Raw genomic sequence first — 57,671 nt, 5'->3', positions numbered from 1 at the left:
GGGACGCGGGTCGGTTTGCCGCTCTTTATGATTCGGAACCGTTGCGGCTCAGGAACAAACCGCTGGTCCAGAAATGAATTTGACTTGAGTGTGCCGGCCCGTGAAAAGCCGGCGCATACGGTAAAGCCGACGAAAGAGTGGGGCCGCTTCGCAGCCCAGCGGGAGCAAGCTCCCTCGCCGCAGGGTGTAAATTCCTACGAGATTTTAGGACGTGAAAACTCAGGTGTTGTGATCGATATCCAACACGCTGAACGTCACTTTCCCACCTTCACTGGTATAGCCCGTGTTGTCCTGCACATACACCCCAGCCTTGAAGTACAGCGGCTTGTCGCGCCAGGCACGGCCAACGGTGGTGTACCAACTGTTGCCGGCCGCGGTGATGCCCAGGTCGCCGGTACGATCCAGGTGGATCCGGTAAGAAAAGGACCGATTGAGCTTCACCCCGGTGGCCACGGTAATCACCCGGCCTTCACTGTCATCGGGCCGCATGCGGACCTTGGCGACGATGTTCCCGGTGGCGCTGTCTTCCTTGTACTGGTATTCCAGCTTGACCATGGGCTTGCTGCTGTCCTTGGCATGGATCTGGCCGATCACGATCTTGCCGCTGCTGGGCACCTGGTTGACCACCAAGCTTGCTCGTAGCTGGTTGTCGGCGTCGGGATAAACCCAGTTGCGCAAAGTGCCGTCCCGGTAGGTCTCGCGTAATTCGCTGCGGGGATAAATGGCGTTTTCAGTCTTGGTGCCAGTGACTGGAGACCAGAAGTACACCGTGCTGCCTTCGGAATTGAAATATTTGTCCTGGAACCCATCCACCAGTCGAGGGGTTTCGATGGTTTTCGGCGGGCTGCCTTCAGGGATGCTCAGGTTCCAGGTTGCAAGGTCGACCATGTTCGGATCCTTTCTACTGCAAAAGAAATGATTCACGCCATCGCCGGAGGCTCTAGGACGCACTTTTGCTGAGGCCAAGAAGGGGCGCGGACGGGAATTTGGCGCATTCGTCCGGCGGAGGGTTGGCGTCAGCAGACCGTCAGAGTGGCGTTTTCCGGATTTGTGCCCGAGATAATCAACCGTTGGTCGGGTGCCGGGCTTTTTCTTGGAACCATTACGCGATGGCTATTTGGCAGCTATTTAGGGCAGGACAAAAAAAGCACCCAAGCCGGACAATGCCAGTCAGTCAAGCAGCAAACCTGTGGGAGCTAAGCTTGCTCGCGATTGCGGTAAGCCAGCCGACAACGATGTTGGCGACTCTGCCGCTATCGCGAGCAAGCTTTGCTCCCACAGGATTTATGTCGTTTGCTCTTAACTGACAGGTATTACCCAAGCCGGATGCTTTCTAAGGAGGGGCGCCGATAGCAGCGTTCCGTGCCGCTATTACGGCGCAGCAGGTTGCACTCAAAGCGTGGTGTGTTTGATTTCCAGCAGGCTGAATGTCGCTTTTCCGCCCTCGGTGACGTAGCCGGTGTTGTCCTGCACGTACACGCCGGCCTTGAAATAGAGCGGTTTGACTTTCCAGCTCGGATCAACAGAGGTTCGCCAGTTGTAACCCGCCGCGGTGATGCCCAGCGCACCCTTCGGGCTCAAATGAATCATGTAAGAGAAACTACGGTTGAGCGTCACGCCCGTGGCAATAGTGATGACCTGGCCCGTCTCGTCGTCAGGACGCATGCGCACCTTGGCAACGATATTTCCGGTAGAGCTGTAGGTTTTGTACTGGTACTCCAGTTTCACCATCGGCCTGGTGCTGTCCTTGGCGTGAATCTGGCCGATCACGATCTTGCCAGTACTAGGCACCTGATTGACGGTCACGATCGCGCGCAGGGTGTTGTCCGCCGCGGGGTAAAGCCAATTGCGCAAAGTGCCGTCAGCGTAGGTTTCGCGCAGTTCGCTGCGCGGGTAAGTCGCGTTGGCCGTCTTGGTGCCAGTCACGGGTGCCCAGAAGAATACGGTGCCGGTTTCGGCGTTGAAATATTCGTCTTTAAACCCTTGTACCAGTCGAGGGGTTTCAATGGTCATCGCCGGGCTGCCCTCGGGGATGCTCAAGTTCCAGGTTGCGAGATCGATCATGTCCAGGTCCTGCGTATCGAGATGTAAAGGTGTATGCCGTAGCGGGAGGCTTTAAACCGCCCTTTTGAAGCGTTTCGGAACGCTGGACAGGGGCTTTTTCTTGTTGACCGTTCGGCGGATGTTTGACGTCAATTGTCCGTCGAAGGTGTCATTGCAGTTTCTGTGCCCGAGGAGGGTGACCGTTAGTCGGCTATTTCGGGCTTTGTCTGGATGATGGCGCGTTGACACCTACTGCTTTTCAAAATCCCGGTCTAGAGTGAGGGGACAGTATTTGTCCGCTTTTGCTACGTAAAAACGGACGTGGCGCCCGATAAGAGAAGCAGCATGGAATGCGCGCAACCAACGCCCGGCGAAGACAGCTCTGTCCTTTTGATTGTTGATGATTACCCTGAAAACCTGCTCAGCATGCGGGCCTTGTTGCAGCGGCAGGATTGGCGGGTAATGACCGCGTCCTCCGGAGTCGAGGCGCTTAACCTGCTGCTCGAACATGACATCGACCTGGTTCTGCTGGATGTGCAGATGCCTGAAATGGACGGTTTCGAAGTGGCGCGCCTGATGCGCGGCAGCCAGCGCACGCGGCTCACGCCGATCATTTTCCTGACGGCCAACGAGCAGTCCCAGGACGCGGTCATCAAGGGCTACGCCAGTGGCGCCGTGGATTACCTGTTCAAGCCCTTCGATCCGCAAATCCTCAAGCCCAAGGTCCAGGCGTTGCTCGAGCACCAGCGCAATCGCCGGGCCTTGCAGCGCCTGAGCCAGGATCTCGAGGCGGCCAGGGCCTTCAATGCCTCGGTGCTGGACAACGCCGCCGAAGGCATCCTGGTGGTGGACGAGGCCGGCTGTATCCGCTTCGCCAACCCGTCCACCTGCCGCTTGCTCAATGCCACCGCCAAGCAGTTGCAGGACATGCCGTTCCTGGATTTCCTGCAAAAACCGCACATCCCCGAATGGATCGGTTCCGAGATCCACAACGCCTATCAGCGTGGCGAAACCTGGCGATTGCATGACGCGGTGCTGCGCACGGCACCCGGCCAGCAGGTGTCGGTGGCCTTGTCCTGCGCGCCCTTGCCCTCGGAGCAGAAGGCGATGGTGGTGACGCTCCAGGACATGTCCGTGGTGCGCCACCTGCACCAGCAACTCGAATACCAGGCCGTCACGGACCCGCTCACCGGCTTGCTCAACCGCCGTGGTTTCTACCAGACCGCGGAAAACCTGTTGATGCGCAGCGAGCGCTTGGAAAGCAACTGGGTGCTGCTGTACTTGGATCTCGACGGCTTCAAGCGGGTCAATGACTCTCTGGGGCACGATGCCGGGGACCGGGTGTTGCGCTGGGTGTCGGAGCAGTTGAAGGCGTGCCTGCGCCCCTTCGATATCCTGGCGCGGCTGGGCGGGGACGAGTTCACGGCGCTGCTGGACCTGGAATTTCCCGAGCAGGCGGCGAAGATCGCGGAGAAGCTCATCGAACGCGTCGCGATCTGCCAGCAGATCGAAGGCATGGACGTGGCGCTTGGCGCCAGCATCGGCATCGCGACGTACCCTGACTGTGGCGCCAACCTCGATGGGTTGCTGCGGGCGTCCGACATCGCCATGTACGAAGCCAAGCGGGCCGGTCGCCAGCAATATCGTTTCTACGACCAGGAAATGAACGGTCGGGCCCGTTCACGGCTGATGTTGGAAGAGAGCGTGCGCTCGGCCATCGAGAACCGTGATTTCAATATGGTCTACCAGCCGCAGGTGAGCATCGTCGACGGGCGTATCCGCGGGTTCGAGGCGCTGTTGCGCTGGCAGCACCCGAGCGTCGGCGATGTGCCGCCGGGGCTGTTCCTGCCGTTGCTGGAAGAGGCACGGTTGATCAGTCGGCTGGGCAGTTGGATCTATCATCGCAGCGCGGCCCAGCGCAAAGTCTGGGAGCGTCTGTTCGCTGATGACCTGGTGTTGGGCGTGAGCCTGAGCAGCACTCAATTCGGCATGCCGAACCTGGTGACGGAGTTGCGCCAGGTCCTGGAGCGCCACGCCTTGAAGCCTCGGCAATTGGAGGTCGAGGTGACCGAGGATGCGCTGATGCGCAATCCCGATGAAACCCAAAAGCAACTGCGTCTGCTGCGCCAGTTGGGGGTGCGCGTGGCCTTGGATGACTTCGGTTCAGGGCCTTGTTCGCTGGCGCATCTGCGTGATCTTGAACTCGATACCCTCAAGCTCGACCGGCACCTGATCGCTCGTCTACCAGGATCGCCCCGGGATGCCGCGCTGGCTGCTTCAGTGATCGATTTGTGCACGCAACTGGGCTTGCGGGTGATCGCCGAAGGAGTGGAAACCCGCGAGCAGTATCGGTGGCTTCAGGCCCATGGCTGTGAATACGTGCAAGGGTTCCTCGTGGCGCGACCGTTGATGGCCGAAGACACCGATGCCTTCGCCACGCCCTTCGACTGGAGCGCGGTGCAGGCCTGAATTCGCTACACTGGCGGCCTCTTGTGACTGTGTTGCCCGCCGATGACCGCGCTCAAATACCTCCAGGCCTATCCCGCCGCCCTGCAAGCCCAAGTGCAGCAATTGATCGCCCAGGATCGTCTGGGCGATTACCTGCAACAGCGCTACCCGGGTCGGCATCCGATCCAGAGCGACAAGGCCCTGTACGGTTATGCGCTGGACCTCAAGCAGCAATACCTGCGTAACGCGCCGGCCATCGACAAGGTGTTGTTCGACAGTCGCCTGGACCTGACCCACCGCGCCCTCGGCCTGCACACCGCGGTGTCACGGGTGCAGGGCGGCAAGCTCAAGGCCAAGAAGGAAATCCGCATCGCGGCGCTGTTCAAGGACGCGGCGCCCGAGTTCCTGAAGATGATCGTTGTGCATGAGCTGGCGCACTTCAAGGAGTCGGATCACAACAAGGCCTTCTACCAGCTCTGCGAACACATGCTGCCGGGCTATCACCAGTTGGAATTCGACCTGCGGGTGTACCTGACCTGGCGGGACCTGCAACCTCACAAGGAATGACCGGATGGACGTGAGCAAGACCAAGACCAGTTTCTACCGTCGCCTGTACGTGGCCTACCTGATCGACAGCGGCCTGGCCAGCAACGTCCCGGCCCTCACCGAAGCCACCGGCATGCCTCGGCGCACGGCGCAGGACACCATCGTCGCGCTGGCGGACCTGGACATCGTGTGTGAGTTCGAGCAGGAGGACGGTGCGCGCAACCATGCCGGGCGGTATCGGATTCGCGATTGGGGGGCGATCGATCGGGGGTGGATCGAGGGAAATTTACCGCGGATCAAAGCGGTGCTTGAGTATCCCTGAATATGTCGGTGTCGGTGCGGGCCCCTTCGCGAGCAGGCTCGCTCCCACATTTTAATCATCTTCGTATACAGATTTTGTGTTTATTGAAGATCCACTGTGGGAGCGAGCCTGCTCGCGAAAAGCATTTTCAGGGCCGATGCATACCAATGTGTGGAATCCCATCCTCCATATACTCCACCCCCACCACTTCAAACCCATACCGCCCGTAATACCCCTGCAAATGCGCCTGGGCCGACAATGAGATCGACGTGCCGGGCCAACGTTTCTCGGCCTGCTTGAGGGCCTTTTCCATCAGCGTATGACCCAGCCCCTGGCCGCGTGCCTGTGGCGCGATGACCACGCGCCCGATCACCACGTCGCTGTTTTGCGAGTGCGGGTCGAGCAGGCGCAGGTAGGCCACCAGGTGGTTGTCGCGCCAGGCCATCAGGTGGCAGGTGTCGCCCTCCAAGTCCAGGCCATCAACGTCGGGGTAGGCGCAGTTCTGCTCGACGACGAACACCTCGGCGCGCAGCTTGAGGATGGCATACAGCTGTTCCTTGCTCAGGTCAGTGTGATGTTTGCAGACCCATTCGATATCCATTTTTTGAATTTCCTGAAGAACCTGATGCCGATATTAAGCGTGCTTGGCTCGGAAGTCTCTTGCTCATGTGACCGGAAAATCTGTGACAAAGACCAAAATGCCATCATTCCTTTGTCGCGGGGCTGTCGTCTTTGTGTAATCTTCGTGACAGCGCTGCGCAGCGGTCCCAATGAGCTAACGTTAGGACCGGGTGTCTGAGGATGCCCGTTGGGTTTCGGCTAAAAACAAACCGGGCTTTGAACCCGTCAAGGATGTTTGGCATGCCGCGATTGCATCGAGCGCTTGCATTGATTGGATTGCTGTTGCTGAGCTACGAGACCTGTGCGCAGAAGTTGCGTCTGGTCGCCGATGCCTGGCCGCCCTTTACCGATTCCACCTTGATCAATGGCGGCCTGGCGACCGACATCGTCAGCACGGCCCTGGCGCGGGCCGGCTATGCCACGGACTTCGAACAGGTGCCCTGGGCCCGGGCGATGCTGGGCATCAGCGAGGGCCGCTATGATGTGCTGATCAATGCCTGGTACAGCGAGGACCGCACCCACATAGGCCAGTTTTCGGCCGAATACCTGCTCAACCGCGTGCGCTTCATCAAGCGCAAGGACGAAACGATCCCGTTCGATAACCTGCAACAGTTGCGTGCCTATCCCATCGCCGTGGTGCGCGGTTATGCCTATGCCAAGGACTTCGACGAAGACCCGCAAATGCAGAAGGTCCCGGTGCACAACTTCGCCATGGCGGTGCGCATGCTGGCGGCCGACCGCGTCAAGTTGACCTTGGAAGACGAGTATGTCGCTCGTTATTACCTGGCCCGCGAATCGCCCAAGGTGCGCAGTGCCGTGGAGTTCCTGCCCAAGCCCTTGAGCGAAAACAGCCTGCACATCCTGGTCAGCCTGAAGAACCCGGAGCACGAGCAGATCGTGGCCGGGTTTGACCGGGAGATCGCGGCGATGAAGGCGGATGGGAGTTATGACCGGTTGCTTAAGCAACATGGTATGTGAGCTGTCTGGACTGGCCTCATCGCGAGCAGGCTCGCTCCCACAGTGGGCCTTCGGTGATGCAAAGTTTGTGTGCACAGCAAATCCACTGTGGGAGCGAGCCTGCTCGCGATGGCGATAGTGTCAGCACCACAACCCTCAAGCCTCGCCAGTATCCTTGATCAGATGCGCCGCCAACGTGCGCAACGGCCCCAACTGTCGGCAGATCAATGCCAATTGCGTCTGCACCAGCCGTTGCCCCTCGTCGATTTCATCAGGCATCTGCTCAAGCTCACTGGCCAGGGCTTCCTCCTCATCGCTCTGGATCGCAATCGGTTGTTTACTCGCCAGGCCCTGGGCGATTTCGTCGATGCTGGCCGCCAGTTTTACCCCGGCACTGTCGATCAACTGTTCGCGTACTTCGGTCGGCAACTCGGTGCCGCGATGGGCGCCCAGGCCTGACAGGTAGCTGAGCAGGGTGTGGGAGAGCACCAGGAAGCGGAACCCCACATCGGCTTCCTTCCGGAAATGCCCCGGCTCCATCAGCATGTTGGCCAGTGTGGTGGACAGCGCGGCATCGGCGTTGTGGGCGTTGCGTCGGGCCAGGCGATAGGCCAGGTCGTCGCTTTTGCCGACGGCGTATTGCTGCATGATCTGGCGCAGGTAAATGCTGTTGCAGGTCAGCGTGTTGGCCAGCACTTTGTTCAGCCGGCGACCTTGCCAATCGGGCAGGAACAGGAACACCGCCAGCCCGGCAATCAGGCTGCCGAGCAAGGTATCGAACAACCGCGGCAGCAGCAGCCCGTAGCCGTCGCCCACCTGGTTGAAGCAGAACAGCACCATGATGGTGATCGCCGCTGTCGCCAGGGTGTAGCGGGTGGTGCGGTTGGTAAAGAACACCACCCCGGCGGCAATGGCGAAGCACGATTGCACCAGCGGATTGGGAAACAGGTCGAACAACGCCCAGGCGACCGTCAGGCCGATGGCGGTGCCGATGATCCGCTGGCCAAGCTTGCGCCGGGTGGCGCCGTAGTTGGGTTGGCAGACGAACAGCGTGGTGAGGATGATCCAATAGCCCTGGGACGGGTGAATCATGTGCACCACGGCGTAACCCACGGCCAGGGCCAGTGGCAAGCGCAGGGCATGGCGGAACAGCAGCGAGGTGGGCGTAAGCTGCGTACGCAAGCGCAGCCAGACGTCCTTGAGATTGCGCGGCGAGCGGTCGAGCAGGCTGCTGTCGGTGGCGTCGGCCAGGGCGTCGGGGTTGCTCGCGTCGCTGAGCAGGCGGTCCATCGTGCCCAGGTTCACCGACAGGGCCCGCAACGAACGCAGCAAGCCGCGCCAGGCCGGGTTGCTCTGGATGCGCAGGTGTTCGAGGGACGCGTGCAGGTCGTTGAGGGCCTCGGCGAAGGTGTGGTCGTAAATGAATGGCTGGCGCAGTTGGATCGACTCGGCCAGCGCCTGGCAGGCCTTGCCTTGTTGGCGCAGCAGGCGTTGGCAGCGGAACAGCACGTCGCTGTGGAAGAACGCTTCGGCCAGGGCATTGTAGGGATAGTGAGACGAGCTGGCTCGCTCGTGGATGTCCTGGGCCAGGAAATACAACTTCAGGTAGCGGCTGACTTTCGAGCCGGGTCGGCCATTGCCGACGCGGTGCAGGATGATTTCCTTGGCGCTGTTGAGGGCGGCGACCACGCGACCGTTTTGCTGGGCCAGTTCCAGGCGACGGGCTTCGATGTCGAGTTGGCGGATCGGCTCCAGCAGCGACGATTTGAGTTTGAGGTAGCGTCCCAGTTCGCGAAACAGCCGCGCCAGGCTTTGCTGCACTGGCTGGTTGGAAAACAATGCCTGCCACACGACCGACAGCAGGCCGTACCACGCGGCACCGGCGACCAGTAGCAGGGGTTCATGCCAGAAATCGTTGACGGCGCCGCCGCGCTGGTCCACGCCGATCATGGTGTAGACCGACAGAATCAGGGTGGCCGAGGCAATTGCGCCATAACGCTCGCCCAAGGCGCCAAGCATGGTCAGGCCGAATGCCGCCAGGGCCAGGGCGACGATGAACAGGACGGGGTAGGGGAACAGCAACTCCACCGACAGCGCGGCGACGCTGAAGCACACCAGGGTCACGGCCAACGCATTGAGGCGGCCCTGCCAACTGTCGTCGGTCTCGGCCAGGGCGCTGGCGATGATGCCCAGGAACAAGGGAATCAGCAGCGCCATTTCGTCCAGGTACCAGCACAACCCCATGCTGCCGGTCAGGGCGATGAAGACCCGCACGCTATAACTGAACTTATCCAACGCCCAAAGGCGACGCAAAGACTGGCTAAACGAGTTCGCTGACATGAAGTGCACGGGCCTGACGGGCAATGACGCTAAATTGAGGCAGTAATGACGCCGACGCAATGGCGGCGATCACATCCGGCAGCAAAAAGTGTTCCGATGTCCGCCACCGAGCTACTGTGGGAGCGGGCTTGCTCGCGAAAGCGGTGTGTCAGCCGCTATTGAATTGCCTGATACACCGCCTTCGCGAGCAAGCCCGCTCCCACAGGGTTTATTACCCACATTCGAGTCGTGTCGAGTCAGACGTACTGCGCCGCCGCATACCCCGAAGCCCACGCCCATTGGAAGTTGAACCCGCCCAGGTGCCCGGTGACGTCCAGCACTTCGCCGATGAAATACAGGCCCGGGCTTTTCAGCGACTCCATGGTCTTGGACGAGACTTCCCGGGTGTCGACGCCGCCGAGGGTGACTTCGGCGGTGCGGTAGCCTTCGGTGCCGGCAGGGACGACGTTCCAGCTCGCCAGTTTCTCGGCGATGTCCGCCAGCTCCGCATGGGTGTACTGCTTCATGGGTATGGACACGAACCACGTGTCGGCCAGCAGGTTGGCCATTTTCTTGGTGAACAGCTCGCCCAGCAACGTCTTGAGTTCGCTGTTGGGGCGTTCGGCCTGCTGCTGTTGCAGCCATTGCGGCACGTCGTGGTCGGGTAGCAGGTTGATCTGCACCGTGTCCCCCGGTTCCCAGAACGAGGAAATCTGCAGGATCGCCGGACCGCTCAGGCCGCGATGGGTGAACAGGATGTTCTCGCGAAAGCTCTGGTCGTTGCAGCTCACCAAGCAATCCACCGACGTGCCCGAGAGTTCGGTACAGAGGGTCTTGAGCTGATCGGTGATGGTGAACGGCACCAGTCCGGCGCGGGTTGGCAGCAGTTCATGGCCAAACTGTTTTGCCACCTGATAACCGAAGCCGGTTGCCCCGAGCGTTGGGATCGACAGCCCGCCCGTGGCGATCACCAGGGATTGGCAGGCAAGGGCGCCGAGGGTGGTTTGCAGCCGGTAGCCTCCGTCGGCTTTTTCGATCTGCGTGATGGAGGTATCCAGGTGCAGGCTGACGCCGGCCTGGTCGCATTCATCCAGCAGCAGGCCGAGGATGTCGCTGGACTTGTTATCGCAGAACAACTGGCCGAGCTTTTTTTCGTGATAGGGCACGCCGTGCTTGGCTACCAGGGCGATGAAATCCCACTGGGTGTAGCGGGCCAGGGCCGACTTGCAGAAGTGCGGGTTCTGCGACAGGAAATTGCCCGGCTCGGTGTACATGTTGGTGAAATTGCAGCGCCCGCCGCCCGACATGAGGATTTTCTTGCCGGCCTTGTTGGCGTGGTCCAGCAACATCACCTGCCGCCCGCGCGCGGCCGCGGTCAGCGCGCACATCAACCCTGCGGCGCCAGCGCCAATGATCACGACTTCGGTAGAGCGCAAAACGGTGTCCTCTCGGCTTTCCCACATAACTGAATGTGGGAGCGAGCTGTGTGGGAGCAAAGCTTGCTCGCGATCCAGGCGCTGCGGTCCTGAAGAGACCGCGGCGTTTTCATCGCGGGCAAGCCTTGCTCCCACACAGCTCGCTTCCACAGTTTGATCTCTGTTCGTCAGGCGATCGGTTACAGGATCCGCACCCGCAACGAGCGGCCCTTGATCTTGCCATCGTTCAAGCGCTGCAAGGCCTGCTTGGCGATGCCGCGTTCCACGGCCACGTAGGCCTGGAAATCGAAGATCGCGATCTTGCCGACCTGGGCGCCAGGGATGCCGGCCTCGCCGGTCAGGGCGCCGAGGATGTCGCCGGGGCGGACTTTGTCCTTGCGCCCGGCGCCGATGCACAGGGTGCTCATGGCCGGCAGCAGCGGCCCGCCGCCCTGGGGCTTGAGGTTGTCCAGTTGGTCCCAGCTCAGTGGCGACTTTTGCAGTTGCTCGATGGCTTGGGCGCGGTGGGCTTCGGACGGCGCCACCAGGCTGATGGCGATGCCTTTCTCACCGGCGCGACCCGTGCGGCCGACGCGGTGGATGTGGATTTCCGAATCCCGAGCCAGCTCGACGTTGATCACCATGTCCAGCGCATCGATATCCAGGCCACGGGCCGCCACGTCGGTGGCCACCAGCACCGAGGTGCTGCGGTTGGCGAACATCGCCAGCACCTGATCGCGGTCACGCTGTTCCAGGTCGCCATGCAGGCCGACGGCCGAGATGCCCTTGGACGTCAGGTGGTCGACGGTTTCCTGCACCTGCTGCTTGGTGAAGCAGAACGCCACGCAGGAGGCCGGGCGGAAATGCGCCAGGACCTTGACCACCGCGTCCATGCGCTCCTCGGGGGAGATTTCGTAGAAGCGCTGCTCGATCTGCGCATCGGAGTGGAACGCCTCGGCCTTTACTTGCTGCGGGTTGCGCATGAACTTGGACGACAGTTGCTTGATGCCCACCGGGTAGGTAGCGGAGAACAGCAGCGTCTGGCGGCGTTCCGGGGTCTGCTGGATGATGTCTTCGATGGCGTCGTAGAAACCCATGTCGAGCATGCGGTCGGCTTCGTCGAGGATCAGCGTGTTGAGGCCGTCGAGCACCAGTGAGCCCTTGCGCAGGTGCTGCTGGATGCGCCCCGGCGTGCCGACGATGATGTGGGCGCCGTGTTCGAGGGAGGCGATCTGCGGGCCGAAGGACACGCCGCCGCACAGGGTCAGGACCTTGATGTTGTCTTCGGCGCGGGCCAGGCGACGGATTTCCTTGGCGACCTGGTCGGCCAGCTCACGGGTCGGGCACATCACCAGCGCCTGGCAGCCGAAGAAACGCGGGTTGATCGGGTTCAGCAGGCCGATGCCGAAAGCGGCGGTCTTGCCGCTGCCGGTCTTTGCTTGGGCGATCAGGTCCATGCCCTTGAGGATCACCGGCAAGCTTTGCGCCTGGATCGGCGTCATCTGGGCATAACCGAGTGATTCGAGGTTAGCCAGCATGGCGGCGGACAGCGGCAAAGTATTAAAAGCGGTGGCAATGGTGGTCACGGGACTGGCCTGCAAAACAAAATGTCGCGCAGTGTAGCAGCCTCGTGCCACTTTCTTCGAAAGTTCTGGACGAGCTGTGGACAACGCTGGCCTGGGGACATTCTGTGGGAGCAAAGCTTGCTCGCGATACGGGCAACGCACTTCCCCAAGGAAACCGAGTCGCCTGTATCGCGGGCAAGCCTTGCTCCCACAAGTGTCTGGCTCACCACGGAGGCTGAGGTCTAATGCTCGATATGCTCATCCGGCCGCTTGTCCCGCCGCCCATCCTGCTTCGACAACTGGGAAAAAATCGTCGCCGCCAGCATCGCCATGATCCCCACCGTCACGAACGTCAGTTGGAACGCCCCCAGCACCGTCTCCACCCCATCGTTGCCCACTTGGGCGGTAAAGCCGCCGAGCAGCGCGCCGGCGCAGGCCACGCCGAGGCTCAGGGACAGTTGCGCCACCACCGACAACAGGCTGTTGCCGCTGCTGGCGCTGGCGTCGTCCAGGTCGATCAGGGTCACCGTGTTCATCGCGGTGAATTGCAGCGAGTTGATCGCCCCCAGCACCGCCAGTTGCGCCAGTAGCAGCCAGTACGGCGTCTCTTCGCTGACCAGGCCCATGCTCGCCAGCATCAGGCCCAGGGCCAGGGTGTTGCTGGTCAACACGGCGCGGTAGCCAAAGCGTTCGATCAACGGTCGGGCCACGGACTTGGCGACCATGGCCGCCGCCGCCAGGGGCAGCATGCTCATGCCGGCCTGGGACGGTGAATAGCCCAGGGCCACTTGCAGCAGCAACGGCACCAGGAACGGCAGGGCACCGCTGCCCAGGCGCGCGAACAGGTTGCCGAGAATGCCCACGGCGAAGGTCCGGGTCTTGAACAACGATGGCGGGAACAACGCGTTCTCGACATGCCCGGCCCGCAGCCAATAGGCGGCCAGGCAGGCCATGCCGCCAAACAGCAGCAACATCACCCGCAGGTGTGGCAAGTGCAGTTCACCCAGGCCTTCCATGGCGATAGTGATCAATACCATGGCCGCGCCGAACAGCAGGAACCCCAGTCCATCGAACCGCGTGCGCTCGCTGCCACGCAGGTCGGGGATGAATTTCCACACGGCGTAACAGCCGATCACGCCCACCGGCAGGTTGATGATGAAGATCCAGTGCCAGGTCAGGTATTCCACCATCCAGCCGCCCATGGTCGGCCCGATCAACGGGCCGAGCAGGCCAGGGATGGTGATGAAGCCCATGATCCGTACCAGTTCCGAGCGCGGATACGCCCGCAGCACCACCAGCCTGCCCACGGGCAGCATCAGCGCACCGCCCAGGCCTTGGACGACCCGGGCGCCGATCAGCATGCTCAACGAATTGGACAAGGCGCACAGCAGCGAGCCGAAGCTGAACAGTAGGATCGCCCCGAAGAAAATCTTCTTGGTGCCGAAGCGGTCGGCGATCCAGCCCGACGCCGGGATCAGCAACGCCACGGTGAGCATGTAGGCAATGATCACGCCCTGCATGCGCAGTGGGTTTTCCGCCAGGTCACTGGCCATGGCGGGCAGCGCGGTGTTGAGGATGGTCCCATCCAGGGACTGCATGAAGAAGGCAATCGCCACCACCCATGGAAGCCAGCGGGCGGTGACGGCGTCGAGCGGGGCGCGGTTGGGCATGGGACCTCTTGTTTGTGTTCGAGTGTCTGTTGGCTTCATCGCGGGCAAGCCTTGCTCCCACATGTCCGGCGCACATCCTGTGGGAGCAAGGCTTGCCCGCGATGCTTTTCTACAGCGTCAAGGTCAACCGCTTGACCAGCGCCCCCGGCAACAACATCGAGGCCGTGGCCCGCTGGCTGTAGGTGCTGGCCGAGAGCAGAAGTTCCCGCTCTCGGGTCAGGGCTTCGAGTTGCGAGCCGAGCAGGCTGTAGACACTGTCGTCGAAACGCATGGTGCTGACCGGCGCCACGATCTGGCCGTTCTCGACCCAGAACGTGGCGAAGCGGGTCATGCCGGTCAGGCGGGCGGCCGGTTGGTCCGAGTAGTTCAGGTACCAGAGGTTGCTGATGTACAACCCGGTGCCAAGTTCTTCGAGGATGTATTTTTGCTCCAACTGCCCGCCCTGCATGTCCAGCGCCGTGGGGTATTCGTAACGGCTGGCGCCGTTGGCGGCGAGGCCGTATTCGGCGGCGCTGCGGGAGTTGACCAATTGCGCGTTGGCCATGCCCTTGGCGATCAGCCCCAGGTCGTCGCGGGGATAACCTTCGTCGGAAAACGCCGGGCTCAGGGAGCCACTGACCTGCTCGGTCAGCCACACGTTGGGACTGAAGTGGGCTTCGCCAGCATAGAACTTCTGCAGCGGGCTCTGCTTGCTGGCAATGGCCTGGGCCGAGAAGCCGCCCCAACTGAGCATGCCCATGATCTCTTCCAGGGCGGCCGGCGCCAGATAGGCGCGGTATTCACCGGGCGGCAACGTGCGCAGCGGGCGGCCAAGAAACGCCAGTTGCTCGCGGGCCTGCTCGAAGCGCCGGGCAAATCCTTCAGTACTCCATTCATGCCCGGCGTAGCTGGCTTTCACCGCCTGGCCGTTTTCATGGAACAGGCTGAAATCGAAGTTGAAGCTGTTGGCCTGATGCCAGCCGAACGCTCCCGACGAACTGGCGAAACCTCGGCTGATGGGTCCGGCGGCGTAGAAACCCACCAGGTCCAGGCCTTCGGCGGCGCGGGTGATTTCGGCAACGGCCTGCTCCGTCTCGGGCAGCGGATGGTCCTGCACATTGTTGCTCTGCCAGTGATTATGGTTGAGCAGCAGGTACGGATCGGGGGGCAGCAGCGGCAAGGTTTCGCGCAGTTGCTGCAAGCCTTCGGACAGGCGTTGCACATCAGCCTCGGGGGCGCCGGACAACGTGATCTGCAAATCGGCGTGGCGACCGTCGTCGATCAATTTGAAACTGATATTGGCTTGCTGCACCTGCCCGGCCTGGCGGACCTTGCCGTGGTTGAAACGCACGAAGGCCGAGGATTCGGCGGCGTAGCCGAGGGTGAACTGTTCAGGCGTACGCAGGGCGCCGCGCAGCCAGTCGACCAGAACCTTGAATGCCTCGGCCTGATTATTGGTGGTGCTCATCAGGCATCTCCCCCAAACACATCAACATTGCTGAACACACAGGCTGGCGATGCATGGCCGACGCGGATGACCTGGTTCGGTTCGCCCTTGCCGCAGTTCGGCGTGCCCAGGACTTGGGAGGTGCTGGCGTCGCCCACGGCGCGCAGGCTCTTCCAGAATTGCGCGGAAATACCTCGGTAGTTGGGGTTCTTTACCACGCCCTTGAGCTCGCCGTTCTCGATCAACTGGCCCCATTCGCAGCCGAACTGGAATTTGTTGCGGGCATCATCGATGGACCAGGAGCGGTTGGTGCGCATCAGCACGCCGTGCTCGATGCCTTGGATCAGTTGCTCCAGGGATTGGTCGCCGGGCTCGATGTTCAGGTTGGCCATGCGGTCGATGGGCGGCCGATTCCAGCCGCAGGCGCGGCTGTTGGCAACACCGTCCAGGCCGGCACGGAATTGCGACAGTGCCCCACCCAATGGACGCAGCAGCAGGCCTTCACGAATCAAGAACTGCTTGCTGGCGGCACTGCCGTCGTCGTCATGGCTGTAGCTTGCCAGCTCTTCGGGAATGTCCGGGTCGAAGGTCACGTTTAGCAGGTCGGAGCCGTATTGCAGGTGGCCGAAATCGCTGGCCTTGACGAAGCTGGTGCCGGCGTAATTGCGCTCGTCCCCGAGGATGCGGTCCAGCTCCAGCGGATGGCCGATGGACTCGTGGATCTGCAGCATCATCTGGTCGGGCATCAGCAGCAGGTCGCGGGGACCTTGCGGGGTGTTCGGCGCCATCAGCAATTGCAGGGCCTGATCGGCGATTCTTGGTCCGGCACCGATCAGGCCGCAGCGGCTGATCACATCGAAGCCGCCTTGCTGGCCGAAATTTTCCCGGCCCAGGGTGCGGGTCTGGCTGTCATTGCCGTCGAAAGCGGTGACGTCCAGGGCCGGGTAGATAAAGCGTTGGGCCTGGCGCAGTTCAGCGCCGGCACTGTTGAGGTAGATCTGCTCGACCTGGGTCAGGCCGATGCTGGCCTGCCAGTTCACCAGGCGTTCGTCCCGGGGCACCGCGGCCGATTCGTCGCCGAGCAATTGGTAGCAATCGCTCAGTGGCGGGAAGGCCTGGTCGAAATGCGGCGAGAAATAATCGGCGCGGTCGCTGGACACCGCTTGCTCGCGCAGGTCGAGCAGGGCATGGGGCTTGAGTTGGCGGGCATGTTGCTCGGCGCGTTGCAGTGCTGCTTGCAGGCCGGCCAGGGACAGGTCGTTGGTGGCGGCATAGGCTTCGACCCCGTTGACCCGCACGGTGAGCATCGCACCTTCGTCACGGTTCAGGCTGGGCGGTTCGGCGACGTTCTTGCGCACGGACAAATGCTGGCCGGATTCGCGCACATAACGCAGGGAAAAGAATTCAGCGCCCGTGCGCAAGGCAGCGAACCGCTGCTTGAGCTGGGGGTGGAAGTCGAACATGAAACCTCCTTGTCTGGAGTGGCGATGCAGCGGCGTGAGGCGAAGTGACGCGGTGGTTCTAGAGTAGGCCTGGGGTGGGGGAGGGATCAAGGTGGATGGGAATTTTGCGGTGTGGCAGTCAGAGAAATAGGCTGAATGGGCTGGCCCCTTCGCGAGCAGGCTCGCTCCCACAGTGGGTTTTTCAGTGGTCACAAAGTCTGCATCCGCCGCGGGGACTTTGTGGGAGCGGGCTTGCTCGCGAAGACGGCGGCACATTCAACATTGATGCAAGCTGACCCACCGCTTTCGCGAGCAAGCCCGCTCCCACAATTGGGATTTTCAGTGGTCACAAAATCTGTGTTCACCTCAGAACCCCTGTGGGAGCGGGCTTGCTCGCGAAGACGGCGGCACATTCAACATTGCTGCAAGCTGACCCACCGCTTTCGCGAGCAAGCTCCCACAGTGGATTTTCAGTGGTCACAAAATCTGTGCCCACCTCCCAACCCCTGTGGGAGCGAGCCTGCTCGCGATGGCGGTGTGGCGCCTTACTGAGTAGCGGTCGTCACTTCACGCAACGGCTTGCCGCGCACTGGCGCATCGCCGGCCACGTAGTACGGTGCGGTGCTGCGTGGCAGGGGCTTGCGGCCGCGGATCTTGTCGGCGATTTTCTCGGCCATCATGATCGTCGGCGCGTTCAGGTTGCCGGTGGTGATGATCGGCATGATCGAGGCATCCACCACACGCAACCCTTGCATGCCGTGCACGCGGCCTTCGCCGTCCACCACCGCCATGTCGTCGGTGCCCATCTTGCATGAGCAGGACGGGTGGAACGCGGTTTCGGCGTGCTCGCGAATGAACTGGTCCAGTTGCGCGTCCGTCTGCACCTCGATGCCCGGGCTGATCTCGCGGCCCCGGAACGGGTCGAGTGCCGGTTGCTGCATGATCTCACGGGTCAGGCGGATGCCGTCGCGAAATTCCTGCCAGTCCTGCTCGGTGGCCATGTAGTTGAACAGGATGCTCGGGTGCTGGCGCGGGTCCTTGGACTTGGCCTGGATCCGACCACGGCTTGGCGAACGCATGGAGCCCATGTGCGCCTGGAAACCGTGTTCCTTCACGCCGTTGCTGCCGTTGTAGTTAATCGCCACCGGCAAGAAGTGGTACTGGATGTTCGGCCAATCGAATTCCGGGCGCGTGCGGATGAAACCGCCGGCCTCGAACTGGTTGCTGGCGCCGATGCCGGTGCCGTTGAACAGCCACTCGGCACCGATGGCCGGCTGGTTGTACCAGAGCAGCGACGGGTACAGCGAGACCGGTTGGGTGCAAGCGTATTGCAGGTACAACTCCAGGTGATCCTGGAGGTTTTCACCGACGCCCGGCAGATCGTGGACCACCGGGATGTCGAGGCTTTCCAGCAGCTTCGCCGGGCCGACGCCGGAGCGTTGCAGGATCTGCGGCGAGGCGATGGCGCCGGAGCACAGCAGCACTTCCTTGCGCGCCCGGGCTTCGACGCGCTCTTCAGCGGCGCCCACCAGGTAACGCACGCCGACCGCGCGCTTGCCTTCGAACAGGATCTTGTCGGTCAGGGCGTGGGTGACGATGGTCAGTGTCGAGCGCTTCTTGGCGACGTCCAGGTAACCGCGTGCGGTGCTGGCGCGACGGCCGTTGGGCGTGACGGTACGGTCCATCGGGCCGAAACCTTCCTGCTGGTAGCCGTTGAGGTCCTCGGTACGGGGGTAACCGGCCTGCACGCCGGCTTCGACCATGGCGTGGAACAACGGGTTGTTGCCAGCCTTGGGCGTGGTCACGCTGACCGGGCCGTCGCCGCCGTGGTAGTCGTTCGGGCCGATGTCGCGGGTTTCGGCTTTACGGAAATACGGCAGGCAATCGAGGTAGGTCCAGTCTTCCAGGCCCGGCAGTTTTGCCCAGTTGTCATAGTCCAGGGCGTTGCCGCGGATATAGCACATGCCATTAATCAGCGAAGAACCGCCCAGGCCCTTGCCGCGACCGCATTCCATGCGACGGCCGTTCATGTGCGGCTCCGGGTCGGTCTCGTAGGCCCAGTTGTAGCGCCGGCCTTGCAGGGGAAACGCCAGGGCAGCGGGCATTTGCGTGCGGAAGTCCAGGCGATAGTCCGGGCCGCCGGCTTCGAGCAGCAGGACGGTGACGCCTTCGTCTTCAGTCAGGCGGGTGGCTAATGTGTTGCCTGCTGAACCGGCGCCCACAATGATGTAGTCGTATTCTGTAGTCATAGGTTCTCCGTGGGAGCTACAAGCCCCAAGCTTCAAGCTGCAAGAAAGAGCAGCGAGCGGTGTTGATGGGAGTGCGGCAGCCTCGAACTGCTTTTACTCGCAGCTTGAAGCTTGCCGCTCGAAGCTCCTCAGAACACTGAGGCGTAATCGCCCAACTCGACCTGTACCGATTTGATGCGGGTGAAGTTGTTCAGCGAGCTGATACCGTTCTCACGGCCCACGCCTGATTGCTTGTAGCCACCGACCGGCATTTCCGCCGCCGATTCGCCCCAGGCGTTGATCCAACAGATGCCGGCTTCGAGCTGGTGGATCACCCGGTGGGCGCGGTTCAGGTCGCGGGTCACGACGCCGGCGGCCAGGCCGAAGTCGGTGTCGTTGGCGCGGCGGATCACTTCTTCTTCGGTGTCATAGGTGAGGATGCTCATCACCGGGCCGAAGATCTCTTCACGCACGATGGTCATGTCATCGGTGCAATCGGTGAACACGGTCGGGGCAACGAACGCGCCCTTGGCGAAGTCGCCTTCCGTCAGGCGACCGCCGCCGCACAGCAGGCGCGCGCCTTCGGCTTTGCCTTTCTCGATGTAGCCCAGCACGCTTTCCATGTGGGCGAAGCTCACCAGCGGGCCGAAGTTGGTGTGTTCGTCTTCTGGGTTGCCGACGCGGATGCGCGCCACGCGCTCGGCGATCTTGGCTTCGAAGGCGGCCTTGAGGTGGCTCGGCACAAAGACGCGAGTGCCGTTGGTGCAGACCTGGCCGGAGCTGTAGAAGTTGGCCATCATCGCGGTGTCGGCGGCGCGATCCAGGTCGGCGTCATCGAAGATGATCAACGGCGACTTGCCGCCCAGCTCCATGGTCACGTCCTTGAGCGAAGAACTCGAGGCGCTGGCCATGACTTTCTTGCCGGTGTCGGTGCCGCCGGTGAAGGAAATTTTCTCGATGCGCGGGTGCTCGGTCAGCCAAGTGCCGACTTCACGGCCGCTGCCGGTCAGGACGTTGAAGACGCCCGCTGGAACGCCGGCTTCGGTGTAGATCTCGGCCAGTTTCAGGGTGGTCAGCGAGGTGACTTCGCTTGGCTTGAAGATCATCGCGTTGCCGGCGGCCAGGGCCGGTGCGGATTTCCACAAGGCGATCTGGATCGGGTAGTTCCACGCGCCGATACCGGCCACCACGCCCAGGGGCTCGCGGCGGGTGTAGACGAAGGACGTCGTGCGCAGCGGAACCTGCTCGCCTTCGATGGCGGGCACCAGGCCGGCGTAGTATTCCAGCACGTCGGCACCGGTGACGATGTCGACGTATTTGGTTTCGGAGAAGGATTTGCCGGTATCCAGGGTTTCCAGGGCGGCCAGTTCATCGTTGCGCTCGCGCAGGATCTCCACGGCGCGACGCAGGATGCGCGAACGCTGCATGGCGGTCATGGCGGCCCAGACTTTCTGGCCCTTTTCGGCGCTGACCACGGCGCGCTCGACGTCTTCTTTTGTCGCGCGTTGCACCAGGGCGAGCACTTCACCGTTGGCCGGGTTGATGGCTTCGAAAGTGGCGTCGCCGCTGGCATCGCTGTACGCGCCATCGATGTAGAGTTTTTGCAGTTCGAAACGGGCCATAAAGTCCTCGCAAGTGCATGAGTGGTTGGCTGGCCACCGAGCGTGTCGTTTATAGCTGACTACGCGCTGCGGTGACGGTTCAGGAGCCGAGCGATTCTGTGTGCTCTTGCGCCCCTGTCTTGGCCAGTTGGAAGTCCATGTATTCGTAAGCGATCCGGTGCGCCTGGGCGGTATCGAACGCGTCTCCCGACAGCGCTCCGCGCAGCCACAAACCGTCAATCAGCGCGGCCAGCCCCCGTGCCGCGCTACGGGCCTGGTCAACGGGCAACACGCGGCGGAACTGGCAACACAGGTTGGAATACAGACGGTGATCGTTGATCCGCTGCAACCTGTGCAAAGACGGGTGATGCATGCTGGTGGCCCAGAAGGCCAGCCAGGTTTTCATTGCCGGGCCATTGACCTGGCTGGCGTCGAAGTTGCCTTCGATGATCACCTTCAGGTGAGCTCGCGGGCTCGAGTCAGTCAGCGCTTGACGACGCGCGGTGACGTTCTCGCTCAGGACAGTCATCAGGTACTGGGCCGTAGCCGCGATCAGGCCATTCTTGTCCTGAAAGTAGTGACTGATGATGCCGTTGGAGACACCCGCCAAACGAGCGATCAGCGCAATGCTGGCGTCCCCCATCCCGACCTGATCGACCGCTTGCAACGTGGCTTCGATCAATTGTTGGCGGCGGATGGGTTGCATACCGACCTTGGGCATCTAGCACATCTCCTTAGGCCCGCAGGCGGACGAATGCAGTCCGTCATGGCGAGGGCCAGTCTATTTTGTTTTGATTGAACGTTCAATCAACAAAAAATAAGTTCTATGACAAGTCGTCGCTATTTGCCGGGGCGAGGACTTTTGGGGATGTCTTTATAACACTCGTCGGTTGGCTGCCCACCCGTCGATTGGTTGAAATGAGGCGATGCTGCGAGCTCTTGTGGCGAGGGAGCTTGCTCCCGCTGGGTTGCGGAGCGACCCCAAACCGGCCAAGCACGATGTACCTGAAGGTTCGTGTCGCCTGGATTGCGACTGCTGCGCAGTCGAGCGGGAGCAAGCTCCCTCGCCACAGTTATCAGCATTCCAAGCTCAGTATCAGCATTCCAAGCCCAGTATCGGCATTCCAAGCTCAGTATCAGCATTCCAAGCCCAGTATCGGCATTCCAAGCCAGTACCAGCATTTCAAACCTGGTATGAGCATCAGCCTTGGAAGGCCCAAACAAAAACGCCGCGATCATCTCGCGGCGTTTTTGTGTGCGGGGGGCTTAGCCCAGGTTCTTGCCGAGCAGGGCGTGGTACAGCTCGCTGTCGCCCAGGATCCCGACGACTTTCTGGTTATCGTGGAGCACCAGTTTGTTGCCGGTCTGGTAGCGGATCTGCAACGCATCGCGCATACCGATGTTGGAGTCCACCAGGGTCGGACGTCGGCCCAGGCCTTCGACCGCTTGGCCCGGAGCCCAGTTTTGCAGGTCCAGGGCCGCGCCGTTCTGCCGGGCGCCCTTGATGGTGTTGCCGTCGGCCAGGTCGAGCCAGGAGTCGCCGCCCGGGTCCAGGCAGACCGAGCCGTTGATGCGCTTGCAGTTGTCCAGGGTGCGCATCAGGCTGCGACCGCAGAGGACGTTGAGCGGGTTGGTGTGGGCGACGAAGGTGCGCACATAGTCGTCGGCCGGGTTCAGCACGATTTGTTCCGGCTTGCTGTACTGGATGATCCGGCCGTCTTTCATGATCGCGATACGGCTGCCCAGCTTCAGGGCTTCGTCGAGGTCGTGGCTGACGAACACGATGGTCTTGCTCAGCTTGCGTTGCAGCTCCAGCAGTTCGTCCTGCAGGCCTTGGCGGATCAATGGGTCGAGGGCCGAGAACGGTTCGTCCATCAGCAGGATGTCGGCGTCCATCGCCAGGGCGCGGGCCAGGCCGACCCGTTGCTGCATGCCGCCGGACAATTCGTCGGGCTTCTTGTTGCGCCACTGGGTCAGGCCCACCAGCTCAAGCTTCTCATCCACCAGCTTCTTGCGTTCCTTCTCCGGTCGGCCCTGCATTTCCAGGCCGAAGCTGATGTTCTCGCGCACCGTCAGCCAGGGCATCAGGGCGAACTTCTGGAACACCATGGCGATGCGCTTGGTGCGCATCATCTTCAGCTCGGCGGGGGTGCAGGACGCAATGTCGATCTGCCGGCTTTCGTGCTCGACGAACAGCTTGCCGCGGCTGACGGTGTTCAAGCCGTTGATGCAACGCAGCAGACTGGATTTGCCGGAGCCGGACAGGCCCATCAAGACACAGATTTCGCCTTTCTCGATGTCCAGGCTGGCTTTTTCCACGCCGACGATTTGCCCGGTTTTCTTCAGGATTTCGTTGCGGGTCATGCCCTGGTCGAGCAGCTTGAGGGCCTCGCGAGGGTCCTTGGCGAAGATCACGTCAACGTCTTCAAAGCGAATTATGCTCATGCGTCACCCCCTACTTTGGCGTCGGGTTGTTTGCAGATCCGGTCGAGCATGATCGCCAGCAGGACGATCGCCAGGCCGGCTTCGAAGCCCAGGGCGATATCGGCGGTGTTCAGTGCGTTGACCACGGGTTTGCCCAGGCCATCGGCGCCTACCAGCGCGGCGATCACCACCATCGACAACGACAGCATGATGCACTGGGTGATACCGGCCGCGATGCTCGGCATCGCATGGGGCAGTTCGATGCGCGACAGGAGCTGGCGACGGGAGCAGCCGAAGGCTTTGCCCGCGTCCATCAGTTCGTCCGGTACGTCGCGGATGCCCAGGTAGGTCAGGCGGATGGGCGCGGCAATCGCGAACACCACCGTGGAGATCAGGCCCGGGACGACACCCAGACCGAAAAGGGTCAGGGTAGGAATGAGGTAAACGAAGGTCGGTACGGTCTGCATCAGATCGAGCACCGGACGCATCATCGTGTAGAACATCGGCTTGTGCGCGGCAACAATGCCCAGCGGCACGCCGATCAGTACGCAAACCAGGGTCGCGAACAGCACCTGGGCAAGGGTTTCCATGGTCTCTTGCCAGTAACCCAGGTTGAGAATCAGTAGAAAGGACGCGATGACAAAGACAGTCAGGCCCCATTTGCGCTGGATGAAGTGCGCCAATAGCGCAATGAGGCCGATCAGGGCCAGGGGGTTGAACCAGGTCAGCGCAAACGTCACGCCGTGAATCATCGTTTCCAGGAACAGCGCGATTGCGTCGAAGGTGTTGGCGCCGTGTTGCGTCAACCATTCGACAAAGCCCGCGATGTACTGGCCCAAAGGTATTTTCTGATCAATAAGCATGGTAGTGAACGTCCGCATGCAAGGGAATAAACAGCCCGGGCGAGCGAACTCGCCCGGCATAACATAGGCAGTTACTGCGCAAGCTTGGCTTTCACGGCTTCCAGGCCAGGTTTACCGTCAATGGTGGTCACGCCAGCGAGCCAGGTATCGAGTACCTGTGGGTTTTTCTTCAGCCAGGCCTTGGCGGCGGCCTCAGGTTTCATCTTGTCGTCGAGCACGTTGCCCATCAGCGTGCTTTCCATGTCGACGGTGAACTCCAGGTTTTTCAACAGTTGCCCAACGTTGCTGCATTCCTGGCTGTAGCCCTTGCGGGTGTTGGTCGCCACGGTAGCGGCACCGAAGTCGGGGCCGAAGAAGTCGTCGCCGCCGGTCAGGTACTGGATCTTGAAGCGGGTGTTCATCGGGTGTGGCGCCCAGCCGAGGAACACCACGTCGGTGCCACGCCTTGCGGCGCGATCGACCTGCGAAAGCATGCCTGCTTCACTCGACTCGACGACTTTGAAACCGGCGTCCTTCAGGCCGAAGGCGTTCTTTTCGATCATGCTCTGGATCAGGCGGTTGCCGTCGTTGCCCGGTTCGATGCCGTAGATCTTGCCGTCGAGCTCTTTCTTGAATTTGGGGAGGTCGGCGAAGTCTTTCAGTCCCTTGTCATACAGGGCCTGAGGCACGGCGAGGGTGTATTTGGCACCCGTGAGGTTGGTGCGCACGGTTTCCACGGTGCCGGCTTCGCGGTAGGCCTTGATGTCGTTTTCCATGGTCGGCATCCAGTTGCCGAGGAACACATCCATGTTCTTGCCGTCGGCCAGGGACTTGTAGGTCACGGGTACGGAAATCATGGTGGTCTTGGTCTTGTAGCCCAGTGCGTCGAGTACCACGCTGGTGGTCGCCGTGGTCACGGTAATGTCGGTCCAGCCGACATCGGAGAAGTTGACGGTGCTGCACTTTTCGGGTTCTGCAGCGTTGGCCAGCATCGGAAGACTCAGCATGGCGGCCAACAACAACGGCTTGGAACCTTTCATGGGTGGACTCCTGGTGTTTTATCGGCGGTGTCCGGTCAGGACAACCGCGCTTAATTGGATGTTGCGGTTGGTGGCGCGTGGGCACTCTTCTGACACGCGGCCTTGCAAACGAGCCGTAACCGATCATGTACCAGTGCAAATCTGACGCCTACAGGGTGGGTCGTATCCAGTACAGGGATGGTCGCATCCAGTGTCGGTGACGTCGTTTACAGATTTTTTTCGCCCCCGATGGGCCTCTGACACGCAGAAAAACGCCGCAAAACCGGGGGCAGGGACCCGCGGCGCAGTTGGGCATGATTGCGTCGGTGTCAGACGTCGGGCGCCGGAGTAAAAACCGGATGATGCGGCCATCCCGGCGTTGAGCGTAGCAGCTCCGTCACCGGACGCTCCTGCGCCCGGATGTGCCTGTTCTGGAGGTTATCGGCAATGGCAATCAGCGTTTTCGACTTGTTCAAAATCGGTATCGGCCCGTCCAGTTCCCACACCGTGGGCCCCATGCGTGCCGCAGCGCTGTTCGTTGAGGCGCTGAAGGCAAAGGCCCTGCTCAATGATGTGCGCCGGGTCGAGGTGCAATTGTTCGGTTCGCTGTCGGCCACCGGCATCGGTCACGGCAGCGACAACGCCGTGATCATGGGCCTGATGGGGGAGTGGCCGGACGCAATCGACCCGTCGCAGATCGGCCCGCGCATCGAGTTGCTGCGTGAAACCCAGACCCTGCTGCTCGACGGTCGCCTGCCGGTGCCGTTCGTATGGTCCCGGGACATGCGCCTGATCGACGAGAACCTGCCGTTCCACCCCAATGCGATGACGCTGGTGGCCGAGGGCGCCGACGGCGAGCTGCACCGTGACACGTATTACTCGGTCGGCGGGGGCTTTGTCGTCGATCAGGCCCAGGCCTCCAGCGGCGTGGTGGACCTGGATCGCACCGAGCTGCCGTACGATTTTTCCAGCGCCGAAGAATTGCTCCAGTTGTGCCGCACCCACGACCTGCGGGTGGCCGAGTTGATGCTGGCCAACGAAAAGGTCTGGCGTTCCGAAGAAGAGATTCGCAGTGGCTTGATGAAACTGTGGCGGGCCATGCAGGACTGCGTCGAGCAGGGCCTCAAGCACGAGGGCATCCTGCCGGGCGGTTTGAATGTGCGTCGGCGTGCGGCCAAGTTGCACCGCAGCCTGCAAGAGCTGAACAAGCCCAATGTCATCGGCTCGACCCTGAGCGCCATGGAGTGGGTCAACCTGTTCGCCCTGGCGGTCAACGAGGAGAACGCCGCCGGCGGGCGCATGGTCACGGCGCCGACCAACGGTGCGGCGGGGATCATCCCGGCGGTGCTGCATTACTTCATGAAATTCAGCGAAGCGGTCACCGACGCCAACGTCGTGGATTATTTCCTCGGTGCGGCGGCCGTCGGGATCCTGTGCAAAAAGAACGCCTCGATCTCCGGCGCCGAAGTCGGTTGCCAGGGCGAGGTGGGATCGGCTTGCGCCATGGCGGCGGCGGGCTTGGCGGAAATTCTCGGGGCCACGCCGGAGCAACTGTGCAACGCCGCGGAAATCGGCCTGGAACACAACCTCGGCCTGACCTGCGACCCAGTTGGCGGCCTGGTGCAGGTGCCGTGCATCGAGCGCAACGCGATCGCCGCGGTCAAGGCCATCAACGCCGCCCAAATGGCCTTGCGTGGCGACGGCCAGCATTTCATCTCCCTGGACCGGGTGATCCGCACCATGCGCGATACCGGTGCCGACATGCATGACAAATATAAAGAGACTTCGCGCGGTGGCTTGGCGGTCAGTGCGGTGGAGTGCTGAAACCTTGTTTGCACAATGCTCTGTGGCAAGAGGGTTCTCTGTGGGAGCAAGGCTTGCCCGCGATGGCGGCAGTCGATTCAAAATGGATATCGGCTGACATATCGCTCATCGCGAGCAAGCTTTGCTCCCACAGATAATTTCCTTTATCCATAGGGTCGAAAACCGCTCGTAAAATGAACACCCATCCGTAAAAGCGCCACCTTTTAGCGCGTCGCAAACAGACAAGCCCCCGTTGTCGAGCCAGCCGCTGAATCGCGCTCGACCGTCCGTCACCCGCACCTGTGGTGCTACTCCTTGCGCAAGCCGCGCAGCCCAGTTCCCACAAGTGCTACCGAACTGCTCACAGCCCTCTGTGATTGGTGCCTGCCGCCATGGATGGCGCCTAAAACCTGTCCGCGATGCGCGCCTTATATAGACAGGCCGCGATGTCGTTTTCAGGATTTATTGAACACACATTCAATTTTAGGCATGGCAATTGCTCTATCCCGATAAAGCCCCGTCTCACGCAAGAGAATGATGGGCGATAACAAGAGCCTCCGCCTGAGGCCATCACCCGCTTTGTGTGAGGAGATACCGCGATGACGACGTCCAACTCCGGGGCCCAACCCCAGAACCGTGCGCCTCAATCCATCGGCTTTTTGCTGCTGGACAATTTCACGCTGATTTCCCTGGCGTCCGCGGTGGAACCGCTACGCATGGCCAACCAACTGTCCGGTCGCGAGCTGTATCGCTGGACCACCCTCACGGTCGACGGCGGCCAGGTCTGGGCCAGCGATGGCTTGCAGATCACCCCCGACGCCTCCATGCACAAGGCGCCGCCCTTGGACACCGTTATCGTCTGTGGCGGTATCGGTATCCAGCGCACCGTGACCCGTGAACACGTGTCATGGCTGCAAGGCCAGGCCCGCCAGTCCCGTCGCCTCGGCGCGGTCTGCACCGGCAGCTGGGCTTTGGCCTGTGCCGGCCTGCTGGACGGTTTCGATTGCAGCGTGCACTGGGAATGCCTGGCGGCGATGCAGGAAGCTTTCCCGCGGGTATCGATGAGCACCCGTCTGTTCACCCTCGACCGCAACCGCTTCACCAGCTCCGGCGGCACCGCGCCGCTGGACATGATGCTGCACCTGATCAGTCGCGATCACGGTCGCGAGCTGTCGGCGGCGATTTCGGAAATGTTTGTCTACGAGCGTATCCGTAACGAGCAGGATCACCAGCGCGTGCCGCTCAAGCACATGCTTGGCACCAACCAGCCGAAGCTGCAGGAAATCGTCGCGCTGATGGAGGCCAATCTTGAGGAGCCGATCGACCTGGACGAATTGGCGGTGTACGTCGCCGTGTCCCGGCGTCAGCTGGAGCGGTTGTTCCAGAAGTACCTGCACTGCTCGCCGTCGCGCTATTACCTCAAGCTGCGGCTGATCCGTGCGCGGCAACTGCTCAAGCAGACGCCGATGTCGATCATCGAAGTGGCCTCGGTGTGCGGCTTCGTCTCCACTCCGCATTTCTCCAAGTGCTACCGCGAATACTTCGGCATTCCACCGCGCGACGAGCGCGTCGGTTCCAACACCACGCAACAGGTGGCAATGATGCCGCTGCCGCAGGCGCTGGTGCTGTCGCCATTGTCCGGGCCGCTGTCGGCGCTGAGCCAGGCGCGTAATGAGTCGACGTTTGCCAGTGTGAGGCTCTAAACCGCAGCGCTTTCATCGCGAGCAAGCTTTGCTCCCACAGGGGATCTTCTGGGTGAAGTAGACAGCGTGTACCCAGAGACCCGTGGGAGCAAAGCTTGCTCGCGATGGTTTTCGTCAGGCGCTATGGTTCTGCTGGTATTGCGTCAAAGCCGGCAACAGCTGCTTATCGATCGCCTGGCGAACGGCCGGCAGGATAGTGGCGCTGCTGGTGTACATCTCCTTGACCATCCGCCGCAATTCATTGGCGCGAGCCCTGTCCAGCCCGCGCACGGCGCATTCACATGCCTGCTCGGCGGTGGAGCCGCTGGGTATTTGCAGTCCCAGGGCCTTGAGGTGGCCCAGCAGGTCTTCCTGGTCGATCAAATCGGCGTGCATCATGACGCTTTTCCTTGTTCAGGGATTGGGGTCGTGTCTCGATTCTGGTAGCCACCCGAAGCGGCGGCAAGGGCAAATGGTCGCAATGTCATGAATGACTATGGAGGCGTCGTTTTCGGCTAACTTGCCCAAGCCTGGACTGGGCACACTGGCCTCAAGCTGAATCACGATGGTTTGGTCACCCTCGCGCGACGGCTCCTCCAGTAACGCTCCTGCCCCGATCCTGTCACGGCTTGATCGGGGATTTTTTTGCCTGTGTGAATCAGGGGGAAGTGCGTTGTTTGATCGGGCGCCTTCGCGAGCAGGCTCGCTCCCACAGGGAGATGCGGCCACCTGTGGGAGCGAGCCTGCTCGCGAAGAACGATGACGCGGTTTACCTTTGCAGCACCAGAATCCGCGACAACAGCTCATCCCGATCCACATAACACCCCTGGAAATGCCGCGCCCCGGACGCCGGGTCGAAGGCGTTGCGGGCGTGGAGGGTGCGGCGGTTGTCGAAGCACCACAGCTGGCCGGGTTCGAGGCGCTGCACCAGGCGAAATTGCGGTTCGCGGGTCAGGGCGATGAGGCGGCGGTAGGCGCGGTAAAGCCTGGGCATCTGTTCGACCGAGGTGTCGAAGGGCCCGCGCAGGAAGTTCGCCATGCGGATTTCCGAGACCTGCCCCAGCGCATCCAGGGCGATGATCGGTGCCAGGCAGCGGTAGTCGCTGTGGCGGTCCTTGTTGCGAAACTCCACCGGGATCTGGCACAGCGCGTCGAAGGCCTCGGGGTCTTCCTGACGCAGGGCTTGGGCAATGGCGAAGCCGTCGACAAAAATGCTCTCGCCGCCGTCGGCGTCGTTCACCAGGCAATGCAGGAACTGCAACCCCGGTTGCAACTCCCGCGTCGGCAGGTCGCTGTGCAGCGGCAGGTTGAAAGCGGTGTAGGCGTTGCTGTCGGCATCGGCCTTGGACTGCACGTTGAACAGCACGCCGAAGTTGCTCTCGCGGATGAAGGAAATGCGCTGGGCGATCTGTTTCAGCGAACCGGGTTCGGTGGGCACACCGCGTACTTGGGTCAGGCCGATGTCGCGCACCGCCAAAAGCCATTGCAGTAACGCGTCGGCGTCCGTCATCAATGCCTGGTATTCGAACACCGGCAGTTTCAGGTCATGCTGCCACAGCTGGCGGCGCGGCTTGTTCGCCAGGCGTTCGGCCCTGGATTGATCGTCATACGCATGGGCGCGCAACCAGCCCGGATCGAATGGGCTTCGGTGGCCATCCTGCCAAACCACACACAGGTGGCCCGCGTCGTCGATGCCAACGTCCCGGGGCGTCACGTCTTCTGGGACATCGACAATCTCCAGGACCTGCTCGCGGGTAACGCTGTAGACGCATTGCGGGCACGGGCAGTTGTCCCTTAGCCACTGATGATGGAACGGGCTGACCCGGCCGTCGGCCCACGTTACGTGCACCCGGTCGGCCAAGGGGGCCGCGGCGGTCAATGCCTGGACCAGCGGATAGCGTCGGAAGTCGGCAATAGCGGCGGTGTTCATGGCGATCTCCTGGTCGAGGCTTATCGGGCGGGTGGCAGGGCGATGACCCGACCGATGCAGGTCGGTGTCGGCAAGTCGGCTTGGCTGTCCAGCAGGGCCTTGAGTCGGCCCAGGGTCGGTTCGGTGAACGGCGCTGAGCGCGGGCCGGCCAGGTCAACATGCAGCAACATCTGTTCATTGCCGGCCAGCTCTTTATCGCCGCCGACCAGATGCAGGCTGTGGTAGAGATGCAGGCGTTTGGCGTCGTGGCCGATGATCTGCGTGTGCACCTCGACCTCGGCGCCGAGCTTCACTTCATGCAGGTAATTGAGGTGCAGTTCGAGGGTGAACAACGAGTGGCCGCTGGCTTCGCGGTTCTGGCTGTCCAGGCCGAGCCGGTCCATCAATGCATCGGTGGCGTAGCTGAAGATCAGCAGGTAGAAGGCATCGCGCAGATGGCCGTTGTAATCGACCCATTCGGGGAGGATGCGGGTTTGGTAGGTGGTGAGGGGGGGCATGCTGGACTCCACTGATCGTCGCTGATGTACACAATTGTGGCGAGGGAGCTTGCTCCCGCTGGACTGCGAAGCAGTCCCAAACCGGCGAATGCGGTGAATCAGTCAGATGACATTCGCCGGTTTGCGACCGCTGCGCGGCCGAGCGGGAGCAAGCTCCCTCGCCACAGGAATGGTGTTATTCGCTAAAAGACATTCCGTGCTTGGCCTTGGTGGCCTTCACCGCCTCCAGCACCGCCAGCAGGCAATCATCACGATAGCGCTCCAGGGCCGAAATGCTGTGGCTGCCCAATTGCTCGCTCGTGCCGTCCACCACATCGTCGATCAGTTTCTCGGTCAGCTCCGGCGCCGGCAGGTAGGTCCAAGGCAGTTGCAACGCCGGGCCGAACTGGGCCATGAAGTGCCGCATGCCGGCATCGCCGCCGGCCAGGGTGTAGGTCAGGAACGTGCCCATGAATGACCAGCGCAGGCCGGCGCCAAAACGGATGGCATCGTCGATTTCCCCGGTGGTGGCGACACCATCGTTGACCAGGTGCAGGGCTTCGCGCCACAGCGCTTCGAGCAGGCGGTCGGCGATGAAACCGGGGACTTCCTTGCGTACGTGCAATGGCCGCATGCCAAGGGATTCGTAGACTTCCATCGCTGCTTGCACCGCTTCGGGGGCGGTGTTCTTGCCGCCGACCACTTCCACCAGTGGCAACAGGTAGACCGGGTTGAACGGGTGCCCGACCACACAGCGTTCCGGGCGGGTGGCGTTCTCATAGAACTCGCTTGGCAGTAGGCCCGAGGTACTGGAACCGATCAACGCGTTTGGCTTGGCGGCGGCGCTGATCTGGCCGTGCAATTCGAGTTTCAATTCCAGGCGCTCGGGGGCGCTTTCCTGGATGAAGTCGGCGTCGCGCACGCATTCCTCGATGGTCGCGACAAAGCGCAGCCGATCCTGCGAGGCGCCAGGGGCCAGGCCTTGTTTTTCCAGGGCGCCCCAGGCATTGGCGACGCGTTTGCGCAGCGCCGCCTCGGCACCCGGCGCCGGGTCCCAGGCGACGACGTCGAGGCCATGGGCCAGCGCCCGGCTGACCCAGCCGCTGCCAATCACACCGCTGCCCAGGGCGGCGAAGGTCTTGATGTCGGTGATAAAGCTCATGGTGGTTTCCTGAAAAATAGTTCGAAGGTCTCCTGTGGGAGCAAGGCTTGCCCGCGATGGCGGCAGTAGATTCAACAGGGATGTCGACCGACATACCGTCATCGCGGGCAAGCCTTGCTCCCACAGGTTGGGTCCCACAGGGGGGAGGTGGATGTGGCTCAGCCGCGCTGCACCAGGCCCATTTTCTTGCGACCTTCCGCCGGGGTGAGCACGCGGGCCCCGAGGCGGCTGAGGATTTCGCCGGCGCGCTCCACCAGTTGGCCGTTGGTGGCGAGCACGCCTTTGTCCAGCCAAAGGTTGTCTTCCAGCCCGACCCGCACGTTGCCCCCCAGCAGCACCGCCTGGGCGGCCATCGGCATTTGCATGCGACCGATGCCGAAGCCGGCCCACACCGCGTCGGCCGGCAGGTTGTCGACCATGGCTTTCATGGTGGTGGTGTCGGCCGGAGCCCCCCACGGGATGCCCAGGCAGAGCTGGAACAGCGGGTTGTCCAGCAGGCCTTCCTTGATCAGTTGCTTGGCGAACCACAGGTGGCCGGTGTCGAAGATTTCCAGCTCGGCCTTGACCCCCAACTCAGTGATGCGCTTGGCACCGGCCCGCAGTTGCGCCGGGGTGGAGACGTAAATGGTGTCGCCGTCGCCGAAGTTCAGGGTGCCGCAATCCAGGGTGCAGATTTCCGGTAGCAGCTCTTCGACGTGGGCCAGGCGGGTCAATGGGCCCACTAGGTCGGTGTTGGGACCGAACTCCATCGGCCGTTCGCCGGCACCGATCTCCAGGTCGCCGCCCATGCCGGCGGTGAGGTTGACGATGATGTCCACGTCCGCCTCACGGATGCGTTCCATCACTTCGCGGTACAGCGCCACGTCGCGGCTGAACTTGCCGGTCTGCGGGTCGCGGACGTGGCAATGGACCACCGTGGCTCCCGCTTTCGCCGCCTCGACGGCAGCGGCGGCGATCTGTTTCGGGGTGACCGGAACGTGGGGGCTCTTGGCGGTCGTGTCGCCAGCACCGGTGAGTGCGCAGGTGATGATGACGTCGTGGTTCATGGTGCGGATTCCTTCAAGCGTGGTGAGTCACTGCGCAGCCCTTGTGCTGCTGCGCAGATGGAGATCGGTTGATCAGTTACTGGTGAGTTTCAGGTTGTCGGCGGCCGGCTTGCCGTCGAAGGTGGTCACGCCTTCGAGCCAGCGCTGCTTGTCCTGTGGATGGTCCTTGAGCCATTGCCGGGCTGATTCGAGCGGGTCCTTGTGATCGAGCAACGGCTGCATCATCCGGCTCTCGTCTTCGGCGGTGAAGGTCAGGTTGCTCAGCAAGCGTCCGACGTTCGGGCATTGCTCGGCGTAGTTCGGCGCAGTCACGGTCCAGACGGTGGCCATGCCTTCGTTCGGGCCGAGGGCGTCGTCGCTGCCGGTGAGGTAGGTCATCTGCACGTTGACGTTCATCGGGTGCGGCGCCCAGCCGAAGAACACCACGGCTTCCTTGCGCCGCACGGCACGGTCCACGGCGGCGAGCATGCCGGCTTCGCTGGACTCCACCAGTTGGAATTTACCCAGGCCGAACTGGTTCTTGGCAATCATCGCCTTGATCTGGGTGTTGGCACCGGAGCCGGGTTCGATGCCGTAGATCTTGCCGCCCAACTCTTTTTCGAATTTGGCGATGTCGGCGAAGGTCTTCAGGCCCTTGTCGGCCAGGTAAGTCGGCACGGCCAGGGTGGCGCGGGCGTCCTTGAGGCTGGGCTGCTCCAGCACCTTGACCTGCTTGGCCTCGACGAACGGGGTGATGGTCTGGGTCATCAACGGGTTCCAATAGCCGAGGAACAGGTCCAGGCGCTGGTCGCGGATGCCGGCGAAGATGATTTGCTGGGAGGCGCTGGTCTGCTTGGTCTTATAGCCGAGGCCGTCGAGCATCACTTGGGTCAGGGCACTGGTGGCGATGACGTCGGTCCAGTTGACCACGCCCAGGCGTACGTTCTGGCAGGCGGCGGGCTCGGCGGCCATGGCGGCCGGGCTCAAAAGCTCGGTGGCGCTGAGTGCAAGAACGCAGTAGCTGATCAGTCGTTTCATTGTCAGGGTTCCTCGGCAGCTTATTGTTATGGGGTCCGGTGTCTGTGCGCCGGTGATGCCACGTTACGCAGCCCCGGGCGGGGCAAAACGCACAGCGGCGACGTGCTCTTGCACTGCAGCGACTCTTGAACGGTTGTTGCAACTGGCGTATCAAGGTCCGCACGCTGCCCGTCAACCGAGTGCGCTCCATGTCCCAGGATTTCTACTTTTTGTTGATGCCCGGTTTCTCGGCCATCGGTTTCATCTCGGCCATCGAACCCTTGCGGGTCGCCAATCGCTTTCGCGGCGAGCTGTACCGCTGGCATGTGTTGAGCATCGACGGAGGGGCGGTGCTGGCGAGCAATGGCATGTCGGTCAACGCCGATGCCGCGCTGGAGCCCTTGAAGAAAGGCGCGACCCTCTGGGTGGTGGCGGGGTTCGAGCCGCTGAAGTTCGCCACCCCGGCACTGGAGCGCTGGCTGCATCGATTGGACAGCGAAGGTGTGATCCTGGGCGGCATCGACACCGGCAGCGTGGTCCTGGCCGACGCGGGGCTGCTGGAAGGGCACCGGGTGACGTTGCACTGGGAAGCCATCGAGGCGTTCAAGGAGTCCTATCCGCAACTCAGCGTGACCCAGGAACTGTTTGAAATCGACCGTCGCCGCATCACCTGTGCAGGCGGCACTGCGTCCATCGACCTGATGCTGGACCTGATCGGCCAGGCCCACGGATCGGAACTGGCGATCCAGGTCAGCGAGCAATTCGTGCTCGGCCGCATCCGTCCGCGCAAAGATCACCAGCGCATGGAAATCGCCAACCGCTACGGCATTCGCAACAAGAAGCTGGTGCACGTCATCGGTGAAATGGAAACCCACAGCGAACCGCCGCTGAGCACCCTGGCGCTGGCCGAGTCGATCAACGTCACTCGTCGCCAGCTCGAACGGCTGTTCCGCCTGCACCTGAACGACACACCGAGCAACTTCTACCTGCGCCTGCGCCTTGAAAAGGCCCGGCAGCTGCTGCGCCAGACCGACATGAGCGTGCTGGAGGTGAGCATTGCCTGTGGGTTCGAATCGCCGTCGTACTTCACTCGCAGCTATCGGGCACGTTTTGCGCGGTGTCCGCGGGAGGATCGGCGGCGGCAGGGGGATGAGCGGGCGGCGGTTTGACAGGCTTTTATACTCAATTATACTCGCGGCTATAAATTATACCTTTCGCCATAATTGAGTATAAAACCATGTCCAAGCACCCCGGTTTTGTCTTCCGGCGTCCGGATCTGGCCCGCAACATTGTCGACGGGCTGATTGGCGCCGGGATCCAGGATTACACCTCAGGCCTGTTCCTGGCCGCGCCAAGGCGCACCGGAAAAAGTACCTTCCTGCGTGAAGACTTGATTCCCGAATGCGAGGAGCGAGGTTGGCTCGCGGTCTACGTCGATCTTTGGGCAAACAAGGAGAAGGACCCTGCCGAACTGATCGCCTCGGCCATTGCCGCCGCGTTGGTGCCTTATGAGAAAGGCATCCGCAAGCTTGCCAAGTCCATTGGCATCGACAAACTCAGCTTCTTGCGCACGTTGTCCTGGGATTTCAGCCAGCCGCAACTGCCCGAAGGGGCGACGCTGACCCAGGCGCTGGAGCTGTTGCACCATGCTGCCGAGAAAACCGTGGTGCTGGTGATCGACGAAGCCCAGCATGCATTGACCACCGAAGCCGGGGGCAACGCGATGTTCGGTCTCAAGGCGGCCCGTGACCAGCTCAATCAGGGGCGTGAGGGCGATACCAGCGGCCTGCGGCTGGTGTTCACTGGTTCCAATCGCGATAAGCTCGCCCACTTGGTGCTGAGTCGCAACCAACCGTTCTATGGGTCCAGCATCACGCCGTTTCCTTTGCTGGGCAAAGCCTTCACCCAGGCGTACACCACCCACTTGAACGCACACTTGGCCCAGACCAATCAGTTCAACGCCGATGACCTGGACCAGGCGTTTGAGTTGGTAGGTCGCCGTCCGGAGATGTTGCGCAGCGTCATCGGCGAAATCGCCCTGGAACTGGGTGAGGCGAGCCATTTGGGGGAGTTGCTGCGCAACAGCGCCGAAATGCTGCGCGCCGGCGTCTGGACCGAATTCGAGAGCGCCTGGAACGCCCTGACGGTGCCGCAACGCGCCGTGTTGCAGGTCATGGCCGAGCGCTCGCAGAACAACGAGCCCTTCGCGCCCTTCACCGATTCAACGCTGGAGGCGGTGGGCAAGGCATTGAAGAGCATGGGAAGCGAAGTCGTGCCCGGTACCCAGACCATCCAATCCTGCATTGATGCGCTGCGTGAAAAGGAGTTGGTGTGGAAGTCCAACCGCGGTGGTTATGCGCTGGAGGATAAGGCGTTTGCGGATTGGTTGAAGGGGTATCGCCAGCAACAGAATCGGTCCTGACCCGATTGGCGGTCGAGCATAGTGAGCTGTGTGGAGAGGGGATTTTGTGGGAGCAAAGCTTGCTCGCGAAACAGTCGACTCGGTTTCTGAAGGACCGCATCGCTTTCATCGCGAGCAAGCTTTGCTCCCACAAAAAACTCCCCACAGGTGCCCGTTCGGCTGGGAAAGGTCTATTTCTTCATCAGCGCCGAGCAGGCTGCTTTATAGGCCTCATGCTGATACTTGTTCAGCGTCGCCGGCAGGGCGAAGTCATGTTTTTTGCTCTGAGCGTTGATGGTCTGCGGCGACAGCAGCGTCACCTCACAACCGTCCAGCAACTGGAAAACCCCTTCGATCTTGAACGTCGTCGGCCCACCAGCGAACTCGCCTTTCTTGCTGCGCTTCTTGATGGCGATGCGTTCGATGCCGTTGTCCGTCACGAACGTCCGCACCTGGGCGGCGAATGCCTTGACGTTGGCAGCTTCGTCATCGTCGTCCAGGGCGATTTTCTTGGTGCTCAGCGCAACGTGACTCAACGCCTGTTGATCCAGCGAGGCAACGGCGATGATCGCTTCGCTGCCTTTGATTTCGATGCCGCACGTTTTCATGTGAATCCTTTTGCTGGAGGGTGGCGTGCAGCTTACAGCTCCAACTGGTCAGCATGGATACCAAAGGCCGCAGCAATTTTTTCGCGGGTGGCTCGGCGAGGCTTGGCGACCGACTCTTGCTGGGCAAACGCCGGTTGAGAAATACCCAGGCGCCTGGCGACTTCATCTTGAGTCAGGTTCAGGTGTTCGCGCCAGGCGCGAATGGGCGTGGCGCCGTCGACGATACGGCTGACGACTTCATGGGGAATCAGATCGGGTTCCAGTTTCTGCGCGACGTATTGGGCATATGGAATGACCACAAATGCCGGATGCCCGTCTGCGTCATTGATGATCTGAATATCAGTAGGTACGTTCATCGCGTTTCCTGACCTCTTGAATGCTGACGATCTTGATCGCCCCGTCCCAATCGAACATGACTCGATAGCGGCCTACCCGAAGGCGATAGGCGTAGTCATGGCCGACAAGCGCTTTGACGTTCGCCGCGTCGGGCATCTGGGCGAGCGCCGTAACGGCGTCCCGAACCTGGGCCTGATGGGGAGAATGCAATTTCAGAAGCTGCTTAACGGCTTTTCTGGTCCAGTGGATGGTGTTCATGAAAGGATATAAGTCTTTTATAAGTTTTGCGAATCCTGACTTATATCCCCTCCAAGGCCAACGCATGAAAGGTGTCTGAATATTGCCCTCAGTCTTGCCCAATCGACTCCAAAAACTCCGAACGATCATCGCTCACCTGGGCCATGCAGTCGTTTTCGGCGATTTTGTAGGCTTCGCTGCCGGGTTTGGCCGGGAAGGCGGCGATGGCGCAGTCGGCGTCGCGCTGTTTTTGCCACAGTTGCTGGGCGGCCTTGACCTTGGCGGTGATGTCGTTGAGTTGGGCCTTGTCGCTGGCGTAGCGAGTTTGCAGGCGCTCAAAGAGGCTTTGCAGGTTTTCGCCCAGCAATTGTTCGGCGGCGGTTTTGCCATAGGCCGAGCAGGCCAGGGTCTGGACGTCGTTTTCAACTTCGTCGCAGGGGTTGGGCTCGGTGTCTTCGGTTGCGTGTGCCAGGGTGCTGATCAGTGCCAAAGCCAGGAAGATCGATTTCATCGCGTTGCCGCTCAAGTCCAGTGAAAACCAGTGATGCGGCGGATTCTGGCGCAAGCGTCGGGTAAAGAACAGACGGGCAGGGTGGGCCTGTCGTAACCCATTGTCGTGGATTGACGCTTTCGGCAATTCCCCTGTCGTTTTTGCACCGGGTCGCGACGGCCCTCAGGCATATGCTGGCCCCAAAGCGCCGGCACACGATTCGGCGCATGAATCGCTAACAAGGGGACTGCCTGATGAGCCCAGCCGAATTGCACGCCGACAGCATCGTTATCGACGGGCTGATCATTGCCAAGTGGAACCGCGACCTGTTCGAAGACATGCGCAAGGGCGGCCTGACCGCAGCCAACTGCACCGTGTCGGTGTGGGAAGGTTTCCAGGCCACCATCAACAACATCGTCGCCAGCCAGAAACTGATCCGCGAGAACAGCGACCTGGTGATCCCGGTGAAAACCACCGCCGACATCCGTCGTGCCAAGGAACAGGGCAAGACCGGCATCATCTTCGGCTTCCAGAACGCCCATGCCTTCGAAGACCAGCTCGGCTACGTCGAGATCTTCAAGCAGCTCGGCGTCGGTGTGGTGCAGATGTGCTACAACACCCAGAACCTGGTCGGCACCGGGTGCTACGAGCGCGACGGCGGCCTGTCGGGCTTCGGTCGCGAGATCGTTGCCGAGATGAACCGCGTCGGCATCATGTGCGACCTGTCCCACGTCGGTTCCAAGACCTCCGAAGAGGTCATCCTCGAGTCGAAGAAGCCGGTGTGCTACTCCCACTGCCTGCCGTCCGGCCTGAAAGAACACCCGCGCAATAAATCCGATGAAGAGCTGAAGTTCATTGCCGACCACGGTGGTTTCGTCGGCGTGACCATGTTCGCGCCGTTCCTGGCCAAGGGCATCGATTCGACCATCGACGACTACGCCGAGGCCATCGAATACACCATGAACATCGTCGGTGAAGACGCCATCGGCATCGGCACCGACTTTACCCAGGGCCACGGCCAGGATTTCTTCGAAATGCTGACCCACGACAAGGGCTACGCCCGTCGTCTGACCAGCTTCGGCAAGATCATCAACCCCCTGGGCATCCGCACCGTGGGCGAGTTCCCGAACCTCACCGAGACGCTGCTCAAGCGCGGTCACCCGGAGCGGGTGGTGCGCAAGATCATGGGCGAGAACTGGGTGAACGTTCTCAAGGACGTCTGGGGCGAGTAAACCCCGCTGCATCACTGAATCCTTACCTGCGGCCACTCGCGCCGCAGGCACATCACGAATTTCCGGAGTCAAGTTTTCATGGCCAAGATCGCCCCGCAACTGCCTATCGAAGTCGACAGCGAAACCGGTGTCTGGACGTCCGACGCCCTGCCGATGCTGTACGTGCCGCGTCACTTCTTCGTCAACAACCACATGGGCATCGAGGAAGTGCTGGGCGCCGACGCCTACGCCGAGATTCTCTACAAGGCCGGCTACAAATCCGCCTGGCACTGGTGTGAAAAAGAAGCCGAATGCCACGGCCTGGAAGGCGTCGCGGTGTTCGAGCACTACATGAAGCGCCTGTCCCAGCGTGGCTGGGGCCTGTTCAAGATCCAGGACATCGACCTGGACAAAGGCACCGCCAGCGTCAAGCTCGAACACTCGGCATTCGTCTATGTGTACGGCAAGGTCGGGCGCAAGGTCGACTACATGTTCACCGGCTGGTTCGCCGGCGCCATGGACCAGATCCTCGCCGCGCGCGGCAGCCAGATCCGCACCGTGGCCGAGCAGGTCTACGGCGGTTCCGAAGAAGGCCACGACGACGGCCTGTTCATCGTCAAGCCGTTGTAAGTCGAGGATCGCGCCATGGCTTTTGAAGCAATGTTCCAGCCGATCCAGATCGGCAAGCTGACCATCCGCAACCGCGTGCTCAGCACCGCGCACGCCGAGGTCTACGCCACCGACGGCGGCATGACCACCGACCGGTACGTGAAGTATTACGAAGAGAAGGCCAAGGGCGGCATCGGCCTGGCGATCTGCGGCGGTTCGTCGGTGGTCGCCATCGACAGCCCCCAGGAATGGTGGAGCTCGGTGAACCTGTCCACCGACCGCATCATCCCGCACTTCCAGAACCTGGCCGACGCCATGCACAAGCATGGCGCCAAGATCATGATCCAGATTACCCACATGGGCCGTCGCTCGCGCTGGGACGGCTTCAACTGGCCGACCCTGATGTCGCCGTCCGGCGTGCGTGAGCCGGTGCACCGTGCCACCTGCAAGACCATCGAGCCGGAAGAAATCTGGCGGGTGATCGGCAACTACGCCCAGGCCGCGCGCCGGGCCAAGGCCGGTGGCCTGGACGGTGTCGAGTTGTCTGCCGTGCACCAGCACATGATCGACCAGTTCTGGAGCCCGCGGGTCAACAAGCGTACCGACGAATGGGGCGGCAGCTTTGAAGGCCGCATGAAGTTCGGCCTGGAAGTGTTGAAGGCCGTGCGTGCCGAAGTGGGTGACGATTTCTGCGTGGGCATGCGCCTGTGCGGTGACGAGTTCCACCCGGACGGCTTGTCCCACGAGGACATGAAGCAGATCGCCAAGTACTACGACGACACCGGCATGCTGGATTTCATCGGCGTGGTGGGCTCGGGTTGCGACACCCACAACACCCTGGCCAACGTCATCCCGAACATGAGTTATCCACCGGAGCCGTTCCTGCACTTGGCTGCCGGTATCAAGGAAGTGGTCAAGGTCCCGGTGCTGCACGCGCAGAACATCAAGGACCCGAACCAGGCCACGCGGATCCTGGAGGGCGGTTACGTCGACATGGTCGGCATGACCCGTGCCCACATCGCCGACCCGCACCTGATCGCCAAGATCAAGATGGGCCAGATCGACCAGATCAAGCAGTGCGTCGGCGCCAACTACTGCATCGACCGCCAGTACCAGGGCCTGGACGTGCTGTGCATCCAGAACGCCGCGACATCCCGTGAATACATGGGCGTGCCGCACATCATCGAGAAGTCCACCGGGCCCAAGCGCAAGGTAGTCGTCGTCGGTGCCGGCCCGGCCGGGATGGAAGCGGCGCGGGTGGCCGCCGAACGTGGGCACGATGTGACCCTGTTCGAGAAGAAAGAATTCATCGGCGGGCAGATCACCACCGCCTCGAAGGCCCCGCAACGGGACCAGATCGCCGGTATCACCCGCTGGTTCCAATTGGAGCTGGCGCGGCTGAAGGTCGACCTGCGCCTGGGCGTGGCGGCTGATGCGGCGACCATCATGGACCTGCGTCCGGATGTGGTGGTGCTGGCCGTCGGCGGTCATCCGAACGTGGAGCAGAACGAACACTGGGGCGCCGCCGAAGGGCTGGTGGTCAGCAGCTGGGACGTCCTCGACGGCAAGGTCGCGCCGGGCAAGAACGTGCTGGTCTACGACACCATTTGCGAGTTCACCGGGATGTCGGTGGCCGACTTCCTCGCCGACAAGGGCAGCCAGGTCGAGATCGTCACCGACGACATCAAGCCGGGCGTGGCCATTGGCGGGACGTCGTTCCCCACCTACTACCGCAGCATGTACCCCAAGGAAGTGATCATGACCGGGGACATGATGCTGGAGAAGGTCTACCGCGAAGGCGACAAGTTGGTCGCGGTGCTGGAGAACGAATACACCGGTGCCAAGGAAGAACGCGTGGTCGACCAGGTGGTGGTGGAAAACGGCGTGCGGCCGGACGAAGAAATCTACTACGCGCTCAAGGAGGGTTCGCGCAACAAGGGCCAGATCGACGTGGAAGCCCTGTTCGCGATCAAGCCCCAGCCGTGCCTGGAGCAGAGCGGCGATGGCTACCTGCTGTTCCGCATCGGCGACTGCGTGGCCCAGCGTAATACCCACGCGGCCATCTACGACGCCCTGCGGTTGTGCAAGGATTTCTAACGGCTTGCATCAAACCCCTGTGGGAGCGGGCTTGCTCGCGAATGCATTTTGTCAGCCACACATAAGCTGACTGTCACACCGCCTTCGCGAGCAAGCCCGCTCCCACAGTGACCGAGTAAGGCATCTCGACCTGCAAGACCCTGAGGTCTTTGGGAGCAACACCTATGTTGAACACCCTTCTTCCAATCCTGCTGTTCGCCGCCCTGGGCCTCGCGGTCCTGGGCGCCTTGCGGCGGGTGAACATGTGGCGCCGGGGACGACCGGCCAAGGTCGACCTGATCGGCGGCCTCTTTGCCATGCCCAAGCGCTACATGGTGGATTTGCACCATGTGGTGGCGCGGGACAAATACATTGCCAACACCCACGTCGCCACGGCGGGCGGTGCGGTGGCATCGATTGTGTTGGCGATCCTGGTCCACGGTTTTGGCCTGCACAACCGCATCCTCGGCTACGCCCTGCTGCTGATGTCAGCGGTGATGTTCGTGGGCGCGATCTTCATGTATCTGCGTCGGCGCAACCCGCCAGCGCGTTTGTCGAAAGGCCCGTGGATGCGCCTGCCGAAAAGCCTGCTGGCCTTCTCGGCGTCGTTCTTCCTGGTGACCTTGCCGGTGGCCGGCATCCTTCCGGAAAACTTCGGTGGTTGGCTGGTGGCGGCGATCCTGGGTGTCGGCGTGTTGTGGGGCGTGACGGAATTGTTCTTCGGCATGACTTGGGGCGGGCCGATGAAGCACGCCTTCGCCGGTGCCCTGCACCTGGCCTGGCACCGCCGCGCCGAGCGCTTTGGTGGTGGCCGTTCCACCGGTCTGAAGCCGCTGGACCTGAATGATCCGACCGCACCGCTGGGTGTGGAAAAACCCAAGGATTTCACCTGGAACCAACTGCTCGGCTTCGACGCCTGCGTGCAGTGCGGCAAGTGCGAAGCGGCTTGCCCGGCGTTCGCCGCCGGCCAGCCGTTGAACCCGAAAAAACTCATCCAGGACATGGTCGTCGGCCTGGCCGGCGGCACCGATGCGAAATTTGCCGGCAGTCCGTATCCAGGCAAACCTGTAGGTGAGCACGGCGGCAATCCACATCAGCCGATCGTCAACGGCCTGGTGGACGCCGAGACCTTGTGGTCCTGCACCACCTGCCGGGCGTGCGTCGAGGAGTGTCCGATGATGATCGAGCACGTCGATGCCATCGTCGACATGCGCCGCCACCTGACCCTGGAAAAAGGCGCGACGCCGAACAAGGGCGCCGAGGTGTTGGAAAACCTCATCGCCACCGACAACCCTGGCGGCTTCGCCCCGGGTGGGCGGATGAACTGGGCGGCGGACCTGAACCTCAATCTGCTCAGCGAGAAGAAATCCACCGACGTACTGTTCTGGGTCGGCGACGGTGCCTTCGACATGCGCAACCAGCGCACCCTGCGCGCCTTCGTCAAAGTGCTCAAGGCGGCGAAGATCGACTTCGCCGTGCTCGGCCTCGAAGAACGCGACAGCGGCGACGTGGCCCGGCGCCTGGGTGATGAGGCGACGTTCCAGCTGTTGGCCAAGCGCAACATCCAGACCCTGGCCAAATACAGCTTCAACCGCATCGTCACCTGCGATCCCCACAGCTTCCATGTGCTGAAAAACGAATACGGCGCCTTTGATGGCAACTACCTGGTGCAGCACCACAGCACCTACCTGGCGGAAATCATCGACGCCGGGGCGTTGAACCTCGGCCAGCACAAGGGCGACAGCGTGACCTATCACGACCCGTGCTACCTGGGCCGCTACAACGGCGAATACGAGGCGCCGCGCCAGGTGCTGCGGGCGCTGGGCATCGAGGTCAAGGAAATGCAGCGTTCCGGTTTCCGTTCGCGTTGCTGTGGCGGTGGCGGCGGTGCGCCGATCACCGACATCCCGGGCAAGCAGCGCATTCCCGACATGCGCATGGACGACATCCGCGAAACCGGTGCCGAGCTGGTGGCCGTGGGTTGTCCACAGTGCACCGCGATGCTCGAAGGCGTGGTCGAACCACGGCCGATGATCAAGGACATTGCCGAACTGGTGGCCGATGCGCTGCTGGAAGACGCGGCCCCGAGCAAGCCCGTGGCCCCGGCCAAACGTGAACCCGCGGAGGTGCATTAATGAGCGACATCATCCGCCGCGACCCTCGCGCCGAGTGGATCGCCCGCAACCGCCTGCATCCACTGCACGCGGCCATGCAACCGGTACAGCACAGCTGGATGGGCCCCAACGGCGTCATTCGCAAGAATGTCCATGGCGTCGGTTTCATCGGCCCCAATGGGATCAAACGGATTGATCGCAGCGGTGCCCAGCAAGGTGGGGCGAGCAAACGCACCGCTGCCGTTGAAGTGCAATTGCCGCTGCATCAGGTGCCGCAACCGGCGTTCCACATCTGTGTCGTCCCGGACATGGTCGGTGGCCGCCTCAGCAGCCACGACCGCGATCTGCTCGGCCTGGCCCATCAGTTGACCGGCAGCGACGGCGCAGTGTTGGCCGTGGTGTTTGGCGAGCATAAGGAAAGCACCTTCGCCACGGCGGGTGTCGACCGCTTGCTGGTACTCGAAGGCGAGGAATTCAGCGGTTATGCACCGGAGCAACGGGTGCAAGGCTTGCGGGCTGTGGATAACCAATTCAACCCACGCCACTGGCTGCTGCCTGACAGTCGCAGCGGCGGCGGTGAATTGGGCCGACGCTTTGCCGCAGCCCTGGGCGAGCGCCCGGCCACGCGGGTCTGGCAGGTCAAGGGCGAAGAATGCATCGGTCGCGCCGGTGCGGGCCTGCAAGACTTGGCTCGACCGTTGGCGCGCTTGATCCTGGCGGCGGCCGAATGCGCCGAACCGGTCAGCGAAACCCGTCACGAAGCCTTGCCGGTGGAGTTATCCACAAGCGTGGCCCGCAGCTTGTCGCGGATCGAAGACCTTGGCGCGGTTGCCGTGGACCCGGGGGCGATCCCGATGGCCGAGGCCGAATTCATTTTCTCCGGCGGCAACGGGGTCAAGGACTGGGCGCTGTTCCACCAGACAGCCGCGGCCCTGGGCGCTACCGAAGGCGCTTCGCGGGTGGCGGTGGACGACGGCTTCATGGCCCGGGATCGTCAGGTCGGTGCATCCGGCACCTGGGTCACTGCGCGGGTCTACGTGGCCGTGGGGATCTCCGGGGCGATCCAGCACCTGCAAGGCATTGGTGCCTGCGACAAGGTGGTGGCGATCAACCTCGACCCAGGCTGCGACATGATCAAACGGGCAGACCTGTCGGTGATCGGTGACAGCGCGGCGATTCTCCAGGCCTTGATCGCGGCGGTAGAGGCTTACCGCAACGAAGCCAAGCGCGATGCGGCTTAAGCTAAGGAAACGTTCATGAGTACCCAAGTGATCAGCCTCGTCTCCATCGGCGCCCACCCCACTTCCGGTCGGCCCCGGCGCGCCGAACAGGACGCCCGGGCCGTGGAACTGGGCCTGCAACTGGCCGGCAACGACTTGCAAGTGCTGCACGCCGGCGACGTGGCCGAGCCGGCCCTGCGCGCCTACCTGGGCATGGGCCTGGATGAACTCCACGTCCTGGAAAATCCTGACGGGGCTGACGCCCTGCCGGCCTTGGCTGACTACCTGCGTGACGCTGGCGCCCAAGTGGTGCTTACCGGCAGCCAGGCGGAAACCGGGGAAGGCTCGGGCATGCTGCCGTTCTTGCTGGCGGAGAATCTCGGTTGGCCATTGGTGGTGGGGCTGGCCCAGGTCGAGTCCATCGACAACGGCGTGGCCCTGGTGCTGCAAGCCTTGCCCCGCGGCCAACGGCGCCGTCTCAAAGTGCGCCTGCCGTTCCTGGCCACTGTGGATAACGCCGCGCCAAAACCTCGGCAAAGCGCCTACGGCCCGGCCCGGCGTGGGGCATTGCACGCCGAGGAAGCGGAAGTGATCGACGATGCCTTGCTGGCGGTAGCGACCCTGCAACCGGCCAAGCCACGGCCCAAGCGCTTGAAAGTGATCAAGGCCAAGAGCGGCGCCGATCGCATGAAAGCCGCGACAGCCAAGGCCAGCGGTGGTGGTGGGCAAGTGCTCAAGGGCGTGAGCCCGGAGGCGGGGGCCGAGGCGATCCTCAAGTTGTTGGTGGAGGAAGGGGTGGTTCGCTAGACCCAGGCTCACTGCATGACCCCCTGTGGGAGCGAGCCTGCTCGCGATAGAGGTCTATCAGTCACAGCATGGTTGACTGGACTGGCCTCATCGCGAGCAGGCTCGCTCCCACAGGGGATTGGTGGAGCACCTGAGGCTCGTGCCAAGCCCAATCATTGGAGCCTATCAATGGACGTTGAATTTCGTCCGGCCTTGCCCTCGGATGCACGGGAGATCGCCCGTCTGTTCCGGATTTCCTCGGAGGGTGCGTCGGATTACATCTGGAGCCAGTTGGCGGAGCCAGGGCAGGACCTCTTGGAAGTAGGGGCCGCTCGTTATGCCCGGGAGAATGTCGATTTTTCCTACCAGAACTGTTTGGTCGCCCAGGCGGATGGCCGGGTCATCGGCATGATGCACTGTTATGTCACGCGCGAGGATCCGCTGGCGGCTCCGATGACGGATCCGGTCCTGGCGCCCTACGCCGACATGGAAGTGCCCGACACCCTCTATATCTCAAGCCTGGCCCTGCATGAAGGCTGGCGTAACAAGGGGCTCGGCGTGCGCTTTCTCGAGCTGGCGCAACAGCGTGCCGACCAACTGGCGCTCAAGGGCCTGAGCCTGATCGACTACGCCGCGAATACCGGCGCCCGGCGTTTCTATGAGCGCCAGGGCTTTGGCATCGTCAAAACCTGCCAGGTTGTCCCGCATCCATTAATTCGGGTGACGGGGGAGGCGTATTTGATGCATCGGCCTTGATCGCCATGGCGGCTTCACCAGAACCCCCCTGTGGGAGCGGGCTTGCTCGCGAAGGCGGTGTGTCAGTCGGCGATGGGTTATCTGACACACCGCCTTCGCGAGCAAGCCCGCTCCCTCATAGAATTGATGGTGTATGTGAATTTTGTATCTGCCCAAACATTATGGGAGCGAGTGTTACCCACAATCCCTGTGCGCGCCTCTGTGGATAACCTGTTCGCCCCTCGCTGCACCCCATGCAAACCAGGCGCTCCAGCCCTGCGCTCAAAAATTAGCCAGTCTAACTAACGGTTTTTATTGGCTTTTGTTTATGTATAACGCTTCCTTTCAGCCGAAACTTGCCCCCAATCTCTGTTGGCGCTTCTGTGGATAAGATGTTCGCTCTACGCTGCAAGCCAGACGGGCCGGGCTGTTCAGTGAATTGATCATAAAGTGATCAAACGATCTTTTTTATCAGGAAAACCTCGGGAAAACCTTGATTTACATGCCGTCCGAAGGGTTTTCCACAGAATCGTCAAATTTACCCCCAAACACTGTTGGCGCTTCTGTGGATAAGGTGTTCGCTCACCTCTATAGCCCAGGCATTACAGGGCTTACGGTGTATTGGTCAAAAAACAACCGATAGCGTCGGCAAACCGTCGTTTTCCATAAGTCACGGTTTTTATTCACTTTGCGGCTGAAAGAATTCCCGACCTATCCCACTTGTCCCCATTTGCTGTGGGTGGTCATGTGGATAACTTGTTCGCCAAACGCTGCAAGCCACGGCTGGCATAGCGCACATCGCTATAGGTCAAATTTCATACAGTTCTAAGGAACCTCCTTGACGCAGGCCGGTCGTCTGTCTTCACTTCCATGGCACAAGGACATCGCGACTTTATCCACATCAGGTTCAGGGAGAACACATGATGGATAGCAAGGTTCCCCGCTCACATCCGCTTCCCCCGCTGACCTGCGTCCCGGCATCGCCCACCTTGTTGCACAAGCGCATCCATCGTCGCGCCGTCAATCAGCGTGCGCGCCTATAGAGCGTCCTGCTTCTCCACTTGTAGCAATCGTTGACTGCCGCTGGACCCTGCGCGGGACAGTGGCCAGGCGTTCGTGCGCCTGTGAATTTGCAGGCAACCGCAGAGTTGCCCCTTCTGCCTGAGAGGACTTGAACATGACACGGATCTCAACCCCCATCAGTGATATCCAGGAGCACTATGACGTGGTCGTCATCGGCTCCGGCTACGGCGGCGGCATTGCTGCCTCGCGCCTGTCCCGGGCCGGACGCAAGGTGTGCCTGCTGGAGCGTGGCCGGGAAATCCAGCCTGGTGAATACCCCAACACCCTGCTCGCGGCTACCGAGGAACTGCAGGTCCATGACCCCGACGGTCACATCGGCTCGCGCACCGGCCTGTTCGACCTGCACGTCAACGCCCAGCAGAACGTGGTAGTCGGTTGTGGCCTGGGCGGCACGTCGCTGATCAATGCCAACGTTGCGCTGGAGCCGGAGCCCGGCGTATTCGAGGACCCGCGCTGGCCGCAGGCGGTACGGGACCACCAGGACACGCTGCTCAAGGACGGTTACGCCCGGGCTCGGGAGATGCTCAAGCCCAATCCTTACCCCGCGTCGGAACCGAACCTGCCCAAGCTCGACGCGCACAAGAAGTCCGCCGACTACCTCAAGCAAGGCGCGCATTTCTACAAACCGCCGATCAACGTGACTTTCGACAAGCTGCCCAACAACCTCAACCACGTCGGCGTCGAACAGTTGCCCTGCAACGGCTGTGGCGATTGTGTCTCGGGCTGTAACAACAAGGCCAAGAACACCACGTTGATGAATTACCTGCCGGATGCCTGGAACCACGGCGCGGAGATTTTCTGCCAGGCCGAGGTGCGGCATCTGGAGCGCGACGGCGACGGTTGGATCGTGCACTTCCAATACCTGGACAGCGGCCGCGAACTGTTCTCGGCGCCCACGTTGTTCGTGCGGGCCGATATCGTCGTGGTCTCCGCCGGCACCCTGGGATCCACCGAAATCATGCTGCGCTCGCGGGACAAGGGCTTGTCCGTATCCAACCAGTTGGGCGAGCACATGAGCGGCAACGGCGACATCCTCGGGTTCGGCCACAACTGCGACCAGGTCATCAACGGCATCGGCTTCGGCGCCCATTCGGCCAAGGAACTGGAGCCGGTGGGGCCATGCATCACCTCGATCATCGACATGCGCACCGAAGGCGACTGGCGCAGCCGCATGGTCATCGAGGAAGGTTCGATTCCTGGCGCCCTCGGTCGGGCCATGGTGCCGAGCATGGCGGCGTTCGCCGAGATGATCGGCGTGCCCACCGACACCGGTTTCGGCGCCAGCCTCAAGTACAAGGGCCGGGAGGCCGAGAGCTTTCTGCGCGGGCCGTATTACGGCGCGCTGCACAACATGCAGACCTACTTGATCATGAGTCATGACAACGCCAAGGGCCGCATGTTGCTCGACAACAAGGACCAGTTGCGCATCGACTGGCCTGGCGTCGGCGAACAGGAAAACGTCACCCTCGGCAACGAGCGCCTGCACCAGAGCACCAAGGCCCTGGGCGGAATCTGGGTCGAGAACCCGATCTGGACCAAGCTGCTCAAGCACAGCATCGTCTCGGTCCATCCCCTGGGCGGTTGCGTGATGGGCGAAGACGCGACGCAAGGCGTGGTCAACCACAAGGGCCAGGTGTTCAGTGGTGCCAGCGGCACCGATGTCTACCCGGGCCTGTACGTGACCGACGGCGCGGTGATCCCCACATCCCTGGCGGTCAACCCGCTGCTGACGATCTCGGCGGTGAGCGAACGCAACATGGGGCTGCTGGCGGCCGACCGTGGCTGGATCATCGACTACACACTGCCCTCGGCCCCGCGCAAAGCCGTGGCGGCGCCGACCCTCGGCGTGCAGTTCACCGAAACCATGAAGGGCTATTTTTCCACTGACTTCACCCAGGCCCAGGGCACCGATCTGAGCCTGTACGAAGCGGCGGCCAAGCGCGGCAAGGCCGACAACTCGCCCATCGAATTTACCCTGACCATCACCGCCGCCGACCTTAACCGCTTGATCAAGGAGCCGGAACACGCCGCGACCCTGGTGGGCACCCTCGATGCGCCGCTGCTGTCGCCCAAGCCACTGGTCGCCAGCAACGGGGTGTTCAATCTGTTCGAGCAGTACCAGGGACAGGTCGGCGTGCGGCACATGAACTACGACATGAAGCTGACCGCTGAAGACGGCAGCGACTATTACTTCAGCGCGTTCAAGACCGTGCCCGAGGACAACGGTGTGCTGAACATCTGGCACGACACCAGCACCCTTTACGTCACGCTCTATCGCGGGCCGGACAAGACCGGCGCGGTGCTCGGTTCGGGTGTGATGCACATCCTGCCGGCCGACTTCGCCAAGCAGATGACCACCATGAAAGTACTCAACGCCCGCAATGAGCGTGAGCGCGTGGAGGCACTGGCGCGGTTCGGCAAGTTCTTCGCCGGGATCCTGTGGGAGAGCTACGGCGGTGTCTTCGCCGGCGACGTCTACTTCAACCCGGACGCGCCGCCTCGCTTGAAACGGCCGTTGGATGCGCCGGCACCGGTGGTGCATTTCTTCCAGACCGAAGACAACGTCGAGTTGCGCCTGACCCGTTACCAGGCCGGCACCAAGGGGCCGGTGATGTTGGTCCATGGCCTGGGCGTGGGCTCGAATATCTTCTCCACCGACACCATCCACACCAACCTGCTGGAGTATCTATGCAAGCATGAATACGACGTCTGGCTGCTGGATCTGCGGGTGAGCATCCTGCTGCCAGCCAGCAAGAACGAATGGAACGGCGACCAGGTGGCCCAGTACGACTTCAAGGCCGCCATCGAGCAGATCCAGCAAGCGACCCTGGCCCGTGACGTGCAGTGTGTGGTGCATTGCTACGGTGCGACGACCTTCTTCATGTCGATGCTGGCAGGCTTGCAGGGTGTGCGCTCGGTGGTCTGCTCGCAGATCGCCGCCGACACGGTGGTCGCCACCGCCACCGGTCTGAAGGCCGGTTTGCATTTGCCGGGAATGCTCGATGCCATCGGCATCAAGTCCATGACGGCCTACGCGGACACCAAGGAAAGCTGGTTCAACAAACTCTACGACAAGGCCCTCAACGGCTATGCCCGGATCGAGGCCCAGGGCTATTGCACCAACCCGGTCTGCCATCGCATCACCTTCATGTATGCGTCGCTGTACCGCCACGACACCCTCAACGAAACCTTGCACGACAACCTGCATGAGCTGTTCGGCGAGTCGAACATCCAGACCTTCGAGCACCTGGCGCTGATCGTGCGCAAGGGGCACCTGGTGGACTTCAAGGGCAACGACGTCTACATGCCGCATTTCGATCGGTTGAAGTTGCCGATCTGCTTCATCAGCGGCGCCGACAACCAGTGCTACCTGCCGCAAAGTACCCTCAAGACCTACGAGCGACTGTGTGAGATGCACGGCCCGCAGTTGTTCAGCCGCCATGAAGTGCCGGGGTACGGTCATATCGACTGCATGTTCGGCAAGGATGCGGTGGTGGATGTGTATCCGATCATTCTTGAGCATCTGGAGAAGACGGCGTTGGGCTAGCTGACTGCCCTCCGTGGCGAGGGAGCTTGCTCCCGCTCGGCTGCGAAGCAGTCGTCGCTTTTGAAGTCTTGGGGGCCACTACGCGGCCCAGCGGGAGCAAGCTCCCTCGCCACATGGGTTTTGTGGTGAGTCAAGAATAAGGAAAAGGATGCCATGAACACCTACATCCGCTGGTTCCAACGCATCATCTGGGTCGGGATTTTCATGAACATGTTCTTCGCGATCCCGGCGTTATTCGCGCCGGGATTGCTGACGTCCATGATCGGTCTGCCGCCCGTATTGTCCGATCCCTGGCTGGAAAACGCCGGCATGTTGTTGGTGGGGATCAGCCTGTTCTACATACCCTCGGGGTTCAACGCGCCGCGTTTCGTGGTGCATTCATGGTTGTGTGTGCTGTCGCGGCTGGTGGCGGTGGTGTTCTGGATCTACTTGATCAGCACCAACAACCAAGGCCAGTTGTTCGTGCCGATGTTGATGGGCGACCTCAGCATGTTCCTGATCCTGGGCGTGCTGCTGTACCTGGGCAGCCCGGTGGCCAATCGTCCACTGGCCTTGCTCTGCGCCGGTTGGCGGGAGTGGCGCGCCGGCTGGGCGCTGCGCTGGCAGAGCCATGGGTTCAAGATCGGCACGTTGGTGGTGGTGTTGCTGTTGGGGTTCATCGGCTACCAGACCTGGTACCAGATGATCCGGGAGGTGCCACAGCCGGACTTCGCCTCCGACGAAGACCATTACAAATACGCCGCCATCGGCCTGGGCATCGAGGCGCGGATTCCCTATTACCTGTTCGCCGTGCTGCCGCAGATGTGCCCGGAAAAACTGCCGAAGCCGGGTGGCTACGAGGTGTTCGGTTTCCTCTATGAAAACGGCAAGGACCTGCCCATCGGCATGGCCAAGCGGCAGCTCGGCTACCCCACGGTCGAGCCCAACTGCGCCCTGTGCCACACCGGTTCCTACCGGGCCAATGCCACTGACGTCGCGGTACCGGTAGCCGCTGCGCCGGCCAATACCCTGCAACTGCAGGCCTTCCAGTGGTTTGCCTACGAGTGCGCCAGCGACCCGAAATTCACCCCCGAGGCGGTGATGGCGGCGATCAATGGCAAGTTCCAGCTGGGCTTTTTCGAAAAACTGTACAACCGTTACCTGATCATCCCGATGGCCAAGAGTGCGCTGCTCAAGCAGAAGCAGGCGTATGCCTGGCAGAAGCTGCGTCCGGCCCAGGGGCCAGGGCGGACCGACACCTTCAACCCGACCAAAATGGTGGTGTTTGGCTTCCCGGATGATTCCACCATCGGCACCGTGGATTTGCCGCAGGTCTGGAACCAGAAGCCCCGCGAGTCCATGTACCTGCATTGGGACGGCAATAACAACAAGATCCACGAACGCAACTACGCAGCGGCCATGGCCGTGGGCGCGACGCCGCAATCGGTGCTGCCACCGAGTTTCAACCGGGTGACCAACTGGCTGCTGGGCCACAAGGCGCCGGCCTGGCCGTTCGCCCTGGACCTGGGGAAAGTCGCCCAAGGCAAACCGATCTGGGAGAAAAACTGTGCCGGCTGCCATGATTTCGGTCGCAGCGACACCGGCCAGGTCACCACCAACATCGACCAGTTGGGCACCGACCCCCACCGCCTGAACTCCTTCACCAGCGGCCTGGTGACGGCCTTCCACGGCTTCAAGAAACCGCCGTTCGACTTTGGCGCCTACCGCAAGACCCAGAGCTACAGCAACACCCCCACCGATGGTATCTGGCTGCGGGCGCCGTACCTGCACAACGGTTCGGTGCCGACCCTGTGGGATTTGCTGCAAGCGCCGGAGCACCGGCCGCAGGTGTTCTACACCGGCTCCGACATCTACGACCAGGAGAAGGTCGGCTTCATCACCAGCGGCGCGCAGATGAAGGCGTCGGCGGATTTCAAATACGACACCCGCCTGGAAGGCAACCACAACGGCGGTCACCTGTATGGCACGCAACTGTCGGACGTCGACAAGCGGGCCCTGATCGAATTCATGAAAACCCTGTAGCCCAGGGCATAGCGAAGGAGCGTTCACATGTCATTACTGCACCATTGGGAGCATGAGTTCGACAAGGTCAAGGTCCGCCTGCACGGGTTGGTCACGCGGCTGGAGATGTCCTGGAAAAAACTCGTCAACGACTTGGAACCCGAGGAGTTCCAGGCCATCGTCAAGCTGCTGCAGCGAGGCCACGACCAGGCCCGGCACGTTATCGATCACGGGGATCTGCCGGACGACGAGCCGGCGGTGCCGTGGGAGTTGGCCCACGGCTTGTCGATCCTCAAGATCGGCAACGCCACGCCCCTGCCGCAAAAAGAAGAGGAATTGCCGACCCGCGTGCTCAAGGACGGCACGTTACTGGGCTGTCGCAAATGGGAACTGTTGGATCTGCTGTGGAGCGAGGCGCTGCTCAAATGGATCGAAAACCTGCGCCACCACGCGCCGTTCGCTACCAATCCGGCGCTGGTGAAAATGGACAACGACGTGGTGCTGGCCATCGCTGGCGACTGGGGCACCGGGCCGTTCGACAGTCACGCCCCGGCGGTGGCGGTGGCCAACCAGATGCAATTGGCCCTGGCCGATTTCACCATCCACCTGGGCGACGTGTATTACGCCGGCACCCATTCCCAGGAAGACGTCGACATGGCCGGCTGGCCCCAGGGCAAGCACGGCTCGTTCACCCTCAATTCCAACCATGAGATGTACAGCGGCGCCCATGGCTACTTCAAGGAGTTGGCGGCGCGTTTTCCGGTGCAGCAGGGCACAAGCTATTTCGCCTTGTACAACGACGATTGGCTGGTGGTCGGCCTGGACAGCGCGTACGCCTCGGACGCGATGAACTTGTACATGGACGGCACCCTCAACACCCAGCAGATCGAATGGATGAAAACCCTGCCCAAGCGCAAGAAATTGATGGTGCTCAGTCATCACCAGGGTTTCGATATTTCCGGGCACAACAAGACGGCGCTTTACCAACCGGTGTGCGATGCCCTTGGGCGTGAGCCGGATTATTGGTATTGGGGGCATTTGCACAATGGTATTTGCTATGCGCCGCAAGGCGGGTTGCATGCGCGCTGTGCCGGGCACGGGGCGATCCCCTACGGTACTACCAGCGAGTTGAATGGGCATGCGCGGGTGTTGTGGTCGGAAACGCAGTTGGCGGGGGACGAGGCGTATCCGGAGCGGGTGTTGAATGGGTATGTGAAGGTGCAGTTGAGGGGGGAGGCGATTGTCGAGACGTTTTATGGGGAGGATGGGTCGGTGCGGTGGTCTTCAAAATAGTCGGTGACTATCAAACCGCTTTCGCGAGCAGGCTCGCTCCCACAGGGGATCTTTGGCGCACCGAAGATCAAATGTGGGAGCGAGCCTGCTCGCGAAGCTTTTGATTTTAACCCTGGACCGGAACGCCCTTGAGGTACGGCGCCGGTTCGGCCCCCAGGTTGTTGAGCATGCGCTCGCTGTACCAATCGACGAAGTTCACCACGCCAAACTCATAGGTCTTGGAGTAGGGGCCTGGCTGGTAGGCGGTGGAGTTGATGCCGCGCTGGTTTTCTTCGGCCAGGCGACGGTCCTGGTCGTTGGTGGCGTCCCAGACTTCGCGCATGCGCGCCACGTCGTAGTCCACGCCTTCGACCGCGTCCTTGTGCACCAGCCACTTGGTGGTGACCATGGTTTCCTGGGCGCTGATCGGCCACACGGTGAACACGATGATGTGGTCGCCCATGCAGTGGTTCCATGAATGCGGCAGGTGCAGGATGCGCATCGAACCCAGGTCCGGATTCTTGATGCGGCCCATCAGCTTGGCGCAGCCTTGCTTGCCGTCCAGGGTCATCGACACGGTGCCCTTGAGCAGCGGCATGCGCACGATACGGTTACGCAGGCCGAAGCTGGCGTGGGCGTAAGGGATCTTCTCGGCGTCCCAGGCGGCGGCGGAAGCGGCTACGTGGTCCTTGAAGGCCTGGTCGGCCCGTGGGTCGGTGACGTCGTCCCATTCCAGCAGGGTCTTGAGCAATTCGGGGTGCGAGGCGTTGCAGTGGTAGCACTCGCGGTTGTTTTCCAGCACCAGTTTCCAGTTGGCCTTTTCCATCAAGGTGGTTTGCACCGCCACCTTGGTGTTCTCCATGTCGTAGGGTTCCATGTAATGGTTCAGCGTCGACAGGAAGTCATCGATGGCCGGCGGGTTCTCGGCCAGGCTGATGAAGATGTAGCCGCCAGCGGTCTTCACGTTCACCGGCTTGAGGCCGTACTGCTTCATGTCGAAGTCGGCGCCCATTTCGGTGCCGGCGAACAGCAGGCGACCGTCCAGCTCGTAGGTCCACTGGTGGTAATGGCAGACCAGTTTGGCGACCTTGCCCTTGTCGCTGGTGCACAGCCGCGAACCGCGGTGGCGGCAGACGTTATGGAAGGCATGCACCACGCCTTCGGCACCGCGAATCACGATGATCGGGTTCTTGCCGACTTGCAGGGTCAGGTAATTGCCCTTGGCCGGGATCTCGCAAGTCATGCCGGCGATCAACCATTCCTTCTGGAAGATTTCCTGCATGTCGATATCAAACAGGCGCTCATCACTGTAGAACGGTTGCGGCAGCGAAAAGGTGCGCTCGCGCTCTTGCAGCATTTGCGCGGTGGCCTTGCGTGCGGGTTCCAGCGGATCGCCCAGGCTCAGGGTAGTGGTGTCCATCGTTTTATCCTCATGGCCATCTCTGTGGCCGGCGAAAGTGGCTAATCAAGGGTGCTACGCAAGGCAGAAAATATTGTTTATCTGTTGGGGCGAGTGTGGGGCCGCGCAGGGGCGCAACCTTATCCATGGGCGACATGGCCCAATCTGTTCCCGACGCGCAATCCCCTGTCGTTGGGGGCTGGTCGCGATAAGTATGTGAATGTCGCAGATAGGTAAATGGTCACCCAGGCGCCTGCGCACAATCGCCCTCATGAAGGCCGACAGTCGGCCGTGGAGATCAGCATGTCCAATAACTTCCTGAACCCGGTCACTACCCAGACCTGGGCCAATGGCCGACATATCGTACGTTGCGTCAAAGTCATCCAGGAAACCTGGGATGTGCGCACTTTCTGCTTCATGGCCGACCAGCCGATCATGTTCTTTTTCAAGCCCGGGCAATTCGTCACCTTGGAGCTGGAAATCGAAGGCCAGCCGATCATGCGTTCCTACACCATTTCCAGCTCGCCGTCCGTGCCCTACAGCTTCTCCGTAACGATCAAGCGCGTGCCCGGGGGCAAGGTCTCCAACTGGCTGCACGACACCCTGCACGAAGGCCAGGAACTGGCGGTGCACGGGCCGGTGGGGCTGTTCAACGCCATCGATTTCCCGAGCCCGAAAGTCCTGTACCTGAGCGGTGGCGTGGGGATCACGCCGTGCATGTCCATGGCGCGCTGGTTCTACGACACCAACGCCAATGTCGACATGACCTTCATCCACAGCGCCCGCTCGCCCAAGGACATCATTTATCACCGCGAGCTGGAGCACATGGCGTCGCGGATCGACAACTTCAGCCTGCACCTGATCTGTGAAAAACATGGCCTGGGCGAGCCGTGGGCCGGGTATCGCGGTTACTTGAACCACAAGATGCTGGAATTGATGGTGCCCGATTTCCTCGAGCGCGAAGTGTTCTGCTGCGGGCCGACCCCGTACATGACTGCGGTCAAGCGTCTGCTGGAAGCCGCTGGCTACGACATGAAGCGTTATCACGAGGAATCCTTCGGCGCCACGCCACCGGAAGCCCGTGCCGATGCCGTGGAGCAGGCCGAACAGGCGGCAGATGCCCCGGAAGTCGATGCGGCGGACCTGCACATGGTGGAATTCACCTCTTCTGGCAAGAGCATTCGCGTGGGGCCGGGAGAAACCGTACACGCCGCCGCCGCCAAGCTCGGCATGATGATCCCCAAGGCCTGCGGCATGGGCATCTGCGGCACCTGCAAGGTGCTGAAGCTGGGTGGAGAGGTGGAGATGGAGCACAACGGCGGGATTACCGAGGACGACGAGGCCGAGGGTTATATCCTGTCGTGCTGCAGCGTGCCGAAGGGGGATGTGCGGATCGATTTCTGATTTGCTGGCTCAGGCAGATGTAAATCCCTCTGTGCCTGGAGGGATTTACTTGTACTGGGGTGGGGTTATCTGTGGCGAGGGAGCTTGCTCCCGCTCGGCTGCGCAGCAGTCGTCATCTGGTAAACACGAGCTACCTGATACACCGCATGGGGGCTGCTGCGCAGCCCAGCGGGAGCAAGC

General features: G+C 61.8%; 46 protein-coding genes (1 of these 46 running past the window's edge). 20 read left to right on the top strand and 26 right to left on the bottom strand.

What is annotated here, in order from left to right:
• Positions 1 to 77, top strand: the end of a protein-coding gene (locus tag J3361_RS29595; protein WP_243459003.1) for a hypothetical protein. It extends 175 nt beyond the left edge of the window; the window shows 77 of its 252 coding nt (coding positions 176–252); its start codon lies beyond the left edge, outside the window; its stop codon occupies positions 75 to 77.
• 142 nt (positions 78 to 219) lie between these two features.
• Here J3361_RS29595 and J3361_RS24055 read toward each other — a convergent pair whose 3' ends face one another.
• On the bottom strand, positions 220 to 888 hold the full coding sequence (locus J3361_RS24055; protein WP_207966627.1) for a polysaccharide lyase family 7 protein: 669 nt from the start codon (positions 886 to 888) through the stop codon (positions 220 to 222).
• A gap of 504 nt (positions 889 to 1,392) precedes the next feature.
• Positions 1,393 to 2,064 carry a polysaccharide lyase family 7 protein gene (locus J3361_RS24050; protein ID WP_207966626.1) on the bottom strand — a complete coding sequence of 224 codons (672 nt, stop codon included), beginning with the start codon at positions 2,062 to 2,064 and terminating at the stop codon, positions 1,393 to 1,395.
• Positions 2,065 to 2,388: 324 nt separating this feature from the next.
• Between J3361_RS24050 and J3361_RS24045 the strand changes: the two genes are divergently transcribed.
• Genes J3361_RS24045 through J3361_RS24035 form a run of 3 tightly spaced genes read left to right on the top strand, consistent with a single transcriptional unit; the run spans position 2,389 to position 5,359 of the window.
• Positions 2,389 to 4,512: an EAL domain-containing protein gene (locus J3361_RS24045; protein WP_207966625.1), complete on the top strand. Its 2,124-nt coding sequence runs from the start codon at positions 2,389 to 2,391 to the stop codon at positions 4,510 to 4,512.
• A gap of 42 nt (positions 4,513 to 4,554) precedes the next feature.
• Complete coding sequence (locus J3361_RS24040) at positions 4,555 to 5,058, top strand: M48 family metallopeptidase (protein WP_003206376.1); 504 nt, start codon at positions 4,555 to 4,557, stop codon at positions 5,056 to 5,058.
• Between the two features lie 4 nt (positions 5,059 to 5,062).
• Complete coding sequence (locus J3361_RS24035) at positions 5,063 to 5,359, top strand: winged helix-turn-helix domain-containing protein (protein ID WP_207966624.1); 297 nt, start codon at positions 5,063 to 5,065, stop codon at positions 5,357 to 5,359.
• A 127-nt stretch (positions 5,360 to 5,486) separates the two neighbouring features.
• Here J3361_RS24035 and J3361_RS24030 read toward each other — a convergent pair whose 3' ends face one another.
• A complete protein-coding gene (locus J3361_RS24030; RefSeq protein ID WP_207966623.1) occupies positions 5,487 to 5,939 on the bottom strand; it encodes a GNAT family N-acetyltransferase in 453 nt (150 codons plus the stop codon).
• A 260-nt stretch (positions 5,940 to 6,199) separates the two neighbouring features.
• Here J3361_RS24030 and J3361_RS24025 point away from each other — a divergent pair, with 260 nt between their 5' ends.
• On the top strand, positions 6,200 to 6,937 hold the full coding sequence (locus tag J3361_RS24025; RefSeq protein ID WP_207966622.1) for a transporter substrate-binding domain-containing protein: 738 nt from the start codon (positions 6,200 to 6,202) through the stop codon (positions 6,935 to 6,937).
• A gap of 135 nt (positions 6,938 to 7,072) precedes the next feature.
• Here the strand turns inward: J3361_RS24025 and yccS are convergent, their stop codons facing one another.
• The 12 genes from yccS to J3361_RS23965 all read right to left on the bottom strand — a co-directional run bounded on the left by yccS (position 7,073) and on the right by J3361_RS23965 (position 24,888).
• Complete coding sequence (gene yccS / locus J3361_RS24020; protein WP_207966621.1) at positions 7,073 to 9,256, bottom strand: YccS family putative transporter; 2,184 nt, start codon at positions 9,254 to 9,256, stop codon at positions 7,073 to 7,075.
• Between the two features lie 236 nt (positions 9,257 to 9,492).
• Entirely contained in the window at positions 9,493 to 10,671 is a 1,179-nt protein-coding gene (locus J3361_RS24015; protein ID WP_207966620.1) for an NAD(P)/FAD-dependent oxidoreductase, read from the bottom strand.
• A gap of 179 nt (positions 10,672 to 10,850) precedes the next feature.
• Positions 10,851 to 12,188, bottom strand: a complete 1,338-nt coding sequence (gene dbpA / locus J3361_RS24010; protein WP_230149652.1) for an ATP-dependent RNA helicase DbpA — start codon at positions 12,186 to 12,188, stop codon at positions 10,851 to 10,853.
• Between the two features lie 269 nt (positions 12,189 to 12,457).
• Positions 12,458 to 13,924, bottom strand: coding sequence for a multidrug transporter subunit MdtD (gene mdtD, locus J3361_RS24005; protein WP_207966619.1), 1,467 nt, complete (start codon positions 13,922 to 13,924; stop codon positions 12,458 to 12,460).
• Between the two features lie 70 nt (positions 13,925 to 13,994).
• The gene (locus tag J3361_RS24000; RefSeq protein WP_207966618.1) at positions 13,995 to 15,332 is read right to left on the bottom strand and encodes a TldD/PmbA family protein; all 1,338 of its coding nucleotides are present in this window, start codon (positions 15,330 to 15,332) and stop codon (positions 13,995 to 13,997) included.
• On the bottom strand, positions 15,332 to 16,774 hold the full coding sequence (locus J3361_RS23995; RefSeq protein WP_207966617.1) for a TldD/PmbA family protein: 1,443 nt from the start codon (positions 16,772 to 16,774) through the stop codon (positions 15,332 to 15,334). The genes J3361_RS24000 and J3361_RS23995 overlap by 1 nt, the downstream gene beginning before the upstream one ends.
• Positions 16,775 to 17,298: 524 nt before the next feature.
• Positions 17,299 to 19,002 carry a choline dehydrogenase gene (gene betA / locus J3361_RS23990; protein WP_207966616.1) on the bottom strand — a complete coding sequence of 568 codons (1,704 nt, stop codon included), beginning with the start codon at positions 19,000 to 19,002 and terminating at the stop codon, positions 17,299 to 17,301.
• 128 nt (positions 19,003 to 19,130) lie between these two features.
• On the bottom strand, positions 19,131 to 20,603 hold the full coding sequence (gene betB / locus J3361_RS23985) for a betaine-aldehyde dehydrogenase (RefSeq protein WP_207966615.1): 1,473 nt from the start codon (positions 20,601 to 20,603) through the stop codon (positions 19,131 to 19,133).
• A gap of 79 nt (positions 20,604 to 20,682) precedes the next feature.
• Positions 20,683 to 21,303, bottom strand: coding sequence for a transcriptional regulator BetI (gene betI / locus J3361_RS23980; protein WP_207966614.1), 621 nt, complete (start codon positions 21,301 to 21,303; stop codon positions 20,683 to 20,685).
• 545 nt (positions 21,304 to 21,848) lie between these two features.
• Entirely contained in the window at positions 21,849 to 23,027 is a 1,179-nt protein-coding gene (choV, locus tag J3361_RS23975) for a choline ABC transporter ATP-binding protein (protein WP_207966613.1), read from the bottom strand.
• Positions 23,024 to 23,869, bottom strand: coding sequence for a choline ABC transporter permease subunit (gene choW, locus J3361_RS23970; protein ID WP_207966612.1), 846 nt, complete (start codon positions 23,867 to 23,869; stop codon positions 23,024 to 23,026). Before choW ends, choV begins: the two co-directional genes overlap by 4 nt.
• A gap of 71 nt (positions 23,870 to 23,940) precedes the next feature.
• On the bottom strand, positions 23,941 to 24,888 hold the full coding sequence (locus tag J3361_RS23965) for a choline ABC transporter substrate-binding protein (protein WP_207966611.1): 948 nt from the start codon (positions 24,886 to 24,888) through the stop codon (positions 23,941 to 23,943).
• A gap of 426 nt (positions 24,889 to 25,314) precedes the next feature.
• Here J3361_RS23965 and J3361_RS23960 point away from each other — a divergent pair, with 426 nt between their 5' ends.
• Both J3361_RS23960 and J3361_RS23955 read left to right on the top strand, forming a co-directional pair.
• Positions 25,315 to 26,691, top strand: coding sequence for an L-serine ammonia-lyase (locus tag J3361_RS23960; protein WP_207966610.1), 1,377 nt, complete (start codon positions 25,315 to 25,317; stop codon positions 26,689 to 26,691).
• Between the two features lie 578 nt (positions 26,692 to 27,269).
• Complete coding sequence (locus J3361_RS23955) at positions 27,270 to 28,373, top strand: GlxA family transcriptional regulator (protein WP_042731607.1); 1,104 nt, start codon at positions 27,270 to 27,272, stop codon at positions 28,371 to 28,373.
• A 114-nt stretch (positions 28,374 to 28,487) separates the two neighbouring features.
• On the opposite strand, the gene J3361_RS23950 is transcribed toward J3361_RS23955, so the two are convergent.
• The 6 genes from J3361_RS23950 to J3361_RS23925 all read right to left on the bottom strand — a co-directional run bounded on the left by J3361_RS23950 (position 28,488) and on the right by J3361_RS23925 (position 33,983).
• The gene (locus J3361_RS23950; protein WP_207966609.1) at positions 28,488 to 28,751 is read right to left on the bottom strand and encodes a hypothetical protein; all 264 of its coding nucleotides are present in this window, start codon (positions 28,749 to 28,751) and stop codon (positions 28,488 to 28,490) included.
• Positions 28,752 to 29,121: 370 nt separating this feature from the next.
• Complete coding sequence (locus J3361_RS23945) at positions 29,122 to 30,282, bottom strand: gamma-butyrobetaine dioxygenase (RefSeq protein ID WP_207966608.1); 1,161 nt, start codon at positions 30,280 to 30,282, stop codon at positions 29,122 to 29,124.
• 20 nt (positions 30,283 to 30,302) lie between these two features.
• On the bottom strand, positions 30,303 to 30,779 hold the full coding sequence (locus J3361_RS23940; RefSeq protein ID WP_207966607.1) for a thioesterase family protein: 477 nt from the start codon (positions 30,777 to 30,779) through the stop codon (positions 30,303 to 30,305).
• Between the two features lie 175 nt (positions 30,780 to 30,954).
• A complete protein-coding gene (locus J3361_RS23935; protein ID WP_207966606.1) occupies positions 30,955 to 31,920 on the bottom strand; it encodes an L-carnitine dehydrogenase in 966 nt (321 codons plus the stop codon).
• 158 nt (positions 31,921 to 32,078) lie between these two features.
• Positions 32,079 to 32,966, bottom strand: coding sequence for a 3-keto-5-aminohexanoate cleavage protein (locus J3361_RS23930; RefSeq protein WP_045157164.1), 888 nt, complete (start codon positions 32,964 to 32,966; stop codon positions 32,079 to 32,081).
• Positions 32,967 to 33,038: 72 nt separating this feature from the next.
• Positions 33,039 to 33,983: a choline ABC transporter substrate-binding protein gene (locus tag J3361_RS23925; protein ID WP_207966605.1), complete on the bottom strand. Its 945-nt coding sequence runs from the start codon at positions 33,981 to 33,983 to the stop codon at positions 33,039 to 33,041.
• A gap of 188 nt (positions 33,984 to 34,171) precedes the next feature.
• Here J3361_RS23925 and J3361_RS23920 point away from each other — a divergent pair, with 188 nt between their 5' ends.
• Entirely contained in the window at positions 34,172 to 35,131 is a 960-nt protein-coding gene (locus tag J3361_RS23920; RefSeq protein WP_207966604.1) for a GlxA family transcriptional regulator, read from the top strand.
• 68 nt (positions 35,132 to 35,199) lie between these two features.
• A complete protein-coding gene (locus J3361_RS23915) occupies positions 35,200 to 36,384 on the top strand; it encodes an AAA family ATPase (RefSeq protein ID WP_207966603.1) in 1,185 nt (394 codons plus the stop codon).
• A 170-nt stretch (positions 36,385 to 36,554) separates the two neighbouring features.
• Here J3361_RS23915 and J3361_RS23910 read toward each other — a convergent pair whose 3' ends face one another.
• The 4 genes from J3361_RS23910 to J3361_RS23895 all read right to left on the bottom strand — a co-directional run bounded on the left by J3361_RS23910 (position 36,555) and on the right by J3361_RS23895 (position 38,055).
• Entirely contained in the window at positions 36,555 to 36,971 is a 417-nt protein-coding gene (locus J3361_RS23910) for a DUF3010 family protein (protein ID WP_207966602.1), read from the bottom strand.
• 32 nt (positions 36,972 to 37,003) lie between these two features.
• Positions 37,004 to 37,327: a helix-turn-helix transcriptional regulator gene (locus tag J3361_RS23905; protein WP_003206335.1), complete on the bottom strand. Its 324-nt coding sequence runs from the start codon at positions 37,325 to 37,327 to the stop codon at positions 37,004 to 37,006.
• Positions 37,311 to 37,565, bottom strand: a complete 255-nt coding sequence (locus tag J3361_RS23900) for a type II toxin-antitoxin system RelE/ParE family toxin (RefSeq protein ID WP_207966601.1) — start codon at positions 37,563 to 37,565, stop codon at positions 37,311 to 37,313. The genes J3361_RS23905 and J3361_RS23900 overlap by 17 nt, the downstream gene beginning before the upstream one ends.
• 88 nt (positions 37,566 to 37,653) lie before the next feature.
• The gene (locus J3361_RS23895; protein ID WP_207966631.1) at positions 37,654 to 38,055 is read right to left on the bottom strand and encodes a lysozyme inhibitor LprI family protein; all 402 of its coding nucleotides are present in this window, start codon (positions 38,053 to 38,055) and stop codon (positions 37,654 to 37,656) included.
• Between the two features lie 233 nt (positions 38,056 to 38,288).
• Here J3361_RS23895 and J3361_RS23890 point away from each other — a divergent pair, with 233 nt between their 5' ends.
• From J3361_RS23890 to J3361_RS23845, 10 genes are all read left to right on the top strand, one after another.
• Positions 38,289 to 39,266, top strand: coding sequence for a dipeptidase (locus J3361_RS23890; protein ID WP_030139307.1), 978 nt, complete (start codon positions 38,289 to 38,291; stop codon positions 39,264 to 39,266).
• A gap of 78 nt (positions 39,267 to 39,344) precedes the next feature.
• Positions 39,345 to 39,875: a DUF5943 domain-containing protein gene (locus J3361_RS23885; protein WP_018612374.1), complete on the top strand. Its 531-nt coding sequence runs from the start codon at positions 39,345 to 39,347 to the stop codon at positions 39,873 to 39,875.
• Positions 39,876 to 39,890: 15 nt separating this feature from the next.
• A complete protein-coding gene (dgcA, locus tag J3361_RS23880; RefSeq protein WP_072405833.1) occupies positions 39,891 to 41,951 on the top strand; it encodes a dimethylglycine demethylation protein DgcA in 2,061 nt (686 codons plus the stop codon).
• A 164-nt stretch (positions 41,952 to 42,115) separates the two neighbouring features.
• Positions 42,116 to 44,065 carry a dimethylglycine demethylation protein DgcB gene (gene dgcB, locus J3361_RS23875; RefSeq protein WP_207966600.1) on the top strand — a complete coding sequence of 650 codons (1,950 nt, stop codon included), beginning with the start codon at positions 42,116 to 42,118 and terminating at the stop codon, positions 44,063 to 44,065.
• Positions 44,065 to 45,285: an electron transfer flavoprotein subunit alpha/FixB family protein gene (locus tag J3361_RS23870; RefSeq protein WP_207966599.1), complete on the top strand. Its 1,221-nt coding sequence runs from the start codon at positions 44,065 to 44,067 to the stop codon at positions 45,283 to 45,285. Before dgcB ends, J3361_RS23870 begins: the two co-directional genes overlap by 1 nt.
• A 15-nt stretch (positions 45,286 to 45,300) precedes the next feature.
• Complete coding sequence (locus J3361_RS23865; protein ID WP_207966598.1) at positions 45,301 to 46,071, top strand: electron transfer flavoprotein subunit beta; 771 nt, start codon at positions 45,301 to 45,303, stop codon at positions 46,069 to 46,071.
• Between the two features lie 168 nt (positions 46,072 to 46,239).
• Positions 46,240 to 46,806 carry a GNAT family N-acetyltransferase gene (locus tag J3361_RS23860; protein WP_207966597.1) on the top strand — a complete coding sequence of 189 codons (567 nt, stop codon included), beginning with the start codon at positions 46,240 to 46,242 and terminating at the stop codon, positions 46,804 to 46,806.
• Between the two features lie 1,156 nt (positions 46,807 to 47,962).
• Positions 47,963 to 51,415 (top strand): GMC oxidoreductase, encoded by a 3,453-nt coding sequence (locus J3361_RS23855; protein ID WP_207966596.1) that lies wholly within the window; start codon positions 47,963 to 47,965, stop codon positions 51,413 to 51,415.
• 153 nt (positions 51,416 to 51,568) lie between these two features.
• Positions 51,569 to 53,437, top strand: coding sequence for a hypothetical protein (locus tag J3361_RS23850; RefSeq protein WP_207966595.1), 1,869 nt, complete (start codon positions 51,569 to 51,571; stop codon positions 53,435 to 53,437).
• Positions 53,438 to 53,464: 27 nt separating this feature from the next.
• Entirely contained in the window at positions 53,465 to 54,709 is a 1,245-nt protein-coding gene (locus J3361_RS23845) for a metallophosphoesterase (protein WP_207966594.1), read from the top strand.
• A gap of 106 nt (positions 54,710 to 54,815) precedes the next feature.
• On the opposite strand, the gene gbcA is transcribed toward J3361_RS23845, so the two are convergent.
• Positions 54,816 to 56,108, bottom strand: a complete 1,293-nt coding sequence (gbcA, locus tag J3361_RS23840; RefSeq protein ID WP_207966593.1) for a glycine-betaine demethylase subunit GbcA — start codon at positions 56,106 to 56,108, stop codon at positions 54,816 to 54,818.
• Positions 56,109 to 56,390: 282 nt separating this feature from the next.
• Here gbcA and gbcB point away from each other — a divergent pair, with 282 nt between their 5' ends.
• Positions 56,391 to 57,491, top strand: coding sequence for a glycine-betaine demethylase subunit GbcB (gene gbcB, locus J3361_RS23835; RefSeq protein ID WP_207966592.1), 1,101 nt, complete (start codon positions 56,391 to 56,393; stop codon positions 57,489 to 57,491).
• Positions 57,492 to 57,671 lie beyond the last annotated feature (180 nt).

The organism is Pseudomonas sp. OA65 (assembly GCF_017498305.1).
Lineage (GTDB): Bacteria > Pseudomonadota > Gammaproteobacteria > Pseudomonadales > Pseudomonadaceae > Aquipseudomonas > Aquipseudomonas zanjanensis.
This window is presented reverse-complemented; position numbering and strand designations above follow the sequence as displayed.

Coding starts and splice junctions, on each gene's coding strand:
- J3361_RS24055 (WP_207966627.1), bottom strand. CDS start 888: ATGGTCGACCTTGCAACCTGGAACCTGAGCATCCCTGAAGGCAGCCCG.
- J3361_RS24050 (WP_207966626.1), bottom strand. CDS start 2,064: ATGATCGATCTCGCAACCTGGAACTTGAGCATCCCCGAGGGCAGCCCG.
- J3361_RS24045 (WP_207966625.1), top strand. CDS start 2,389: ATGGAATGCGCGCAACCAACGCCCGGCGAAGACAGCTCTGTCCTTTTG.
- J3361_RS24040 (WP_003206376.1), top strand. CDS start 4,555: ATGACCGCGCTCAAATACCTCCAGGCCTATCCCGCCGCCCTGCAAGCC.
- J3361_RS24035 (WP_207966624.1), top strand. CDS start 5,063: ATGGACGTGAGCAAGACCAAGACCAGTTTCTACCGTCGCCTGTACGTG.
- J3361_RS24030 (WP_207966623.1), bottom strand. CDS start 5,939: ATGGATATCGAATGGGTCTGCAAACATCACACTGACCTGAGCAAGGAA.
- J3361_RS24025 (WP_207966622.1), top strand. CDS start 6,200: ATGCCGCGATTGCATCGAGCGCTTGCATTGATTGGATTGCTGTTGCTG.
- yccS (WP_207966621.1), bottom strand. CDS start 9,256: ATGTCAGCGAACTCGTTTAGCCAGTCTTTGCGTCGCCTTTGGGCGTTG.
- dbpA (WP_230149652.1), bottom strand. CDS start 12,188: ATGCTGGCTAACCTCGAATCACTCGGTTATGCCCAGATGACGCCGATC.
- mdtD (WP_207966619.1), bottom strand. CDS start 13,924: ATGAAGCCAACAGACACTCGAACACAAACAAGAGGTCCCATGCCCAAC.
- J3361_RS24000 (WP_207966618.1), bottom strand. CDS start 15,332: ATGAGCACCACCAATAATCAGGCCGAGGCATTCAAGGTTCTGGTCGAC.
- J3361_RS23995 (WP_207966617.1), bottom strand. CDS start 16,774: ATGTTCGACTTCCACCCCCAGCTCAAGCAGCGGTTCGCTGCCTTGCGC.
- betA (WP_207966616.1), bottom strand. CDS start 19,002: ATGACTACAGAATACGACTACATCATTGTGGGCGCCGGTTCAGCAGGC.
- betB (WP_207966615.1), bottom strand. CDS start 20,603: ATGGCCCGTTTCGAACTGCAAAAACTCTACATCGATGGCGCGTACAGC.
- betI (WP_207966614.1), bottom strand. CDS start 21,303: ATGCCCAAGGTCGGTATGCAACCCATCCGCCGCCAACAATTGATCGAA.
- choV (WP_207966613.1), bottom strand. CDS start 23,027: ATGAGCATAATTCGCTTTGAAGACGTTGACGTGATCTTCGCCAAGGAC.
- choW (WP_207966612.1), bottom strand. CDS start 23,869: ATGCTTATTGATCAGAAAATACCTTTGGGCCAGTACATCGCGGGCTTT.
- J3361_RS23965 (WP_207966611.1), bottom strand. CDS start 24,888: ATGAAAGGTTCCAAGCCGTTGTTGTTGGCCGCCATGCTGAGTCTTCCG.
- J3361_RS23960 (WP_207966610.1), top strand. CDS start 25,315: ATGGCAATCAGCGTTTTCGACTTGTTCAAAATCGGTATCGGCCCGTCC.
- J3361_RS23955 (WP_042731607.1), top strand. CDS start 27,270: ATGACGACGTCCAACTCCGGGGCCCAACCCCAGAACCGTGCGCCTCAA.
- J3361_RS23950 (WP_207966609.1), bottom strand. CDS start 28,751: ATGATGCACGCCGATTTGATCGACCAGGAAGACCTGCTGGGCCACCTC.
- J3361_RS23945 (WP_207966608.1), bottom strand. CDS start 30,282: ATGAACACCGCCGCTATTGCCGACTTCCGACGCTATCCGCTGGTCCAG.
- J3361_RS23940 (WP_207966607.1), bottom strand. CDS start 30,779: ATGCCCCCCCTCACCACCTACCAAACCCGCATCCTCCCCGAATGGGTC.
- J3361_RS23935 (WP_207966606.1), bottom strand. CDS start 31,920: ATGAGCTTTATCACCGACATCAAGACCTTCGCCGCCCTGGGCAGCGGT.
- J3361_RS23930 (WP_045157164.1), bottom strand. CDS start 32,966: ATGAACCACGACGTCATCATCACCTGCGCACTCACCGGTGCTGGCGAC.
- J3361_RS23925 (WP_207966605.1), bottom strand. CDS start 33,983: ATGAAACGACTGATCAGCTACTGCGTTCTTGCACTCAGCGCCACCGAG.
- J3361_RS23920 (WP_207966604.1), top strand. CDS start 34,172: ATGTCCCAGGATTTCTACTTTTTGTTGATGCCCGGTTTCTCGGCCATC.
- J3361_RS23915 (WP_207966603.1), top strand. CDS start 35,200: ATGTCCAAGCACCCCGGTTTTGTCTTCCGGCGTCCGGATCTGGCCCGC.
- J3361_RS23910 (WP_207966602.1), bottom strand. CDS start 36,971: ATGAAAACGTGCGGCATCGAAATCAAAGGCAGCGAAGCGATCATCGCC.
- J3361_RS23905 (WP_003206335.1), bottom strand. CDS start 37,327: ATGAACGTACCTACTGATATTCAGATCATCAATGACGCAGACGGGCAT.
- J3361_RS23900 (WP_207966601.1), bottom strand. CDS start 37,565: ATGAACACCATCCACTGGACCAGAAAAGCCGTTAAGCAGCTTCTGAAA.
- J3361_RS23895 (WP_207966631.1), bottom strand. CDS start 38,055: ATGAAATCGATCTTCCTGGCTTTGGCACTGATCAGCACCCTGGCACAC.
- J3361_RS23890 (WP_030139307.1), top strand. CDS start 38,289: ATGAGCCCAGCCGAATTGCACGCCGACAGCATCGTTATCGACGGGCTG.
- J3361_RS23885 (WP_018612374.1), top strand. CDS start 39,345: ATGGCCAAGATCGCCCCGCAACTGCCTATCGAAGTCGACAGCGAAACC.
- dgcA (WP_072405833.1), top strand. CDS start 39,891: ATGGCTTTTGAAGCAATGTTCCAGCCGATCCAGATCGGCAAGCTGACC.
- dgcB (WP_207966600.1), top strand. CDS start 42,116: ATGTTGAACACCCTTCTTCCAATCCTGCTGTTCGCCGCCCTGGGCCTC.
- J3361_RS23870 (WP_207966599.1), top strand. CDS start 44,065: ATGAGCGACATCATCCGCCGCGACCCTCGCGCCGAGTGGATCGCCCGC.
- J3361_RS23865 (WP_207966598.1), top strand. CDS start 45,301: ATGAGTACCCAAGTGATCAGCCTCGTCTCCATCGGCGCCCACCCCACT.
- J3361_RS23860 (WP_207966597.1), top strand. CDS start 46,240: ATGGACGTTGAATTTCGTCCGGCCTTGCCCTCGGATGCACGGGAGATC.
- J3361_RS23855 (WP_207966596.1), top strand. CDS start 47,963: ATGACACGGATCTCAACCCCCATCAGTGATATCCAGGAGCACTATGAC.
- J3361_RS23850 (WP_207966595.1), top strand. CDS start 51,569: ATGAACACCTACATCCGCTGGTTCCAACGCATCATCTGGGTCGGGATT.
- J3361_RS23845 (WP_207966594.1), top strand. CDS start 53,465: ATGTCATTACTGCACCATTGGGAGCATGAGTTCGACAAGGTCAAGGTC.
- gbcA (WP_207966593.1), bottom strand. CDS start 56,108: ATGGACACCACTACCCTGAGCCTGGGCGATCCGCTGGAACCCGCACGC.
- gbcB (WP_207966592.1), top strand. CDS start 56,391: ATGTCCAATAACTTCCTGAACCCGGTCACTACCCAGACCTGGGCCAAT.